This window comes from Niastella vici (genome assembly GCF_002077945.1).
GTDB classification, from domain to species: Bacteria; Bacteroidota; Bacteroidia; order Chitinophagales; family Chitinophagaceae; genus Niastella; species Niastella vici.
The window spans coordinates 1-57190 of sequence record NZ_LVYD01000079.1 but is presented as its reverse complement, the minus strand read 5'-3'; the positions used below and the strand labels follow the sequence as shown (position 1 = coordinate 57190).

At 45.7% G+C, this 57190-nt stretch carries 43 protein-coding genes and 1 tRNA gene; 17 read left to right on the top strand and 27 right to left on the bottom strand.

Features of this window, described 5'->3' with window-relative positions; genetic code table 11:
* Nucleotides 1-26: 26 nt before the first annotated feature.
* From A3860_RS32805 to A3860_RS40785, 4 genes are all read right to left on the bottom strand, one after another.
* Nucleotides 27-113: transfer RNA gene (locus A3860_RS32805), tRNA-Ser, on the bottom strand.
* A gap of 361 nt (nt 114-474) precedes the next feature.
* A complete protein-coding gene (locus A3860_RS32795) occupies nt 475-891 on the bottom strand; it encodes a hypothetical protein (RefSeq protein ID WP_081154752.1) in 417 nt (138 codons plus the stop codon).
* 34 nt (nt 892-925) lie between these two features.
* Nucleotides 926-1309 carry a hypothetical protein gene (locus A3860_RS32790; RefSeq protein ID WP_081154751.1) on the bottom strand — a complete coding sequence of 128 codons (384 nt, stop codon included), beginning with the start codon at nt 1307-1309 and terminating at the stop codon, nt 926-928.
* 56 nt (nt 1310-1365) lie between these two features.
* Nucleotides 1366-1554, bottom strand: a complete 189-nt coding sequence (locus A3860_RS40785; protein WP_143774385.1) for a hypothetical protein — start codon at nt 1552-1554, stop codon at nt 1366-1368.
* Between the two features lie 754 nt (nt 1555-2308).
* Here A3860_RS40785 and A3860_RS32780 point away from each other — a divergent pair.
* Nucleotides 2309-2746 (top strand): CBS domain-containing protein, encoded by a 438-nt coding sequence (locus tag A3860_RS32780; RefSeq protein WP_081154749.1) that lies wholly within the window; start codon nt 2309-2311, stop codon nt 2744-2746.
* A gap of 83 nt (nt 2747-2829) precedes the next feature.
* Here A3860_RS32780 and A3860_RS32775 read toward each other — a convergent pair whose 3' ends face one another.
* Nucleotides 2830-4944, bottom strand: a complete 2115-nt coding sequence (locus tag A3860_RS32775; protein WP_081154756.1) for an endonuclease MutS2 — start codon at nt 4942-4944, stop codon at nt 2830-2832.
* A gap of 75 nt (nt 4945-5019) precedes the next feature.
* Entirely contained in the window at nt 5020-5502 is a 483-nt protein-coding gene (locus A3860_RS32770) for a hypothetical protein (protein WP_081154748.1), read from the bottom strand.
* A 133-nt stretch (nt 5503-5635) separates the two neighbouring features.
* Between A3860_RS32770 and A3860_RS32765 the strand changes: the two genes are divergently transcribed.
* The gene (locus A3860_RS32765; protein WP_081154747.1) at nt 5636-6499 is read left to right on the top strand and encodes a hypothetical protein; all 864 of its coding nucleotides are present in this window, start codon (nt 5636-5638) and stop codon (nt 6497-6499) included.
* 248 nt (nt 6500-6747) lie between these two features.
* Nucleotides 6748-7410, top strand: coding sequence for a peptide-methionine (S)-S-oxide reductase MsrA (gene msrA / locus A3860_RS32760; RefSeq protein ID WP_081154746.1), 663 nt, complete (start codon nt 6748-6750; stop codon nt 7408-7410).
* A 37-nt stretch (nt 7411-7447) separates the two neighbouring features.
* Here the strand turns inward: msrA and A3860_RS32755 are convergent, their stop codons facing one another.
* Nucleotides 7448-9076, bottom strand: a complete 1629-nt coding sequence (locus A3860_RS32755; RefSeq protein ID WP_081154745.1) for an ABC transporter substrate-binding protein — start codon at nt 9074-9076, stop codon at nt 7448-7450.
* Between the two features lie 71 nt (nt 9077-9147).
* Between A3860_RS32755 and A3860_RS32750 the strand changes: the two genes are divergently transcribed.
* The 3 genes from A3860_RS32750 (at nt 9148) to A3860_RS32740 (ending at nt 13430) form a co-directional block, all read left to right on the top strand.
* Nucleotides 9148-10842, top strand: coding sequence for a M1 family metallopeptidase (locus A3860_RS32750; RefSeq protein ID WP_245843682.1), 1695 nt, complete (start codon nt 9148-9150; stop codon nt 10840-10842).
* On the top strand, nt 10842-12347 hold the full coding sequence (locus A3860_RS32745; protein ID WP_081154743.1) for a lipopolysaccharide biosynthesis protein: 1506 nt from the start codon (nt 10842-10844) through the stop codon (nt 12345-12347). The genes A3860_RS32750 and A3860_RS32745 overlap by 1 nt, the downstream gene beginning before the upstream one ends.
* A gap of 642 nt (nt 12348-12989) precedes the next feature.
* Nucleotides 12990-13430, top strand: coding sequence for a sensor histidine kinase (locus A3860_RS32740; RefSeq protein ID WP_081154742.1), 441 nt, complete (start codon nt 12990-12992; stop codon nt 13428-13430).
* 166 nt (nt 13431-13596) lie between these two features.
* Here the strand turns inward: A3860_RS32740 and A3860_RS32735 are convergent, their stop codons facing one another.
* A complete protein-coding gene (locus tag A3860_RS32735) occupies nt 13597-14388 on the bottom strand; it encodes a C40 family peptidase (protein WP_081154741.1) in 792 nt (263 codons plus the stop codon).
* A 386-nt stretch (nt 14389-14774) separates the two neighbouring features.
* On the opposite strand from A3860_RS32735, the gene dnaE reads away from it, so the two are divergent.
* The 5 genes from dnaE to A3860_RS32710 all read left to right on the top strand — a co-directional run bounded on the left by dnaE (nt 14775) and on the right by A3860_RS32710 (nt 22009).
* Nucleotides 14775-18416: a DNA polymerase III subunit alpha gene (gene dnaE / locus A3860_RS32730; protein WP_081154740.1), complete on the top strand. Its 3642-nt coding sequence runs from the start codon at nt 14775-14777 to the stop codon at nt 18414-18416.
* 192 nt (nt 18417-18608) lie between these two features.
* Nucleotides 18609-18926, top strand: coding sequence for a thioredoxin (gene trxA, locus A3860_RS32725; RefSeq protein ID WP_081154739.1), 318 nt, complete (start codon nt 18609-18611; stop codon nt 18924-18926).
* 146 nt (nt 18927-19072) lie between these two features.
* On the top strand, nt 19073-19390 hold the full coding sequence (gene trxA, locus A3860_RS32720) for a thioredoxin (RefSeq protein WP_081154738.1): 318 nt from the start codon (nt 19073-19075) through the stop codon (nt 19388-19390).
* A 286-nt stretch (nt 19391-19676) separates the two neighbouring features.
* Complete coding sequence (trxA, locus tag A3860_RS32715) at nt 19677-20114, top strand: thioredoxin (protein WP_081154737.1); 438 nt, start codon at nt 19677-19679, stop codon at nt 20112-20114.
* A 131-nt stretch (nt 20115-20245) separates the two neighbouring features.
* On the top strand, nt 20246-22009 hold the full coding sequence (locus A3860_RS32710; protein WP_081154736.1) for a carboxypeptidase-like regulatory domain-containing protein: 1764 nt from the start codon (nt 20246-20248) through the stop codon (nt 22007-22009).
* 68 nt (nt 22010-22077) lie between these two features.
* Here the strand turns inward: A3860_RS32710 and A3860_RS32705 are convergent, their stop codons facing one another.
* Nucleotides 22078-23325 (bottom strand): nucleoside permease, encoded by a 1248-nt coding sequence (locus A3860_RS32705; protein ID WP_081154735.1) that lies wholly within the window; start codon nt 23323-23325, stop codon nt 22078-22080.
* A 215-nt stretch (nt 23326-23540) separates the two neighbouring features.
* On the opposite strand from A3860_RS32705, the gene mqnE reads away from it, so the two are divergent.
* Nucleotides 23541-24710 carry an aminofutalosine synthase MqnE gene (gene mqnE / locus A3860_RS32700; RefSeq protein WP_081154734.1) on the top strand — a complete coding sequence of 390 codons (1170 nt, stop codon included), beginning with the start codon at nt 23541-23543 and terminating at the stop codon, nt 24708-24710.
* Between the two features lie 117 nt (nt 24711-24827).
* On the opposite strand, the gene A3860_RS32695 is transcribed toward mqnE, so the two are convergent.
* The 3 genes from A3860_RS32695 to A3860_RS32685 form a co-directional block, all read right to left on the bottom strand.
* On the bottom strand, nt 24828-26255 hold the full coding sequence (locus A3860_RS32695) for an L-serine ammonia-lyase (RefSeq protein WP_081154733.1): 1428 nt from the start codon (nt 26253-26255) through the stop codon (nt 24828-24830).
* A 209-nt stretch (nt 26256-26464) separates the two neighbouring features.
* Nucleotides 26465-26950: an FKBP-type peptidyl-prolyl cis-trans isomerase gene (locus tag A3860_RS32690; protein WP_081154732.1), complete on the bottom strand. Its 486-nt coding sequence runs from the start codon at nt 26948-26950 to the stop codon at nt 26465-26467.
* An 86-nt stretch (nt 26951-27036) separates the two neighbouring features.
* Nucleotides 27037-27384 carry a hypothetical protein gene (locus A3860_RS32685; RefSeq protein ID WP_245843681.1) on the bottom strand — a complete coding sequence of 116 codons (348 nt, stop codon included), beginning with the start codon at nt 27382-27384 and terminating at the stop codon, nt 27037-27039.
* Between the two features lie 96 nt (nt 27385-27480).
* On the opposite strand from A3860_RS32685, the gene A3860_RS32680 reads away from it, so the two are divergent.
* A complete protein-coding gene (locus A3860_RS32680; protein ID WP_081154730.1) occupies nt 27481-28497 on the top strand; it encodes a hypothetical protein in 1017 nt (338 codons plus the stop codon).
* A gap of 201 nt (nt 28498-28698) precedes the next feature.
* Nucleotides 28699-29226: a cupin domain-containing protein gene (locus tag A3860_RS32675; RefSeq protein WP_081154729.1), complete on the top strand. Its 528-nt coding sequence runs from the start codon at nt 28699-28701 to the stop codon at nt 29224-29226.
* A 127-nt stretch (nt 29227-29353) separates the two neighbouring features.
* Here the strand turns inward: A3860_RS32675 and A3860_RS32670 are convergent, their stop codons facing one another.
* From A3860_RS32670 to A3860_RS32655, 4 genes are all read right to left on the bottom strand, one after another.
* Nucleotides 29354-29803, bottom strand: a complete 450-nt coding sequence (locus A3860_RS32670) for an SRPBCC family protein (RefSeq protein WP_081154728.1) — start codon at nt 29801-29803, stop codon at nt 29354-29356.
* A 61-nt stretch (nt 29804-29864) separates the two neighbouring features.
* Nucleotides 29865-30695 (bottom strand): helix-turn-helix domain-containing protein, encoded by an 831-nt coding sequence (locus tag A3860_RS32665; RefSeq protein ID WP_081154727.1) that lies wholly within the window; start codon nt 30693-30695, stop codon nt 29865-29867.
* A gap of 74 nt (nt 30696-30769) precedes the next feature.
* The gene (locus A3860_RS32660; protein ID WP_081154726.1) at nt 30770-32194 is read right to left on the bottom strand and encodes an APC family permease; all 1425 of its coding nucleotides are present in this window, start codon (nt 32192-32194) and stop codon (nt 30770-30772) included.
* Between the two features lie 149 nt (nt 32195-32343).
* Nucleotides 32344-33429 carry an aromatic ring-hydroxylating oxygenase subunit alpha gene (locus A3860_RS32655; protein ID WP_081154725.1) on the bottom strand — a complete coding sequence of 362 codons (1086 nt, stop codon included), beginning with the start codon at nt 33427-33429 and terminating at the stop codon, nt 32344-32346.
* Nucleotides 33430-33537: 108 nt separating this feature from the next.
* Between A3860_RS32655 and A3860_RS32650 the strand changes: the two genes are divergently transcribed.
* Nucleotides 33538-34137, top strand: a complete 600-nt coding sequence (locus tag A3860_RS32650; protein ID WP_081154724.1) for a 3-keto-disaccharide hydrolase — start codon at nt 33538-33540, stop codon at nt 34135-34137.
* 310 nt (nt 34138-34447) lie between these two features.
* Here A3860_RS32650 and A3860_RS32645 read toward each other — a convergent pair whose 3' ends face one another.
* From A3860_RS32645 to A3860_RS32610, 8 genes are all read right to left on the bottom strand, one after another.
* Nucleotides 34448-35920: a glycoside hydrolase family 30 protein gene (locus tag A3860_RS32645; protein ID WP_081154755.1), complete on the bottom strand. Its 1473-nt coding sequence runs from the start codon at nt 35918-35920 to the stop codon at nt 34448-34450.
* 16 nt (nt 35921-35936) lie between these two features.
* A complete protein-coding gene (locus tag A3860_RS32640) occupies nt 35937-37424 on the bottom strand; it encodes a hypothetical protein (RefSeq protein ID WP_081154723.1) in 1488 nt (495 codons plus the stop codon).
* A gap of 163 nt (nt 37425-37587) precedes the next feature.
* Nucleotides 37588-39282: a RagB/SusD family nutrient uptake outer membrane protein gene (locus A3860_RS32635; protein WP_081154722.1), complete on the bottom strand. Its 1695-nt coding sequence runs from the start codon at nt 39280-39282 to the stop codon at nt 37588-37590.
* Nucleotides 39283-39308: 26 nt separating this feature from the next.
* Complete coding sequence (locus tag A3860_RS32630; RefSeq protein ID WP_081154721.1) at nt 39309-42167, bottom strand: SusC/RagA family TonB-linked outer membrane protein; 2859 nt, start codon at nt 42165-42167, stop codon at nt 39309-39311.
* A 31-nt stretch (nt 42168-42198) separates the two neighbouring features.
* Nucleotides 42199-44031: a RagB/SusD family nutrient uptake outer membrane protein gene (locus A3860_RS32625; protein ID WP_081154720.1), complete on the bottom strand. Its 1833-nt coding sequence runs from the start codon at nt 44029-44031 to the stop codon at nt 42199-42201.
* 3 nt (nt 44032-44034) lie between these two features.
* Entirely contained in the window at nt 44035-47370 is a 3336-nt protein-coding gene (locus tag A3860_RS32620; RefSeq protein ID WP_158085438.1) for a SusC/RagA family TonB-linked outer membrane protein, read from the bottom strand.
* A gap of 143 nt (nt 47371-47513) precedes the next feature.
* Nucleotides 47514-49031 carry a glycoside hydrolase family 32 protein gene (locus A3860_RS32615; protein WP_081154718.1) on the bottom strand — a complete coding sequence of 506 codons (1518 nt, stop codon included), beginning with the start codon at nt 49029-49031 and terminating at the stop codon, nt 47514-47516.
* Nucleotides 49032-49041: 10 nt separating this feature from the next.
* Nucleotides 49042-50373, bottom strand: a complete 1332-nt coding sequence (locus A3860_RS32610) for a sugar porter family MFS transporter (RefSeq protein WP_081154717.1) — start codon at nt 50371-50373, stop codon at nt 49042-49044.
* Between the two features lie 229 nt (nt 50374-50602).
* Between A3860_RS32610 and A3860_RS32605 the strand changes: the two genes are divergently transcribed.
* Nucleotides 50603-53353, top strand: a complete 2751-nt coding sequence (locus tag A3860_RS32605) for a hybrid sensor histidine kinase/response regulator transcription factor (RefSeq protein ID WP_245843680.1) — start codon at nt 50603-50605, stop codon at nt 53351-53353.
* Here the strand turns inward: A3860_RS32605 and A3860_RS32600 are convergent.
* The gene (locus tag A3860_RS32600) at nt 53346-54626 is read right to left on the bottom strand and encodes an outer membrane protein assembly factor BamB family protein (protein ID WP_081154716.1); all 1281 of its coding nucleotides are present in this window, start codon (nt 54624-54626) and stop codon (nt 53346-53348) included. The two genes, A3860_RS32605 and A3860_RS32600, sit on opposite strands and share 8 nt — an antisense overlap.
* A gap of 103 nt (nt 54627-54729) precedes the next feature.
* Entirely contained in the window at nt 54730-55062 is a 333-nt protein-coding gene (locus tag A3860_RS32595) for a DUF2185 domain-containing protein (protein ID WP_081154715.1), read from the bottom strand.
* 293 nt (nt 55063-55355) lie between these two features.
* Here A3860_RS32595 and A3860_RS32590 point away from each other — a divergent pair, with 293 nt between their 5' ends.
* The gene (locus tag A3860_RS32590; protein ID WP_081154714.1) at nt 55356-56069 is read left to right on the top strand and encodes a hypothetical protein; all 714 of its coding nucleotides are present in this window, start codon (nt 55356-55358) and stop codon (nt 56067-56069) included.
* A gap of 63 nt (nt 56070-56132) precedes the next feature.
* On the opposite strand, the gene A3860_RS40780 is transcribed toward A3860_RS32590, so the two are convergent.
* Nucleotides 56133-56483: a hypothetical protein gene (locus tag A3860_RS40780; RefSeq protein WP_143774384.1), complete on the bottom strand. Its 351-nt coding sequence runs from the start codon at nt 56481-56483 to the stop codon at nt 56133-56135.
* Nucleotides 56484-57190: the final 707 nt, after the last annotated feature.

Below are 57190 nucleotides of genomic sequence, written 5' to 3'. Positions count from 1 at the left end.
CTACCGGGAGCACTTGTTTTGTTTTGCGGAGAGGGAGGGATTCGAACCCTCGATACAGTTGCCCGTATAACGGTTTTCGAGACCGTCCCATTCGACCTCTCTGGCACCTCTCCTGAAAGGGGATGTAAATTAACTGATTCCCGCTTACCGGCAAAGTTTTGGTAACCCCGGAATACTTACCCCCTATTTTTACCGTTAATGCAACAATGACAAATTAACAGCAAAAACAGGTAACCCAATCGGCCATTATAGTGGCTTCTATCATTCTTTCCTGCTGCCTCCTGCCCCGGTTGTTGGGCGGCATCGGCTTCCCCCAATCCCGTGCAATAAACATAACGGGCTTCCCATTCTGGTACTCTATATGGGCTGGGCGGTATGGGTACTGAACCGGCTGTATGCAGCTAAATATAAATAAACAGTCACGTGTGAACCTCCATTCTTTACGGCCGGCGCTTTCTGGCAATCGGTGTATATTTAAGGCAATTGAACAATCGCATCCTTTATAGTTGCCTTATATTTTCCAAGATGCCCATGCGATGAAGTGTCGAGTATACCGCGAACCGTTATTGTACGCCTGAACATACTATCACAGGGCATCATGGTTTTGGAATATTGTCTATCAACCCAAATTTCCCGCGCCCAGTCATAAATCTTTTTATCCGGGGCTAACTCATGATGAATTACCAGCATAATAGATGAGTGTTCAAAACCACAAACATAATAGCCCATTGTTTCTATTGGTTTGTTATGGTAGGCTCCCATAGAATCTAATAAATGCTCCAATGAAACTTTTGCGTACACAATTACCTGACCGGGTGCCTGGCCAGCGCTTTTGCGTAACTGAATAAATAGTAAGCTGGGAACTAATAATGCGGTAATCAAAGATTTCATCTGCTTAAGGCTTCAGTTAAATGTGTTGTGCAACTTATTTCAATTTGAAAATATCCCCATAATTCAAATATCCATTCCTGCTGATCGTATAGATCGGCATGCCGTTTCCATCCTTGATCAGACCCACAGTTTCATCGCTTGAATTGGGGAAATTAATTTGATAGCTGCGCCCGTCTGCCAATTCTATCCCATACGTTTCAACAGAATTTTCTATTGAAATAGAATTTTGCGTGTAGTCATATTGTTTTTTGCCGCCGGCAGTGTCTTTAATTGAAAAACTTTTTGCGTCAAAAAACAATTCAAATCTTTGTCCATTTGCGTCTGCGGCTTTCCAGGAACCCCGATAGGTTTTAGAACCACTGCATGCGGCTAACATTATCACAATAAGGCTGGCGAATAAAAATAGAATCCGGTTCATGTTATTTATAAATTTTAGGGATTTATTCCGGCATCATTTTGCGAATGGGGGCCAGGTTATTCTTTTGCACTTTCGTAATGTTTGTAAACTGCTGCTAATTCCTCCCATCTGCCATTTTCCTGTTTATAAAAACCAAACTCCAACTGGGTATAATTACCTCTATAGCGTTTCTGATCGAGGTACAGCGCAACAGTCCCATTCCGGATAAAAACCGGTTTTGAAAAGGTATATACAATGGAACACATATTTTTTTCTTTTCTGTTGGCAGCTTCTCTGTAAGAGGGTCGGCAAATTGTTTCAATAGCCTGAAAGATTTTTCATACTCTTTATTATCAAAGGCCTTCAATCCTTTTTCATAGTCTTTGTTTTGTGCAACAGCAAAAAAGGAAACCAGAAAGAAAAAAAATAATAGCGAATAACGTATCATTGATTGGTCTTTTAATTATGGATAACGGTGCAGGGACAATTTTCAGGCATTTCCTACCCGTTTTGCCTGGCAACTGGCCGCACCGGAGTTGTTTACAATTTTATTATTTGAAATAACATGTTGTTGGCAGAACCAAATTTGCCAGAGCTCCCAAATGTTGTGGTGTGTGATTTACTTTTTTCCCGGTTCCGAGATTACAAAAATTTGGTGAGAAGGACGAATGTGTTTGTTACCAGTTTTAATTAAAAGCTGCTTTACCATTTCATGCCCCCCTGGTAAAAGACGGGAAACGGTTAAAAAGGAATAATTAAACCTATGATAACCAATTTTTTGCAATACGCTATAGGTGCCCATATGCCCGGGATCACCCTATTCAGGTATCCGTGCTCCGGGCATCGCCCCTTCACCAGCCCCCTGTTCAATAAACAAATGGGTGACATCCATCATGTATTGCCGGCAAAATAAAGGGATAAAACACCTCTTTTTCCCATAAAAAGCCCGCCTGGCCTTGGTTTTCCATTCCAATTTTTGTAATTTCCCTTAAATGATTGTTCACCAAAACACATTGCTGTATGAATAAAAAAGTGGCCGATGTGCTGCTTCGTAAAGGAAGCCATATTACTACCGTTACACCGGATACAACCGTATTGGAAGCACTCCATATCATGGCCGATCAAAATATCGGTTCCGTGATGGTTTTGCAAGATGGCCACTACCTGGGCATTGTTACAGAACGTGATTACTCGCGCAAGGTGGTTTTGAATGGAAAATCCTCCACCGACACCAGGGTTTCGGAGATCATGAGCAACAATCTGCCGCGCGTAACCGCCAACGACACTGTTGACTATTGCATGCAGTTAATGTCCGAAAAAAACATTCGTTACCTGCCGGTGTTCGACGAAAACCAGGTAACCGGTATCATTTCCATTAATGATGTGGTAAAAGAAACGATCCTGTCGCAACAGGAAACAATCACTCAGCTTAAAGACTACCTGCACTCCAGCTTATAAAGCCCGCAGGCCATACTATCCTGAGAAGACACTGCACCAAAAAAAGTCCCGACATGTCGGGACCTTTTTTTATTGAAAGTATATTATTCTTCAGCCGGTTTCTCCGTTACCACTACCAGATCATCGACCGACACAGTGATGGGCATCAGTCCCAGCTGCACTACCGCTTTCTTACCGCGCAATTCCTTCACCTCCCCTACCTGGTGGTTCTTTTTCATCAGCACCTTATCACCCACCTGCACTTCACCGCCCACTTCATCATATTTTGAATTGAGCTTTTTCTTCACCTTCTCGGTTGCCTGTTTCTGGTGTTGTTTGAACAACAGGATCTGCATCTGTTTTATGAGCTCTTTCTTATCTTCCTGCGATTCGGCCTTCCGCCAGTCGAAGGTCAGCTGCTTCAGCTTGCGTTCCATATCCTTCAGGTAAGCGATGCGGTCTTCGGTGATCCGGTTCTGGTGTTTCAACAACTCCACCTGCTGGTTGTGCCGTTCCTGGTTAATGGTTTGCTGCATTTCCTTATGCAGCTTTTCATTTTCCTTGATCAGCTTTGACAGTTCCTTTTCTTTCTTCTCAATTTCGCGCAGGTCCTGCTCGGTGCGGTTCAATAATTTATCGAGCTTGAAATGATCTTCATCAACCAGGGCGCGGGCGCGGTTTATTAACCTGGCATCGAGCCCAATGCGTTCGGCAATGGAAAACGTATACGAACTACCGGGTTTTCCAATGGTGAGCTTATACAACGGCAACAAATTTCCTTCATCAAATTGCATGGCGCCATTGATGATACCGGGTGTTTTATTGGCCATCACTTTCAGGTTCAGGTAGTGCGTGGTAACAATACCCATGGCATGTTTATGACCCAGTTCTTCCATAATAACCTCTGCAAAGGCGCCACCGAGGTGCGGGTCGCTACCACTACCCAGCTCATCAATAAAGAACATGGTTTTGCCATTCGCATTTTCAATAAAATGCTTCATGTGCAATAAGTGCGAGCTGTAAGTACTGAGGTCAAACTCGATACTTTGCGTATCGCCAATATGTATCATGAGCTGTTTAAAGATGCCGAACATGGAAGTGGGGTGCACCGGTACCAGCAAACCGCTCTGGATCATTAATTGTAACAACCCAACCGTTTTCATGGTAACGGTTTTACCGCCTGCGTTAGGGCCTGAGATAACCAGGATGCGGCTTTTTTCATCCAACGTAAGATCGGTGGGGATGGTAGGCTTTTTCGCTTTCTGGTGATACAGGTACAACAACGGGTGATAGGCCTGTACCAGATGCACATGCGCTTTATCGTTCAGCAGCGGATAATTCGCGTTCATATCAAGCGCCAGTTTGGCCTTGGCCTGAATAAAATCGAATTCACCCAGTACCTGGTGCCAGGTTTTCAGCAAGGGGGCGTACATGGCCAGGCGGGCGGTGAGCTGTTGCAGGATGCGGTATACCTCGCGCCGTTCCTCATTCTCCAGGGAAAAGATCTCATTGTTCAGTTCAATGGTCTCTTCCGGTTCAATGTACGAAGTGCGGCGGGTATCGCTTTCGCCGTGTAAAATTCCTTTTACCTGTCGTTTTTGTTCGGCCACAATGGCCACTACGCGGCGGCCGTTCAGGAATGCTTCGTCAATATCGGCGGTATACCCTGCCTTGCTGAGCTTCTGCACGATCTTGTCGAACAGGCGGCGCAGCTCGGTGCGGCGCCGGTACAGGCTGGTGCGAATGCGGGCAAGGTCTTCCGATGCATTGTCTTTTACATCCCCGTTCTCATGAAGTACATCATCGATGAGTTCCATGATCACATTTTCGTAATAGGTTTCGCCGATCACTTTTACCAGGGCAGGATAGGCCAGCCGCCGGTCATTATCGAACCAGCGGAAAATATTCTGCATGCTTTCGGCCAGCTTACGTACCTGCATAAACTGTTCGCCGGTAAGCATGGCGCCGGGTATGCCGAGCAACCGCAATTCTTTTGCTAAATTCAGCACGTAATCGTTGGGGAAATACATGCTGTGCTCAATCAATAATTTGTATTCGTGGCTTTGCTGTAACTCCAGTTCAATAAACTCCCTGCGGGTATGAATGCGCAGTTCCTGCGATTTACCTTTCGCATACTCCGTTTTACAATGCTCTTCAAGCAGTGCTTTTATTTTATCAAACTCCAGCTGTGATAACGCCGATTCAGGAAAAATCTTCATATAAAATACCTCTTCTCGAACCGGCAAAGGTAATATAGTTTTTTGGTTGTGGGTAATTGCGCGGGCAGAACCTGGTCACACATTGCCCTGCGATTTGGCAGGAACCGGTTTTTTGGCAAACTGTATAAAGAAATATATCAGAAAAATAACCTGCACAACAAGAAAGCACCAGACGGCCACCAGGCGCAATTTATTTTTGAAGATCAATGCATCCAGTTCCGTATTGGAGTAGCCCGCACCGTTTGCTGGACTGGTATGCCACACGCCCAACATAAACACGCCAAAAAACAACAGCGTTAGTGTATTATAGGTAAATACAAATTTTCGATGTACCAACCCCTGCCGCCGCCTGATCAACTTAAGAAGAAGAATTACAACAAACAGCCAACACGCAAACAAGCCGGTAACAATACCGCTTTGTATTACATAAAAAGTATCAAACACATTCAGGTCAATCGATGTTTCATTATACTTCGATATACTGTAAAACACCAGCACTATAATTGGCAGAAACAGGAAATTCTCAATTTTCTTCATACTTATCAATAAAGCGGCCATAATAATACTGCACCTGTTTTAATTATGCAATTTGTTTTTATATATTTATGAATAATAATATATCAAATATACCCGTTCGCCCTGTTTAAACCTTTCTTTTCATAACCCGTCTGAAGAAAAACTCTATTGCAACATGAAGCATCTTTTACCCGGAGTGCTTATCGTATTAGCTGCAAGCACTTATCAAGTACAGGCCCAGGATCAGCAACCCGATTCAACCGGTTTACCCGGCGATAATTTCAGCCTGCAGGGCGCCCTCGACCTGTTTAAAAAGGCCGGTTCACCCGAAGAATTCGAAAAACTCCTTAATTCTGAAAATAGCCAGGTCAATAACCTCGACCTCAACGAAGACGGCAAAACCGATTATATTAAAGTAGTGAGCAAACGCGAGAACGACGTACATGTATTTGTGCTGCAGGCCCTGGTGAGCGAAAAGGAAAGCCAGGATATTGCGGTAATAGAACTGGAAAAAACCGGAAAAGACAATGCGGTGATCGAGATCGTTGGCGATGAAGATATTTTTGGCGAAGAAACCATTGTTGAACCCGACGACAGCCAGGAGAATACTTTTATTGCACCCAATTCATCACTGGCCGGTGGTCCCAATACTGAATTTGCAGAGAATGGCATTATTGTGAATGTATGGGGTTGGCCCTGTGTACGGTATGTATACGCCCCTGCTTACGTGGTATGGGTATCGCCCTTTACCTGGCGCGCACACCCCGTTTGGTGGCGTCCCTGGCGGCCCATGGCCTTCGCGGTTTACCGGCCCATTCGCTACCATTACCACCCGCATTATGCCGTGGTTACCACCCGCCGCGTAGTAGTGGCGCCCCGTATTTACCGGCCCATGCGCGTTACCTCGGTTACGGTAAGGACCCGCCATACCGTGGCAGTCAATAATTACCGCGTTACCCGCAGAACCACTACGGTGCAGGGCCCCCGGGGCAGAAAATATTCCCGTACCACTACAACGGTAAGAAGGAGAAGAAGATAGAATTTTGAATATCCAAGTATAGTTACGCAGACCCTTCCGATGTACCGGGAGGGTTTTTTATTTTTCCAACCTTTACTTTTGTAAATTGTTAACATCTGCAACAGCACACCCCGCGTATATGATGTGTTCCTGTTAAGCAATTGATAAATGGAAAGGAATGTCGGCCAGCTTGCAAAACCCGCTCGTTCGCCGTCTTAACTTACACCAATTATAACAATACAATGATACATCTGTTAAAACACCATGGTATGAAGCTTTTATTTACCGGTGTGCTGGTAACACTGGCAACTTTGTTTTCCTGCGCACAAAAACAAAACGCAAAAAAGAATATAAGTAAGGATATGACAACAACTACAAATGGTTCTGTAAACACAACCACCGATACCGCCACCTTTGGTACCGGTTGCTTCTGGTGTACAGAAGCTATCTTTCAGGAATTGGAAGGCGTTATTAAATCAACTTCGGGGTACAGCGGCGGGCACGTGGCCAACCCCAGCTATAAAGAAGTATGCACCGGCACTACAGGGCATGCCGAAGTAATACAGGTGGTGTACGATCCTAAAAAGATCACCTATGATGAGCTGCTCGAAGTGTTCTGGAAAACGCATGACCCCACCACGCTCAACCGCCAGGGTAATGATGTGGGCCCGCAATACCGCAGCGTAATTTTCTACCACAATAACGAACAAAAGGAAAAAGCAGAGAAGTATAAGGCGGAACTCGACAAAAGCGGCGCGTTTATTAATCCAATTGTTACGGAGATCTCTCCCTACACCAAATTCTACGCAGCCGAAAATTATCACCAGGATTACTTCAACCAGAACGGATCACAACCCTATTGTAATTTTGTGATAAGGCCGAAGGTGGAGAAGTTCCAAAAGGTGTTCAAGAGTAAGCTGAAGCACGAATAACTAAATGAAAGACCTGTAAGCAACCCTTACAGGTTTTTTATTTCTGTAAATAGGTTCTTCTCAACTCAAGCAGGTTTAATCCATTAGTGTTGAATTGTTTTACGTTCGGATGTACCAATCGAATTACCTCATCATACCAAAGCGGCACCACCGGCGCATCGTCTATCACCAATTGATCCATTTGCTGGTATAACTTATACCGCAGGCTGTCGTTCTCCGTTACCATGGCCTGCTCATACAACGCATCGAAACGGGGATTGTGATAACGGGTATAATTAGGCGGCGCGGGGTTATTGCTATAAAATACGCTTAAATAATTTTCTGCTTCAGGAAAATCGGCGATCCAGCTGCCGCGGAAGAACAGGGCCTCCGATTTGGCCGTTTGCTCCAGCAACAAACTTTTTGGTTCTACCTCTACCTGTATTTTAATGCCCGATTCTTCCAGTTGCCGGGCAATAAAACTGGCAATATCGCTGTAGGTGGCAATGGTGAGCAGTTTTATTTCGGGCAGGCCTTCGCCATCGGGAAAACCGGCCGTCTTTAACAATGCCCGCGTTTTGGCCGGGTTATAGGTATAGCCTTTTACAACAGCTGAATCAAAAGAAGGCAGGCCGGCAGGAATAAATCCGCTCTCGGCAGGCATCCCTTTCGAATTGTACAGGTACATGATCATCTTGCGGCGGTCGAACCCGTAATTGATCGCCTGCCGCACTTCTTTCAACCGCAGGGGCGAATTGTTCACCTGGGGATTGTCCTTGTCAACCAGAATGCCGAGGTATTCGGTATTGAGGTAAGAATGTTTCGACAGAATGATCCTGCCCTGCCAGTCTTTGCGCAATTGTCCTTTTTTGGTAAGGATCTCATCCTTGAAAGAAGGGTCGATATCATTGATAAAATCGAGCTTGCCCTGCTGAAATAACAGGAATTCGGTGGCCTTGCTGTCGAAGAACGTGATCTTGATGCCATCGAGGTAAGGCAGGGACCTGCCCGTGCTGTCGCGTTCAAAATAGTGTTCATTCTTCTGCAATATCATGGCCTGCCCTTCTTCCCAGGCCGTGAATTTGAACGGACCGGTACCGCAGGGATGATTGCGGAAATCGGGTCCATATTTTGTCACCACTTCTTTGGGCACCACCGAACAATATTGCATGCTGAGGAGGCCGAGGATGGGCGCAAAAGGCGTTTTCAGCGTTAAGCGAAAGGTGGAATCGTTCAGCGCTTTAAACCCCAGCCTGTCATCGACCCGGTCATTGAAGATCCAGGCGCCGCTGCTGGCGGTGGCGGGGTCAATAATGCGGTTAAAGCTGTACTCTACATCATAAGCGGTGAGGGCACGGCCCTTCCCTTTCGGGAAAGCCTCGTTATCGTGAAAGAAGACGCCGGGGCGCAGGTGAAACGTATATACCTTGCGGTCAGCCGATACCTCCCAGCGATAAGCCAGGGAAGGAACGATGGCCAGGGCATCATTGGTTTCAACCAGCGTATTGTATAACTGATGAACCGCCCAAATGATCGATTGGTTCTTTGCAAAGGCGGGGTCAAGGGTGGCGATGCCGGTAGCTTCATTGTAATGAAATACCTGTTTATCGCCGTTTGTACGGTTGCCGCATGAATTAACCAAAATCAAACCGAAAAAGACCGCAAAATATGTTACTTTACCACGCATATTGAACAAGTTAGCTGATGGATCGCCCTTCGTTTCGCTTTCTTCAATTCGCTAATTTAAATTATATCAGAGTGATTAAAATAAAACAAAGGAACATTACCCAACCTTTTTCATTTCGCATTCTTCATTTCTCATTTTTCATTTTCATGGCTGCTTCCTGCGCCGCACAACCGCTGAGCAGTAAAAAACAGTTCACCCACCAGGATACGCTGCGGGGCACTATTACCCCTGAAAGAGCGTGGTGGGACGTATTACGCTACGATATAGCCGTTACGCCTGACTACGCCACCAAAGCCATTCAGGCAACAAACAGGCTTACCATAAAGGTTTTACGGCCTTACAACAAACTGCAGATCGATCTGCAGCAACCCCTTATTATCGACAGCATTTTATTGATCGCAAAAACCGGCAACACCCCGCTGCTTTTTCAACGGGAAGGCAATGCCTGGTTTGTGACCATGCCGGCACTTACCGCCAATACAATACATTCCCTTGAAGTGAAATACCATGGCCAGCCCCGCGAGGCGGTGCATGCGCCCTGGGATGGCGGCTGGATTTGGAATAAGGACAAACAGGGCCGCCCCTGGATGACTGTGGCCTGCCAGGGACTGGGCGCCAGCGTTTGGTATCCCTGTAAAGACCACCAGAGCGACGAACCTGATAACGGCGCCAGCCTCGCCATAACCGTTCCCGACACGCTGGTAGCGGTGGGCAATGGCCGGCTCAACGCCAAAACGCCCAATAACAACGGTACCACCACCTATACCTGGGAAGTAAAAAACCCCATCAATAATTATAACATCGTTCCCTACATTGGTAAATACGTAACCTGGCACGAGGATTTTGCGGGCGAGAAAGGCAAGCTGGATTGCGATTACTGGGTACTTGATTATGACCAGGAGAAAGCCCAAAAGCAATTTACCCAGGCAGCCAAAATGCTGAAATGTTTTGAGTACTGGTTTGGCCCCTACCCTTTTTATGAAGATGGGTACAAGCTGGTTGAAACGCCGCACCTGGGTATGGAACACCAAAGCGCCGTAGCCTATGGCAACGGTTTTCAGAACGGCTACCTGGGCCGCGACCTTTCAGGCACCGGCTGGGGCAACAAGTGGGATTTTATTATTGTGCATGAAAGCGGCCACGAATGGTTTGCCAACAACATTACCACCAACGATATTGCCGATATGTGGGTGCATGAAGGCTTTACCAATTATTCAGAAACCCTGTTCACCACCTGTGAATATGGGGTAGAAGCTGGCAACGCCTATTGCGTGGGCACCCGCGAGCTTATCCATAACGATATTCCCATTATTGGGCCATATGGGGTGAACAGGGAAGGCAGCGACGATATGTACTATAAAGGCGGCAACCTGCTGCACACGATACGGCAGATCATCAACAACGACAGCAGCTTTAGGACTATCCTGCGCGGACTGAACAAGACCTTTTACCACAAAATGGTTACCAGCAAAGAAGTGGAGGACTATATAAGCCGCCGCAGCGGTATTGATCTTTCAAAGATATTTGATCAATATCTTCGCACCACGCAGATACCGGTGCTTGAATATTCCATCAAGGGAAAGGACCTGAAATTCAGGTTCACGAATTGCATCAAAGGATTTGGCATGCCATTGAAAGTGAAATGGAGCAATCAGGAAAAATGGATCCACGCCAATGAAGAATGGACCATTATTTCGGGCAATGCCAATGACACGGGTTTCAGCGTTGACAGGAATTTTTATATCATTGTGAAAAAGGCAGGTTAATGAGCATACGGCGGCAAAGTATTATTTCTTCTATTCTGGTGTATATAGGATTTGCGTTGGGGCTGTTGAATACTTTCCTGTATGCAAAAGGGTTTGCCGAAGCGCAATATGGGCTGGTAAACACCTTTCAGGCCTTTGCCACCATTATGTTCTCTTTCTCGAATATTGGCATTACCTATTATGTGACCAAATTCTTTCCCTATTATAACGACAACCTTCCGCCGCAAAAAAATGATATGATCGCCCTGGCCCTGGTGACCAGTATTACGGCCTTTGTGTTTGTAATGATCAGCGGAATTGTTTTCAAGAAATATGTGGTAAGCCTGTATGCAGATAACTCCCCGGCAGTCGTTTATTATTATTACTGGCTTTTTCCTTTTGGTTTCGGCCTGTCGATCTATTCCATTCTGGAAGCCTTTGCCTGGCAGCTGCGCAAATCGGTTGTTACCAATTTTCTGAAAGAAATATTGTTCCGCCTGTTTGCCACCCTCCTCATTGTGCTCACCCTCATGCGGGTCATTAAAAGTTTCGACGTTTTTATAAAAGTGTATGCATTTACCTATATAGGCATTGCCCTGGCGCTGCTGTTTTATCTCATTGTAACGCGTCAGCTGCATCTTACATTTAAGATCAGCCGGGTAACCCAAAAATTCTATAAAAAGATCATCAGGGTGGGCATCTTCGTCTGGAGCGGCAACCTGGTATTCAATATTGCACAGGTATTCGATACCCTGGTAATAGGCTCTGCAGTAGCAAATGGATTGGCCTTTGTGGGCATTTATTCTTTGGCGCAAAATATGAGTAGCCTCATAGCGGCGCCACAACGGGCCATTAGTTCAGCTGCAATGGGTCCATTGGCGCAAGCCTGGAAAGACAAGAATATGGGCTTTATCGACCGCGTATACCATCGCAGCAGCATTAACCAGTTGTTATTTGCTATTGGCATGTTCTCCCTGGTATGGCTCAATTTTACCGATGGCGTACTCTCCTTTCACTTAAAACCAGGCTACCTCGATGCGCGCATCATTTTCCTGTACATCGGGTTTACCAAATTAATTGATATGGGTACGGGCGTGAATTCGCAGATCATTAGCACAAGCATTTTCTGGAAAGTGGAATTTGTAAGCGGAATTATCTTATTGCTACTTACGCTGCCATTAAATTATATACTTACCGTAGAACTGAAAGCGGTGGGCCCGGCCATTGCCAATTTGTTTGCCATTACCGTTTACAATGCTATCCGCTATTCATTCTTATGGAAGAAATTCAAACTGCAGCCCTTTACCGGCAAATCGGTTTACTCACTTATATTGGGAGCAGTTTGTTATGTTAGCTGCTATTTTCTGTTTGACCGCTTTCAGGGAATTGGCTGGATCTTCCTGCGCAGCATTACCTTCATTGCATTATTCGCAGCCGGTGTATTGTATTTTGATCTTTCGCCCGATGTATTACCCGTGTGGCAAACGATACAAAAACGTTTAAGATCTTTTGGCGGTAAGAAGTAAGAAATACTTCCTGACCCTTATTACCTGAATAATTACTTACGAAAACGATTGCGTATGAAATAAGTATTTAAAAAACACAGGTAAACGTTTAAGATGATTGTTCAAAGTAAGAAGAACCCTGTTTTCCGTTTTTCCTGCTTCTGGCTTAAGGCCGCGACTTCATATTTTATATTCCCCACATCCTGCTTCCCCCCCATAATTACCTGATTAAATACTTACGAAAACGATTGCGTAAGTAAAAATGCACGCGCTTTCATTAGCATTTCCTTAACATTAATTGTCATAATAACGCCATTAAGTGTCGAAAAGCCATTTAATGCAATCGATTGTGTAATCGTTTTTCTTTTCAAACACGTCGATTTTACATGAAAACATGTAGTGCGCATTTATGCTTTGCTATATTTTTAGCATGAATAGCAGGTAAGTTGATGCGATCGCCCTTTTTCTGGCGTTACTTTGATAAAGAATTACAAGAAGTAATGGAGTTCTTGGAAAAAGTCCCTGATGAAATGTAGATCGGTCTCTGACGAAAACAACAATACCTTTTCAAAACCAGCTCGTTTTTAGTTCGTATCCCTTTGAATTCCGTTTCTGATTTTTTTGATTGCTGATTATTGTTCATCATTTATTAAAGGTCCTTTTATGAAAAGCTTGTCAATTACACTCCCCGCAACACCAACAATTGCCCCAACAGGCACAACCAACAACGTATCCCTTTATCAACTGGTAGACCAGCTCATGAACAGTTTTATTCCGCTGGCCGTAAACCAACACAGTTTTATTATTAACGACGTAAAAGAAACATTTCAATTGCATGCCGATGAGCAGGTACTGGCCTTTGTGATCGGCAATCTCCTGAACAATGCGATCAACTGTTCGCATAATGCCTGCATCCGTATTGAAGCAGAATCGAAACCCGAAGGCGTGCAGATACGGGTGCGCAACAACGCCTCCAATTACTACAGCACTATAGCCCATGGATTTTCAGAAGTGGTAGCCGCTGCCCGCAGTCTGGGTGGACATATCAATATCTATAACCAGCGTCACGAAGGCACGGTGATCACGTTCTCGATGGCAGCGTAAGAAGTAATTGTAATTAATTAAGAGATTATGCCGTAAACCGGCAACGCGCCCTGGCAAGGGCTTAGGCGCACCGATCCAATAACTTTTTGGGAAACCTGTAAAAGAGAAATGAGAAAGTAAACTCAGCTATCGCCTTACTTTCTCATTTCTTTTTTATTTCTACTCTTTAATTTTCTCCGGGAATCCTTCCTCCCCCTGCATACCTGGCCTTGTAGTAATCTTCATCCAGGTCGCTGATCATTACCCCGGTGCTGGTAGCAGCATGAAGGAATTTATTATTACACAGGTAAATGCCCACGTGCGAAATGCCGCCTTTGGCGCCGCGGGTTTTAAAAAATACCAGGTCGCCCTGTCTTAATTTTTTCTTTTTCACCTTTTTACACTGAAGGTATTGGTCCTCACTGCGGCGGGAAAGCGTTACCTCATAATAGGCGTTCATAAATGCCCGGGTAAAACCGCTGCAATCGACCCCTTCCCGGTCATCGCCCCCATATTTGTATTTGGTGCCGTACCAGCTTTCGATCAGTTCGAGCAATTTATTGTCATTGATCATTTCAACCGGCACATCGAGTAAAATGGCATATTTGAACTGCAGCGGGGCACTGAGCTCAATACCAATGGCTTTTACATTCTTTTTATTATGCAGATCGCTGATCAGGTTCTCTTCATCGGGCGTAAGTGCGGCCAGCTTCTGGGTGGGACTGGTAACCCGTTTCGATTTGGTGGTGGAAGTGGTAGAGCTGCTATTGCCTGTTTTGGCGCTTTTTTTCTTTTTACCGTCCTGGCTTATTTCATCGTCATTTTCATCCCCGGTAACGATCCCGTCAATGAATTGAGGCTCGTTGCCCGGCATAACAGCCGTGTCGGCCGACACCGGTTGGGGGTAGAACGGATGATGGGCTGCTGCCGGAACAGCATGCACCAACAGGGCGGATATAATGATAATCAGATACTTCACAGGCTGGACATTTTATTTTAAGGCAAGGCATGCCCCCGTAGGCAGGCCGTAAAAATAGCAAATACATTGCCAGTAATGAAATTCGGCTTAAGGCACAGGACTTAACACGGCTCCCCCGCATTCGGGCCGGCGCCCAGCCGGCAAAGGACGCTTACTTTCGGCGTTTTGCTTTCAGCCGAACCCTGAACTGTTATCTTTGAACTTTCTTCACAATTATTTTTATTCCCATTCTGTTCATAAAATTTTATCGGGTTCACTATTGATTAAAGAACTTTATACCACAATTTCGTGTTTATATTCTGATGGGTTTCCTATTGGAAATGAGGCATTTAAGTAAGATACAGGAAAGAATCAACTAATCAAAACCTATTTATTAGAACAAACACATGTGTAAATTCTCACACTTACACGTTCATACACAGTTTTCATTACTCGATGGAGCGGCATCGATCCAGGCTTTGTATAAAAAAGCCGTCAAGGACGGCATGCCCGCCATCGCCATCACCGACCATGGTAACATGTTCGGCGCCTTTGAATTCGTAGCAGAAGCCTATAAACATAAGAACGAGGACGGCAGCCTGAAGGTAAAACCCATCGTGGGCTGCGAATTTTATGTGGTGGAAGACCGGCACCGGAAAGTATTTTCAAAAGAAGTAAAAGACGAACGCTACCACCAGGTGCTGCTGGCCAAAAACAAGACCGGTTACCAGAACCTGGTGAAATTAACCAGCCTGGGGTACATAGAGGGTATGTACAGCAAGTACCCCCGTATTGATAAAGGCCTCATCGAAAAATACAAGGAAGGGCTTATTGCCACTACCTGCTGTATAGGCGCCTACGTGCCCCAAACCATTTTGCACGATGGGGAAGAAAAAGCCGAGCAGGAATTCAAATGGTGGCTCGATATGTTTGGCGAAGATTATTTCATAGAAATACAACGGCATAACCTCAAGGAACAGGAGATCATTAACCAGGTACTGTTGAAATTCGCCAAAAAATTCAATGTACCCGTTATTGCCACCAACGACAGCCACTATACCGACCAGGACGATTACAACGCCCACGACATTCTGTTGTGTATAAATACCGGTGAAAAGAAAAGCACGCCGGGCTTTGATGATTTCGTGAACGACGATACCAACATCAAGGACCGCCGCTTTAAATTCCCCAACGACCAGTTCTACTTCAAGAGCCAGGAGGAAATGAAGAAACTGTTCAGCGACATTCCCGAATCGATCGATAATACCAATATGATCGTTGACCGGGTTGAGCTGCTGAACCTGAAAAAGGACATCTTACTGCCGGCCTTCCCGTTGCCAAAAGAGTTTCAGATTACAGAAGACAGTAACCTGAACCAGTGGGAATACCTCAAACACCTCACCTACGAAGGCGCTAAACAACGCTATGGAGATATTACGCCCGATATTCAGGAGCGGCTCGATTTTGAGCTGTTCACCGTAAAGACCATGGGGTTTGCGGGTTACTTCCTCATCGTGAGCGACTTTATTAAAGCCGGCCGCGAACGGGGCGTATTCATTGGCCCGGGCCGTGGATCGGCGGCGGGCAGCGCGGTGGCCTACTGTATAGGCATCACCAATATTGACCCCATTAAATACAACCTGCTGTTCGAGCGCTTTTTGAACCCCGACCGTAAGTCGATGCCGGATATTGATACGGACTTCGACGATGAAGGCCGTCAGAAAGTGATCGACTATGTAGTGGAAAAATATGGTACTAACCAGGTGGCCCAGATCATTACCTACGGTACCATGGCCGCCAAAAGTAGTATCAAGGACGTGGCCCGGGTGCTTGACCTGCCCCTGGTTGAATCGAACGCCCTGGCCAAAATGGTGCCTGAAAAACCGGGTATTGAATTAGGTCGCGTACTGCACGCGCCCCTGAACCCGAAGGAAGGTGAAAAATCGCTGGAAGAAAAAGAAGGCATTGGCCCCGATGAAATAGAGGTCATTAAAAAGCTGCGTGAAATATACAACGGGCAGGGCCTCACCGCCACCGTGCTGCACGAAGCAGAAAGGCTGGAAGGCTCTGTGCGCAACACCGGTATACACGCGGCCGGTATCATCATTGCCCCCCGCGACCTTACCGATCTTATTCCGGTTAGTACCGCCAAGGACTCAAGCCTGTGGGTTACCCAGTTTGAGGGTAGCATCATTGAAGACGCCGGCGTAATCAAGATGGACTTCCTGGGTTTGAAGACCCTTACCATCATCAAGAACGCCCTGCGGATGATCAAAGAGAACCATGGGGTAGAACTGGATATTGAGACCATACCACTCGACGATCCCAAAACATTCGAACTGTACCAGAAGGCCGAAACCGTTGGTACGTTCCAGTTCGAAAGTCCCGGGATGCAAAAATACCTGCGCGACCTCAAGGCTGACCAGTTCGCCGATCTTATTGCGATGAACGCATTGTACCGGCCCGGTCCGCTCGCTTATATCCCCAACTTTATTGATCGTAAACACGGCCGCGAGCCCATTACGTATGACCTGCCTGAAATGGAGGAATACCTGAAGGAGTCGTACGGGATCACCGTATACCAGGAGCAGGTGATGTTGCTGGCGCAAAAGCTGGCCGGTTTCAGTAAAGGCGATGCCGACGTACTGCGTAAGGCCATGGGTAAAAAGCAAAAAGCGGTGCTTGATAAAATGAAGGCCCAGTTCGTAAAAGGCGCTTCAGAAAAAGGCCATCCGGCCGAAAAGCTCGAAAAGATCTGGACCGACTGGGAAGCGTTTGCCCAGTACGCCTTCAACAAATCGCACTCTACCTGTTACGCCTATGTGGCGTACCAGACTGCTTATTTAAAAGCCCACTACCCCAGTGAGTACATGGCGGCGGTGTTGAACAACGCCGGCAACATAGAAAAGATCACCTTCTTTATGGAAGAGTGTAAACGTATGGGTATAAAGTGTTTGGGCCCTGATGTAAATGAATCGAAAAAAGGTTTCTCGGTTAATAAGAACGGCGATATACGGTTTGGCATGGCAGGCATGAAAGGTGTGGGTGAAGCAGCCGTGGAAAGCCTGATAGAAGAACGCGAAAAGAACGGTCCGTTCGTGTCGATCTTCGACATGATCAAACGCGTTAACCAACGCACTGTCAATAAGAAAACGCTTGAAAGTTTGGCATATGCCGGCGGATTCGATTGTTTTCCCGACCTGCACCGCGCACAATATTTCTTTACGCCACCAAACGATACCAGCACCGGCCTCGAAAAGATCGTGCGCTTTGGCAACGTTTACCAGGCGCAGAACGTAAATACCAGTAATACGCTCTTTGGTGGACTTACAGAAGTAATGGAGATAGCGCCCCCAAAAATTCCACCCTGCGAGGTGTGGTCGCTGACCGAATTACTGAATTATGAAAAAGAGGTTACCGGCATGTTCATGAGCGGTCACCCGCTCGATCACTTCCGGTTCGAGATAAAACATTACGGCATCACCACCTTAGCCGAGTTCAATGAAATAAAAGATACGCTGGCCCTGCAGCCCAATCCCGGCAGAAGCTTTCGCCTGGCGGGGCTGGTAACCGATGCCCAGCACCGGGTTACCCGTACCGGCCGTCAGTTCGGTTCTTTCTGGATCGAAGACTATTCGGGCAAAAGCGAGTTTATGCTGTGGAGCGATGATTATATGCGCTTTACCAATTACCTCGAAAAAGGGAAGAACCTGTTTATCACCGGCGCGTTCAAACCCCGGTTCAACAAGACCGAGTTTGAGTTCAAGATCGAAAAGATCAGTTTGCTGGAGAGCATTAAACAAAATCTAACAAAACAGGTTATTATTGATATTGAAGCCAGGTTCGTGAATGAAGAACTGATCCGTTTCTTTGAAAAGAACCTGAAAAGCTATCCCGGTGGTTCGCGCCTGAAATTCAATGTTAAAGACATCAAAAATATGTGCCGGGTGAGTTTGTCGACAGTGGAGGCCGGGATTGAAATGAATGACGAATTGGCTGCCTTTTTACAAAGCCGCCCCGAGCTGGATGTACAGGTTGTCACGGCGTAAAACCCCGTGAATGCTGCAGAAAGCTTTAGTGATCAATGCATTCAGCAGAAGGGAATGGATAATGGGCTGACAGGAATGGTAAACAACCGGTGTGGCATAGATTTCGACAAACAGATAATACTTTTTGAAAAGTAAAACTTTGGAAAACGTTTAAGAATTTATTTATAAACTTTACACACTAAAATTAAGTATATGGCTTTAGAATTCACAGACACAAACTTCCAGGACAAGGTCCTCGATTCTGATAAATTAACAGTAGTAGATTTTTGGGCTGAGTGGTGTGGTCCCTGCCGTGCTATTGGACCGGTAATTGAAGAATTATCAAAAGAATACGATGGCAAAATAAACGTAGGGAAAGTGAACGTTGACCATAATCCGCAGTTATCTATAAATTACGGTGTTACTTCTATCCCCGCTATCCTTTTCATTAAAGGTGGTAAAGTGGTAGACAAGCTGGTTGGTGCACAACCGAAAAGCAACTTTGTAAAGAAGATAGAACAACATATATAAGCACTTCCAAATAATAAAAAGCCATCCCCGGTTCAGCCAGGGATGGCTTTCTTTTTTACAAGGTGCATAACCCGGTTGAAAACTCAATTTGTTGATAACATCATTTTAAGAAACGAAGGTTCAACTTTACAGTAAAATTTATACATATGGCATTAGAATTTACCGATGCGAACTTCAAGGATAAAGTCCTTTCCTCAGATAAATTAACTGTAGTTGATTTTTGGGCCGAATGGTGCCCACCCTGCATTGCTATTAAGCCGATCATTGAACAATTATCAAAAGAATATGAGGGTAAAATAAATGTAGGGAAGATAAACGTTGATTATAATGCTGAAACAGCTGTTAAATATGGTATTACTAATATTCCTGTTATTCTTTTCATTAAAGACGGGAAGGTGGTAGATAAACTGGTTGGTGCACAACCGAAAAGCAACTTTGTAAAGAAGATAGAACAACATATATAAGCGCGTTTGGTTACAGTTTCAGGTACGGCCATAAACTGCAATGGCAATGCGGTCACCAATGGCTTTGTTGATATTTTCATTGACAGCATTCACAACCGGGCCACGGTTACAAATGGCAGCTTCAGCATGACCATAACTCGTTGTTATAGATAACTGAAATTATAATATACAGATAAGCGGCCTCCCGGTTGAAGCGGGAGGCCGCCTTTTTTGGGCATTCTATACCCTTTACATGTGCGCCAATTTATATATCTTACGGTGTCTTATACAACAAATAACAACTCACATGAAATACCCGCTTTTCTTTTCGTTCTTATTTCCGGTAATTACCCTGTTCAATACAACTGATCACCAACCCGCAAAACAGGAATTGACCGAAAAAACCATTGTCCTTACTACTGATGGCGACACGCAGGAATTCACCGATGCCAATTTTCAGAAAAAAGTGCTTTCAGCCGATAAATTAACCCTGGTCGATTTTTGGGCTACCTGGTGTGGTCCCTGCCGCGCAATGGGCCCGGTGGTGGAAGAGCTGGCAAAAGATTACAGTGGCAAAGTGAATGTCGGTAAACTGAATGTTGACCAAAACCCGAACATCTGTGGAAAGTATAACGTTACTTCCATCCCTACCATTTTGTTCATAAAGAACGGGAAAGTGGTTGACCGGGTTGTAGGGGTTTATCCCAAAAGCAGGCTCGAAAAAAAGATCAAAGCGCATCTGTAACATATAAGCAATAAGAGCAGTCCCGCCCCGGCTAAGCCGGGGCGGGACTTTTTTTTAATGGCTGCCCCAACGCTTTCATATATAAACCCGTTCATATACATACAGCACCTCAATAATCAAAACTCACAGCCATGAAAAAAATTCTACAACTGGGGTTCACAGCCGTTACGGCAGCAGGGCTCATCATCATCAGTTGCCAAAAAACGAATAACGATAATCCCACAAATCCCAATATCCCGGTCGAATATGTAACCGCCTCTATTACCGGGCGGGTTGTAGACAATAGCAACCAGCCGGTGAATGGCGCGTTGGTAAATGCCGGAACCGCTTCAACCACTACCGACCTCAATGGTAATTTCAGTTTCAGCAATGTAAGCCTTGCTAAAAATGCCGGTTTTGTTAAAGTAATAAAAGATGGTTTCTTCGAAGGCAGCCGTACCATTTTGGTAAATGCCGGTGTGGTGAACTACGTGTCGATGCAATTGATCAAGAAAACCGTGTCGGGAACCGTTAGTGGCAGCAGCGGCGGAAATGTTACCGTAACCGGCGGCGGCAGCGTGGTATTTACCGGCAACAGTTTTGTAAATACAGGCGGCAACAATGCTTATACCGGAACCGTTTCGGTTAGCACCTGGTTCTTAAACCCCACGGCTTCCAACTTTTCCGAGATCATGCCCGGTACGTTACGTGGCATTAATGCCGGCAATGAAGAAACCGGTTTACAATCGTTTGGGATGATGGCGGTTGAGCTCACCGGCGCCGGTGGCGAAAAGCTGCAACTGGCAGCCGGCAAAACAGCCACCCTCACCTTCCCTATTCCCGCAGCGTTACAGGGCCAGGCGCCTGCCACCATTCCTTTATGGACATTTAATGATACAACAGGTTTATGGAAAGAAGAAGGCATTGCCACCAAACAGGGCGCCAATTATGTGGGTACGGTAAGCCATTTTTCTTTCTGGAATTGCGATTACCCTTACTCCCTGTGCGATTTCAAAATAATATGCAAAGACCAGAACGGAAAACCATTTTATCCCTGCCGGGTTGAATTGAAAACCACCGGCGACAGCATTTCCAGATATGGTTATGGTTATACCGATGCCACCGGATATGCAGGTGGTAAAATACCAAAAGGTAAAACCCTGCAGTTAAAACTATACTCCCAATGTAACACGGTTATTTATACCCAGGATATTGGTCCGTTCACCGCTACGGCCGACCTGGGCACTATTACGGTGAATTTTACCGGCACATCGCCCGTTATGGTTTCGGGTTCCGCTGTAAACTGTTCTGGTGGCCCTGTTACCAATGGTTTTGTAGACATTTCCATTGACGAAGCGCACAACCGGGTGGCTATTACCAATGGCAGCTTCAGCATGGCAGTAAACCGTTGTTCGGATGCACCAACAACCGCGGCTATTACCGCATATGACCTCGGCACTAACCAGGGGGGCAATGCCACCACTGTAGCGGTTAATTCGGCCACGGTAAATGCAGGTCAGTTAAGCGCCTGTGGCAATTCGCTGGTGCAGTTCCTGAACTATACATTGAAGGATACGAATGTCAGTTATATTCCACCGGCAGATTCTTTGCAACTGTTAAGTAATATCAACAATAATTTTGCCCTGTATGCATACCGCAAAGCGACCAATGATTACGAAAAAGTTTACTTATCATTCAATGCAACCGGCACCGGCACCGTGCCCATTAATTATGTATACATTTTGAAAAACAACCGGCAATATGTTCAGGCGTCAACACTCAATATGAACATAACTGAATTTGGTGTGGCAGGTACCGGGTACATCAGCGGTAATTTTTCAGGCAACCTGAAAGACAGTTCCAGCAATGTAATACTACCGGCAAGCATGTCGTTCAGGGTAAAGCGAAAACAATAATAAATTGCTATAAAAAGAAGCGGCCGTCCTGGTTGAACCAGGACGGCCGCCTCCTTAAATACTTCTCATCAATGCTGTACCGCCACCGGGCCCATTTGCTGCGGCTCATGTTTATATTTAAATACAAGCGGGAAAATAATACCTAATAGCAATGCATAGCCGGCGAAACTGAACCAGATAGAAGACCAGTCTTTCACATTATTGACCGTGAAGTGATCAACCACCCGGCCGCTGATATAATTACCGAGGAAAGCGCCGATGCCATTCGTCATCAACATAAACAAACCCTGTGCGCTTGCCCTGATCCTGATATCGGCTTCCCTTTCTACAAACAGGGAACCGGAAATATTGAAGAAATCGAAAGCCATTCCGTACACGATCATCGAGAGCACCAGCAACCACAACCCACTGCCGGGATCGCCGATGGCAAACAAACCAAACCGGAAAACCCAGGCAAAGATGCTCATCAACATTACCTGCTTAATACCAAACCGCCTTAAGAAGAAAGGAATGGTAAGAATGAACAGCGTTTCAGAGATCTGCGAAATGGAAATTAACAGGTTCGAATGCTTTACGCCAAAAGCGCCGGGATAGCTGCTTTTAAAATCGTCGAGGAAAGTAGAACCGAAGGTATTGGTGATCTGCAACGCAGCGCCCAGTAACATGGCAAAAAGAAAAAAGATGATCATCTTCTTTCTTTTAAACAACACAAATGCATCGAGGCCCAGGGAGCTGGCCAGGTTTTTCTTTACGGTTGATTTAACCGGCGGGCAACCGGGCATGGTAAACGCATACACCCCCAGCAGCAGTCCGGAACCGGCGCTGATGTACAACTGCAGCGGGCTTAAATTAAACCCTGCCAGGTCAACCATCCACATGGCGGCAATAAAACCAACAGTGCCCCATACGCGAATAGGTGGGAAATCTTTTACAATGTTAAGCCCTCTTTTTTCCAGCACAATATAAGATACTGTATTATTTAACCCGATGGTGGGCATGAACACGCATGAATTCAGCAACATGATCATATACAAAGTGGGGTAATCGGTAACTTTTGACGCCCACAGCAACAACAGGGCACCTATGATATGCGCGAGGCCAAATACCCGTTCTGCATTCAGCCAGCGGTCGGCCACAATGCCAAACAGGGCAGGTGTGAACATGGAGGCAATGCCCATGGTGCCGTAAATGCTGCCTACCTGAACACCGGTAAAATGCAGCACATTGAACATATACGCTCCCAATGAAATAAGCCATGATCCCCAAACAAAGAACTCCAGGAAATTCATTACAATGAGCCGAATTCTGATATTCACTATAATTGTAGTTTTTGGTTGTAAATGTGGGTTTAATACGCCAAACTGGCGCCGGGTTGTTATTTAAATTCCCAAAGCTCAAGATAAAGAATTTGGATGAGGTTTTTACTGTACGCGTAGCCGCTAGTGTTTGCCACCCCGAATAACCGGCTTTTCCTGTAACTTTGTGCCCGTTTATTTGTTACACACTTACGGAAGCGAAAATCCAGATCATAATGAGTACTAACATTCAGCAGGTTATAGCAGCAGAACAAAACGAGGCCCTCCGCACCATTGGCGAAAAGATCGTGAACAAACAACGCCTTACCCCCGAAGACGGCTTGTTACTATTTGAGCAGGGCGGTTTGCCTTTTGTAGGCGCCCTGGCCAATTTTGTGCGGGAACGGCTGCATGGCGATACCACTTATTTCAATCGAAATTTCCATATTGAACCCACCAACGTGTGCGTGTTTGCCTGTTCCTTTTGCTCCTATTCGCGCCTGTACGCCCATCGCGAAGAAGGCTGGGAACTCACCACCGACCAAATGCTTGACATTGTAAAAGGCTATGATGGCAAACCGGTGACCGAAGTGCATATTGTAGGGGGCGTTCATCCCAAACTGAACCTCGAATTCTTTGCCGATCTCTTACGTAAAATAAAAGCGCACCGGCCCGAACTGCATATCAAAGGCTTTACCCCGGTTGAGCTGGATTATATGTTCCGCAAGGCTAAAAAGACTGCTGCGGAAGGCATGAAATACCTGCACGAAGCGGGTCTCGATTCCTTACCCGGCGGCGGCGCTGAGATCTTTCATCCCGAAGTAAGGGAAAAGATCTGTGCCGATAAAGTAGATGCCAATGGCTGGCTCGAAATTCATGAGGCCGCGCATAACCTCGGCATGCACAGCAATGCCACTATGCTGTATGGTCATATTGAAGAGTTCCGCCACCGCATCGATCATATGGAACGTTTACGCCAGCTGCAGGATAAAACAGGCGGGTTCAACACGTTCATTCCGCTTAAATTCCGCAACAAACAGAACGACATGAGCAATGTGCCCGAATCGGGTGTGATAGAGGATATGCGCATGTATGCCATTGCCCGTTTGTATATGGATAATTTCCCGCACCTGAAAGCTTACTGGCCCATGTTAGGCCGGCATAATGCGCAGCTTACGTTATCGTTCGGGGTGAATGATATCGACGGCACCATCGACGATAGTACCAAAATATATTCCATGGCCGGTTCTGAAGAACAAAACCCGGCAATGAGTACCGCCCAGTTGGTGACGCTCATTAAGCAGGCAAAAAGAAAACCGGTGGAGCGGGATACGTTGTATAAGGTAATTCACGACTATAGCAACGTCGACATAGAACAGATCGATGTGAATCCGCAAATGAATTAATAGCGTGAATGGTGAATGGTCAATGGTGAATAGCTTGCGATTCTGGAGATTTCCAATTAAATAGAAAGTTCAAGATTGGGGAACTCTATTGACCATTCATCATTGACCATTGACCAACTAACACTCCGGCAGGCTCAACGGTATATGAACAGCTAAACCACCTTCAGCTGTTTCCTTGTATTTATGGCTCATATCGATGGCCGTATCCCACATGGTCCTGATAACGGCATCGAGCGATACCTTGGCAAAATCGGGCGTGCTTTGCAGCGCCAGTTGTGAGGCCGTAATGGCTTTTATAGCCCCCATGGTATTGCGTTCAATACAGGGTATCTGTACCAGTCCGCCAATAGGATCACAGGTGAGCCCGAGGTGATGTTCCATGGCAATTTCAGCCGCCATCATGGTTTGGCGCTGGCTTCCGCCCAGCACTTCGGTGAGGCCGGCCGCGGCCATGGCCGATGACACGCCTATTTCAGCCTGGCAGCCACCCATGGCGGCAGAAATGGTGGCGCCTTTTTTAAAGATGCTGCCGATCTCTGAAGCGGTGAGCATGAACTGCATAATGCGATCGTCTTTATAGCCATCGCAGAACACCACAAAATAATGCAGCACGGCGGGTATTACGCCGGCTGCGCCATTGGTAGGCGCGGTGACCACCCGGCCAAAGGAAGCGTTCTCCTCATTAATGGCCAGGGCAAAGCAGCTTACCCAGTCCAGAATGTATTTAAAATCGTTACCACCGGCCCTGATGGCTACTATCCATGAATCGTAGTCGTTATAGGATCTGCCCTGCAACAGCTTTTTATTGAGCTCAGCAGCCCGCCTTTTTACCTGCAGTCCGCCCGGCAACATGCCCACACTATGGCAGCCGCGGTACATGCATTCTTTCATCACCTGCCATATTTGTAATATGCCTTTACGGGTGGCTTCCTCGTTGCGCCAGCTGTTCTCATTTTCCATCACCACTTCACTGATGCTTAAACCGGTTTTGCGGCACCAGTGCAGCAGGTCATCTGCCGTATTGATGGGAAATGGCAATTGCACCGCAGCCGCAGCAGTTGCCTGTTCATTTTCCTGCTTAACGAATCCGCCCCCTACCGAGTAATAAGTGGCAGCCAGCTGCTCGCCGTTGTGGAGGGTGATCGTAAACGTTAAGGCATTGGGATGGTATGGCAACGATTCGGTGAAGAGGAATTCAATGTCAGTGGCGGGATCAAAATGGATCTCATACTGCCCATGCAACAACAGTTTTTTGGTGTCGCGAATGTGCTGCACCTTTTCATCGAGGAGTTCTACCTCGCAGGTGACCGGATCTTCGCCACTGAGGCCCATGAGTACGGCTACATCGGTACCATGCCCCCGGCCGGTTTTTGCAAGCGACCCATATAAAAGTACCTGTAATGATTGTACCTGATGAAGCTGGTGCTTTTGTTCAAGCGATTGAAGGAATAACTGCGCGGCACGCCAGGGTCCTAAAGTATGGGAACTGGATGGACCTACACCTATTTTAAAAATATCAAAAACCGAAATGGATTCGTGTGGCACGGGCTATACATTTTGACGCAAGTTAGTTGAAAAGTCAATAAGTTAACAGTTGTTAGCCTGTTTATGTTGTGGGGGCAGGTACCGGCTGCCAGTTACCGGTTGCCGGGAATATAAAACCCAGTAGGCAATCTGCAATAATGACCCGGTTACCGGAAACCGGTAACTGGTAACTGGTAACTGGTAACTGGTAACAGTTCTTTGTTTATTGTCTAATAGAAAGTAGTCAGTGAAATATCAAATATCAGGATCGAATTCGCCGGAATGATCACCTTCCCATAATCATCTTTAATTTCTTTGGAACCGTACGCGAGGGTGGGCGGAATATACAATTTCATATGCCCGCCTTTTTTGATGAGGGGAATGCCCTTTCGTAAACCCTCAATGGAAGAGCCGAGGGTAAAGGCCGTACTCTTTTGTTCAAAAACAGTACCACTGATGAGCTTGCCTGTATAGGTGACTTCTATTTGTGAGCAAAGGGTTGGACTGCTGCCATTGCCACCATCCAATACTTCATAATAAAAACCGGTGGGATCTTTAACAGCCGTAGTAATACCAATGGAATCGAGATAACTTTTAACAGCCTGTTGTTCGCCTGATGGTGCCACAATATTTTGATCGCTGTATCCGCAACCTGATTCTTTTTTACAACCGTAAATAAGAACAAAGCACAGAAAACCCCATACAAGATTTCTCATCAGAAATTGATTTGATTAATTTAACCCTGCCTAATGACAATGATATAAAGATGATAGCTGCTTTTTTGGGGTTGCAGCCCCCACGCCTATTCCTGGTCTTCTTTTTTCTCTTTTTCTTTCAATTCAAGATAATGCTGCTCCCGCTGGTCCCACTGATGTCGTTTGTAAAACACCGCCACAAAAACAGCAATACATATTATAGCAATAATTAGTATGATCGGGCTGGTTTGGCTATTTGCTTCCATACTGGCACGCTGGTACCAGAATTTACCGGAAAATAATAAAATTAGCACGGGAATTGCAAATAACAAGCCGATCGGCAGACCCAGCAGCAGTTGCTTGTTTATCTTTTTTTCACGTAAACGGTTCGCCTCCCAGTATTCTAAAAAACGCTTTTCTGATTCCGTAAGCATGCGTAATAAATTAATCCACAAACGAATAAAAACTTCAGCAAAAATAATAACTTCATCACCACCTGTATTGAAGTACAGATAAATAATACTTAACTTACGCCAAAAATCCTTAATCTCTTGAAAATTTCTGTATTAGTAGCACAGTATTTTTACCAGCACAGGGTACTAAACTTACCTGGCATAGGCAGTTTTTACCTTGATGATGTAGTAGATGTACAGAGTATTGGGGATAAAAGCTCCCGTGACCTTATTGAACACATCCATTTTGCCCAGAAGACCATTACCCGCCCCGACGAAGAGCTGATCGATTTTATTCGCAAACATACCGGTAAAATAAGGCCACTGGCAGAATCGGACCTCGAAACATTTGTTGCAGATGGCAAGCTGATGCTCAATATTGGCAAGCCTTTTTTCATTGAAGGCATTGGCACTCTGCAAAAAAATAAGGATGGCATTTATGATTTTGTGCCCGGTCACCCGGTTGTACAACGCCTTGAATCGCCGCAACCGCTTACCCTCATTGAACATGAAGCGCCGCCGGTGAAAAGAAGATCAGTTTTTGATGATGACCCTAATGAAGCGCGCAATGCCTCCTTACGCAAAATGGCCATTGGCATTGGAGCGGTCATCGGTATCGGCATCATTATCTGGGGCGGTTACAGCCTGTTCTCCTCAAAAGTAAAAACAGCTACCAATACCGTAACGGCTACCTCCAATACAGAAGCCGATTCACAACGTACTTCGCAATACGTACATAATCTCAACGATCCGCAAAAAGCGCTGGCCGATGTCATCAGCAAGGACAGCACGCACTTAAATAAAGCGGCCGGCACAGATACAGGCAAAGCCACCACCATTTCCCCGGCACCAGCCACTACTACAGCCTCGCCTGTAATAACCGGACCATCGAAGACATATAAATTCATTCTGCAAAGAACGAAGCTCAGGAGTACGGCGCTTGACATGTATAACAAGTTAAAGCCCCGGGTGAATATGGAAGAAGTTGACAGCACCCATTTCAAAATTGTAATTTTGGTACCCGGCACACCGGCCGATACTACCCGCCTCAAAGACTCGTTGCGTTTCTGGTACTGGGGCCCGCGGTTAGACAGGCAGGTTACCATAGAACAATAATGGGGAATGGTGATCGGTTGCCGGTTTCCAGTCCCCTGTTGCCAGGACCTTAACACCGGAATGCCCGCCAATGATCAGACTCTCATTGATTTTTGCCCTGGTAACTGGTTACCGGAACCTGGTATCCTGTAACTTGAAACCTGTAACAGATCATAAACTACAAATCGCCTTGCCAAAGCAAAAACAGCAAATGAAAACAATATGAGTAAGCGAACTGCAGCATATTGGATCAATCAATTACAACTGGCTACCCATATAGAAGGCGGCGCCTTCCGCGAAATATACCGCTCGCCGGTTCTGGCGCCTTTGACGGCATTGCCTGCCGGTTTTACCGGAAACAGGAACTTTTGCACCAGCATTTATTTTTTACTGCAGCATAACCAGTTTTCTGCTTTTCACCGCATCAAAAGCGATGAGGTTTGGCATTTCTATTATGGCGATGCATTGATCGTATATGAAATAGACCAACAGGGCCGGCTGATCGAACACCGCCTGGGCAGCGATCCTGATAATGGCGAAAGCTTTCAATGTGTAATAGTTGCCGGCAACTGGTTTGCCGCCCGCCTGGCGCCCGGTGGCGACTATTCTCTCGTAGGCTGCACCGTTTCGCCGGGTTTTGATTTTACCGATTTTGAGCTGGCCGGGCGTGATGAGTTGGCACGTTTGTATCCTGAACATGCCGGGGTGATAAAAGACCTAACAATTAGTGAAGTAGAAAACTCGAAGTAAGATGTAGGAAGTTGCCGATTTTCGAGCTTTCTATATTTTTTCGAACTTCTAACCTCATACTTCTTACTTCAGCTTATAACCAGTAACTGGCAATTGGCATCCATCATCTTACTTTTTACTTGCTAACTCATTTAGTTGGCTTTCTAAACACCCCTTTTCCTGTAGTAAAATAAGATTCCAGGCTTGTTTTTATCCAGTGCGTCCAGCCCGGTTCACAATCCTTGTAACATTCAACGTCTGGCGTAAGCCCTTTATGGGTGAAGTGGAGTTCTGTTACCCCGTTATTTTCATTGACATCAAAGATCAGTTTGGTATTGGCCCATTCCTTTTTATCGGTATACCAGGGCATGTAGCAATCGGTAATTAACCAAACCACTTTTTTATTGGGCACCAATTCTGTTACGGTACAATTGAAGAAAGCCTCCTCGCCCATCTTTATTACAAACTGATCATCCTGTTTTTCAGCGTTTCCGGTAAAGGTTACGCCCCACCATTCCGGTACTTTATTGATCTTGCTGATTGCTTCACCGGCGGTGATTGTTGCAGAAAAGCTGCAGTTAAAATCGTTGTTTGCCATGTTGTTTTGCTTTTCAACAAAGGTAGCGCGGCGGTTGAGGCGAGTATAGTACGAATCGGAACTAGCTCGTATAGTGTTTGGTGGCCAACTCATTGAGGCTGTTTTGCAGGTCGGTTGGGTTACTACCGGTAAACCGTTTAAACGCCCTGAGGAAATGGGATTGATCGTAGTAAAAATCGTAGAGTTGTTCTTTCAACACCTGCAGATCGCCACTGGCTGAATACGCCTGATACAATTGTTTGAACCGTACTATTTCGCACAGGTTCTTGGCCCCGGTACCCAAATGTTCAGAAAACTTTTTATGCAGCCATCGTGCACTGTAGCCGGTTTCCTTTTCCAACTGCGCCACGGTGATGATGCCTTTGCATTCATTGATGCGATTGATGCAATAATCGTAGATGGGGTCTGCAGCGGTTCTTTCCAGTTGTTTGAGCAGAAAGTTTTGCAGGGTCTGCAATTTCAGCGCTACCGTACCTGCTTCGGCCAGCTGCGTTTGCAAGGTGGCTGCGGAGTGGCCGATAAGATCGGTCATTCCTATTATTTGATTTTTAACCTCCACATACGGTAAAGAGAATAAACGATAGGCGCCGTGCGGATTGAATTCTACAACGATCGTATTTGTTTGCGCGTCTTCTTTGGGGTCGAGCATAACAGCCGTATCGACAAGGCCGGTAAATGTTATTTCATTTTCCTGCTGGCTGAAGGTTTTGCCATCAACCTGGGCCACCAGCCCGTTGCGGCAGCTAAAGGCCAGTTTGAAATTGGCGTTGGGAACGATCAGCTTTCTATCCAACGCGGGCAGGCGGCCGCTGCTTTCGAACACCCACATTTTCGCTATATATGGTTGTAATAACGGATGTGGTGTAACCGGATTGAATGAGAACGCTGTCATTTGCTTTGCAATGTATTTATGCTCCTTTAAAGATACCAATTATCTCCTATCTCCTATTTCTTACTTCTTACCTCCTACTTCGGCCTCCTTCTATAATACAAATAAACAGGTATACCCAGTGCTGTTATTGATAACCCCAGCAATGAATTAATTACCGGCACCCGGCCATGGAGATAATTGTTCACATCGTTCCAGATGGTGCTCACCACATAAAAGGAGGCAAAGGCAATAAACAGGACCGGCACTAACGGATAGCCCCATACTTTATAGGGGCGCGGCTGAAGGGGCCTTCTTTTTCTCAACAGGATAATGCCAATGGCGCCCAGTAAATACACAGCCCAGGTAACAAAGGTGAACATATCGGCCAGCATATCGAATGAACCGCTTATTATAAATAAAAGGGCCATGCCGCCGTGCAGCCATAAGGCATTACCCGGCGTATGAAAACGCGGATGTTCCCTGGCGGTAAAGGGAATGAACAACCCATCTTTTCCCATGGCGTAGGTTACGCGGGAGCTGGCCATGGTATTACCATTCACGGCGCCAAAGGTGCAAATAACGATGAGGGCCGCCACAATGGCGCCGCTGGTTTTACCCAAAGCAATGGCTATGGCATCGGAAGCCACCAGGGGCGATGCCGCCATTTTATCAATAGGCAACACGTATAAATAGGCCTGGTTCACCAACAGGTAGATCACAATACAGACAGCTACGCCCGTGACCAGACTGCGAAAGATATTCTTTTGCGGATTGCGTATTTCGCCACCCAGAAAGGTGATATTGATCCAGCCATCGTACGACATAAAAGCACCGGTTAATGCAGCTACCAGTCCGCCCAGTAAATTGCCGCCCTGTGGCGGATGAGCTGAAGGTTGTACAAAATTGGCCGTTGTGCCGTTACCCGAATAAAAGATACCGGCCACCAGTAAGGTAACAACAACAATTTTTACCAGGGTAGAAACCAGTTGCAACGCGCTGCCGGCCCGTACGCTGAGATAATTGATGAAGGTAAGCCCCAGCACCAATGCAATGGCCAGCACTTTAACGCCCATATTATCTAACGGGTACAGGTTCCCCAGGAAAGGAAGATGCCACACCACAGATTGCTCCGCTGCATGTGCCAGCCGTGGCATATGCAGGAAGAAATCGGCGTATTGCGCACAAACAAATGCAATGGCGGCCACCGAAGCGGTATTGATGACGGTGAAGCCGGCCCAGCCATACAGGAAGGCAACAAAGTCACCGTACATGTGGCGTAGATAAACGTACAGTCCGCCCGTTTGTGGAAACATGCAGCCCAACTCGGCATAAATGAGGGCCCCGAATAAAGAAAAGATGCCGGCAACGATCCACACTACGGTAAGCCAGATGGGCGAGCCAGTTTGTGCCGCCATCACCGCCGGTTTCATAAAAATGCCGGAGCCAATGATGCTGCCGATCACGACGGATGTGGCCGCTTTGAAGCCGATTGTTTTTTTATCAGGGATTGTTGGGCGCATATGCTGAGTGGTCAAAGGTCAGATGAATGCTGCTGTTACCGGTTACCAGGTCCCAGTTACCAGGTAAAAAATTCGGAGAGCCTGAATACATTCAGCGTGCTCGATATTCAGGCCCCGGGAACCGGAAACAGGTAACTGGCAACTGTGAACTATAAACTAAAAGCTTCCGAAATTATCCTATGAAAATGATGCGTACCCTGTTCGCGCGTTACCGAATAGCGGCCATGCCGGTAGAACCGGGAGCGGATGCCCAATTGTACGGCTTCCACCACTTCTTCATCTTCCAGCTCTACCTGGTTCAGGTTAGAACCGGCGCCCACATTAAACAATGCTTCCTTCCACACATACGTCAAAAACGACACTTTACATTGCTGCAGTGAAACCGGTTGCACGATATTGATGCTTAACCCCCAGGGATAAAAATTGAACATCATATTGGGGAAAACGAAAAAATAATAGGCCGCCACCTGTTTACCATAGTCTGGTGAGCTAACCGGCAGTTGAAATACTTCTTCCCCTTCTTTGGCAATACCCAGTTGCAGATTGCTGTAGGGGAACAGTTCGGTAACATAGTTGCCAAAGTCGAGCACGGCATTCAGCCCCGCATGCACAAAGGGAATATGAAACCCTTCGAGGTAATTCTCACAATACAGGGCCCAATGGGCCTTCACCATATAATCTTTCGACAGTTCGGGTTTAAAAACAAATTCTTCCAATGGCAGCCAGTTTACCCGCGCCATCATGTGGTGCAGGTATTGCTGTGGCAGGGAGTTTTGCTGCAGGGATACAAATAACAGCGGGCCCCAGGTAAAAAGCGGCAATTGCGTGAGGTTATCGGCCGGGGAAGGAAAATCCTTTACTTCCTTAAATTCGGGCATCGACATAAAATGACCATCGAGCCTGAATTGCCGGCCATGGTAGCGGCATCGCAGATTAGTCGTTTTACAAGGCTCCTTTACAACGAGGTTACCTCTATGCGTACATACATTACTGATACAATGAAGGGAATTGGTTTGGTCGCGGGTGAGCAGCAGCGGCTCATGGAGGTAATTCTCCAGTAAAGTTAACGGGTAACAGTGGCCCGGGTCGGGCGCCAGGCCGGCATCACCTATAAACTGCCAGCTGCCGGCAAACAGTTTTTCCTTAGCCTGTTCAAATACCGAAGGATCGGTATAAAAATCAGTATGCAGTGTTTTGGCCCGGGAAATATCAGGATCTACATAAAAACGCGCCATGCAGCAAAGTTGATAAGGTGAAGAATGCCCGCCGTCGCTAAAGCTATGGCGGGTAAACTGACAATAAGTTAGTAATTTAATTGCGCATAACCGCCAACCAATCAAATTATGAAACAACTAATGCTTCTCCCCGCCTTGCTGTTGCTGGTGGCCGGCCTGATGGCCCAAAAGAACCAATCGCTTTTCAATGGCAAAGACCTTACCGGCTGGACGATCCACGGCACCGAAAAATGGTATGCCGACAAGGGCGAACTGGTTTGTGAAAGCGGTCCCGATAAGCAATACGGCTACCTGAGCACGAATGAAAAATATAAGAACTTCGAGCTCACGCTGCAGTTCAAACAGGAAGCGAATGGGAACAGCGGGGTATTTTTCCGTTCCGGTATTGAAGGGGTAAAGATCAGCGGCTGGCAGGTAGAAGTGGCCCCATTGAATAAGCATACGGCCGGTATTTATGAGTCGTATGGCCGCGGCTGGCTCATTCAACCAAAGCCCGAAGATGAGCAATTGCTGAAAGAGGGCCAGTGGAACACGTTAAAAATAAAGGTTATCAATGATGAGGTAACTACCTGGCTGAATGGGCACCAGATGGTTTACCTGAAAGATGAAAAAATTGGCCAGGGCGAAGGGTTTATAGCGCTGCAGATCCATGAAGGCGGGGGTATTAAAGTAAGATGGAAGAAGATCAGGATTAAAGTATTGGGGTGATATTAAACTTTCGGGTTATTTTACCGTCTACCAAGTTATCAACATTCATACAACGCTCCCGGGCAAATGCCCGTCATAATATAACTACCCGCTCCCTTTTTAACCCGTTTTTATGCAGGGTAATTCTTTGGGCTTAATTTTCAAGGAGTTACTTTTCCTTTTTAACCCGTTTTGTATCCGTAATGGGTAATCTTTGAGACCCACAGGCTCAAGGCATTACTACACATAAGGATGGGTCTTTACGGCCCAGCCTTTTTTTATTATTGGGGGAACCGGAAGCCGGTTGCCCGGCTTTTCCTTTCCCCCTGGATTACTTCACCACCAACGTTTGGATCGAATGCGGTTCACTGGTTACCTTAACAGCCTTATCTTTTATCCAAAGTAAATAACCGGCTTTGTTGTCTGTTTTGTTCATTACAACCACGGCGATCGTTCCGTCGGAATTTTGGAAAGCCGTAGTAAGCAATTTATCGTTGCTGACCGAACAGGCAATGCGTTTGGCGCCCGGGCGAATGAATTTGGAAAAATGACCGATGTAATAATAGATGTTGGTATAAGTTAAAGCGCCTGTAATGGTATTGCCATGTATGGGAGCGAAACACTGATTGCCCGCATGGTTGGGCCCGCCCTTTTCATCTAACAGTACATTCCAGTCGGTCCAGCCTGCGGTGCCGGCATTAAAATCATTGATCATCGCCTGGCCGTACCGCTCGCCCAACGCCCAGTCGTATACTTTACCGGTGTCATAATGTTCTATACAACCTTCTGTGAACAGCAGATTTTTACCGGGAAAGGCCTGGTATGCGAGGCGTACCTTGTCGTACCGCGGGCCGCCCGTGCTAAAGCTCTCATACCAGTGAAATCCCATTCCCCAAACATATTTTGCCGCTTCGGGGTCCTGTAAAATGGCACTGGCCCGCTGGTAAACGAAGTCGCGGTTAAAATCCCAGATGATCACCTTTTTATTACTCATTCCATTTTTTTGCAGGGTTGGGCCCAGGTAGTATTTTACAAAGTCCCTTTCCTCTTCGTCGGTGAACTGGCACGACTCCCAGGGTGAGGCGGCCGTTGCTTCATTTTGAACCGTTAATCCCCATACAGGCACGCCTTCCTTTTGGTAAGCGTTTATAAACCTTACAAAGAAGTTGGCCCAGCTTTGCCGGTACGCAGGCAACAATTTGCCGCCCTTTTGTACATCCCTGGTATCCTTCATAAAAGCCGGCGGGCTCCAGGGTGAAGCATACAACGTTAGTTTACCGCCTGTGGCCGCCATCGCTTCTTTTATAAAAGGAATGCGATACTTTTTATCGTGGCCAATTTCAAATGTTTTCAATTCCTTATCTCCTTCTTTCACATAACTGTAGCTCTCACTCGAAAAGTCGCAGCTCTGAATTGATGTGCGGGCAAGCGTATAACCAATTCCTTTGTCTTTATCGAAATAAGCAGTGAGGAATTCCTTTTGTTTGTCTTTCGGCAATTTGTAAAAGGTTTCAGCAGCCGCATCAGTTAAGGCGCCGCCAATGCCTAATAACGTCTGGTAAGTATAGCCGGGATCAACAAAAACCGACAGGTCTTCATCGGGTTGAGGTTTTACAGAAAGTGGCAATGTTCCTGTTTTTGCCAGGTGGTGTTCAGTATGCTGTGCAGTAGTATACACATCCACAACTTTTCCTTTACTGGCCAGGGTCGCTATTCCTGCCTTTTTGTTTTGTGCAGGCAACGGATTAATACCCGCAGTAGCTAAAGTCATCAATGCCAGATATAATTTAAAATGCTTGTTCATGATCATTCTTTAATTCTTATTCAAAATCAAATCCCGAAACTGTAATTCCCGTGGTCCCCAAATCATTACCTCCGCCTCTTACCGTGATGTAGTATGTACCGCCGGTTGGCAGGGTAATGGAGCCGCCATTGCCATTACAGCTTATGGCAGCAAGCTGCGCATTAAAAGGCGACACGCCACAACCATTCCACGTATTTAAACCAAGCAACATTACCGCGGCAGGGTCCCAGCCGGTTGTTACATCCTGGCCGTCCTGCGGTTTCTTTTGTGATAACCATACTTCAAACCACACGTTGCTGCAACCAGACCCCTGTACATGCATATCGATCTTATATTGCCGGTGGCCGTACAGGCGTACGGGTTGGTAAACTCCTGCCTGGTTCCAATTGCCGTTACCACCTTTGTAAAGAATAGTACCGGCCGTTGTATTCACAGTAGCAGTTACATCATTGCTCCATGAAAGATTTACGGGAACCCATTTGGTAATGTCGGAGATCAGGTTCACCCGGGGAGCAAACAATGCCAGTATATCATCAGCATTAAAATACACAACGAGTTTATTTCTACTGGCCTCAATTGGAAATTTGGAGCTGGTGATCGTTAATCCCACTGCCACTACTGAGCCTGCATACTGCGATAATTTGGCAATGCTTATTTTAGGCATTGCATTGCCCTGAAGCACGCCTTTATTATCGCTCATTGATATACTGTTATTAAAAGTGTAATCAGCTGAGCTCAATGCCACGGTATTGGAAGGTAATTTGCCGGCGCTTATAAGCGAAGGAATGGCACTGTTGTCAATTGTTATGGTAACGGCGGTTGTAGCCAGGTCGGCAATACCGTTCCGAAGCACGGGTATGGAATAATTGACCGTATTCGCAACGGTGTCGATCGTATAGCTATTGTCATCTAATAGCAATACGCTGTTGTTACCATTGGTAGCGCCCGGGAAATACACCTTACCTACGAGTGAATCAACAGGGAAATAAATTACCACTTTGTTCGCGGCGGTGTTCACTTCAAATTTACCGGCCTGTTTCACCACTAAACCCAGCGCTGCATATTTACCACTGTATTTGCTCATACTGGCCACCTTGATACTGGGCGTGACCGTCCCTTTCATTATGCCGTTCGTATAAGCAATGGTGTCTGTAGCTGCCAGTTCATAATCTGATGGATCAAGCGATACGGTGTTTGCAGGTAGCTTACCCGATTGTATAAAGGCCTGGATGCTGCTGGTATCTGCCGCCACATTCACGGCGAAAGCAGCCAGGTCGGAAAAGCCACCGCGGTACACCGTTACCGGGAAATTGATGGAATTTTTTACCGTATCGATGTTGTAATTACCCAATGCAGCAATAATTCCATCCTCATCGGGGAAGTATACCTTACCTGTTTCTTTTGTTCCGCTGCCACCAAAATCTTCGGGCCTGCAACCTGCAAGGCCACACACATATAAGGCAACCTGCATAACAAGTAAGGAACGCACTATTTTATTTTTCATATAGCATTTTTATTATTCAATAATGATTGTTTGAATACTATGCGCATTTGACATATGTCCCGCCCAAAAACCATTTGACCAGACATGATAATACAGGTTGTCATCGCTCCGGTTTAATACAACATGCACTTTTTTTCATAACAGCGTTTAGAACGTTATACATTTACCATCCTGAATTTTGCGTCCAGCCGGTTTTGGTAATTTCATCCTGTGGCACCGGATACCAATTCATTTTGTTGTCAAAAACCCTGTTCTCCAATTTTGTAACGGTATAGCTGTAAGCAGCGCCATTTTTACTGATCACTATCCGGTTTACGGGTTTATTAAAATAAGTGGTGCCCGCTTTCCACCTGCGCACATCCCATAAACGCTGGTCTTCAAAACCCAACTCCACATTGCGTTCATGTTCTATGCTTTGCTGGTTAAGCTGGACGGCAGTCAATGCAGGCATTTGTACCCGCTGTCTTACAAAATTGATCGCCTGCAATGCCGTAAGCCCATAGTTTTTCGGATCTGCCATTGCGCCGTACGCATTGTACATAGCTTCTGCATAATCCAGTAAAACTTCTGCATACCGGAAATAGATCCAGGTATGTGCGGTGCTTGTGCCGGCCACCAGGTCAACCGACTGGTTCACCCATTTTGAAAGATAATAACCGGTCTTTGTTGCGTTCTGTAATGGCAGGCCACTGTTACCACCGGTAAATGTTTCAATGGTTTTAGAAGAAAATACAGCCCCGTTATATACTACGGTTGCCGCCATACGCGGGTCCCGGTTGGCATAGGGGTTCGCCGCATCAGCGGCATTTGACCAGTCAAAAGACCTTGAACCGGTTATATTGCCGTTGTTATCTTTCTGAAGCACTTCAAACTGGTCTACAAAATTTTGCGTGGGTGTAATGCTGTTGCCATCGCTATTCTGAAACACGATGGGGAAATTGTCTTTTTCAACATTATTGGTATTGCCGTAGCGCCGGTAAAAGATCAGTTCATTGGAACCGGCATTATTAGCGCCAAACAGGTTGCTGTAATTTGCATCGAGTGAATACGCATTCGAGGCAATAACATCATGTAATGCGCTCGCAGCATCGGCCCAGGTAGCCGTAGTGCCGGCATTTTTAAACAACGGGCTTGCCCCATACAACAATGCCTTTGCTTTCAGGGTCCTGATGGCGCCATAGGTTACCCGCCCCTGGCTGTACCATGAATAGGATGCCAGGTTTGAAGGGATAATAGTAGCAGCTGAATCACATAAAGCAACTATGTATTTGATGCATTCGTCAACCGTATTGCGGGGAATGTTTTTCCAGGTAGCCGCATCATCATAGTTCAGGGGCTGGTACATAATTGGTACTCCCGCATAACGCTTTACCAGATCGAAATAAAAGAATGCTTTTAAGAACAGTGCTTCGCCCTGCATGAACTTTACATTGTTGCGTGCATTGTACCAGGCAGAGGAGTCGGAAGTGGTTACCTGGCCTTTAATGTATTCTATATTTACCCTGTCTTTATTGGCCAGATAAAGATTGGCCTGCCTGATGCCGTTAAAGTCGCGCGTCCATGAAGCATCCGGGTTATTGTATTGATTCCAGATCCCATTGTTAAACGTATGCGATGCCCAGGTAATATTCGTTGCAGATGCATTCTCTGTTACCGCTTCATAATCAAGGAGCGAAAAACCATCGGGCAAATAACTGTAAATATTCCATACTGCCTGCTGCACGTAGGTGTAATTGGTGTACAGATCTTCAGGGCTTACATATGTTTTCACGTCATTCACATTCAGATAATCCTTCCTGCACGACACATGTGTAATGAGGATACCGAATAATGAGATGATGACAGCAATTTTTTTCATAACACTATATGATTGTATGGTGTGTCTTAAAATTTTATATTGAACCCGAAATCCACCACTTTGGTCAGCGGATAGCCCATCGAAAGATTCTCCGGCTCCAGGCCATCGACTTTGTTAAAGACAAATAAATTTGTTCCGTTAACAAATACCCTTACCGAACCTATTTTCTGCAATACGCCTTTATTCGAAAACGTATATCCCAGTTGCAGGCTCCGGAGCTTGATAAAATCTCCTTTACGCAGCCAGAAGTTGGAAGCCTGGTCATTATTAGGATTGCTGAGGGTAGAAAGCCTTGGTGTAGTTGAGGTGGCGGAAGTAGCAGGCGTCCAGCTATTGCCGGAGAATGCGGTGATATTATTATTGTTTACAAACGGATGCGTATAGTTGTATGCCACGGAAAGCAGGTTCACCGTTCGGTGCAGCACCCCTTGTGCAAATGCGCTGCAATCAAATCCTTTCCAGGCAAACCCTATATTTAACCCAAGGGTGATCTCCGGCACGTTGCTGTACCCGAACGGCTGCATATCATATGCATTGATGATCCCATTGCCATCCAGGTCTTTATATTTCAGGTCACCGGGTTTTACATTGGTAAATGAGGAGGCGGCCACACCTGCTTTTAAATTGCCACTGGCATCAAAATCTGATTGCTGATAAAAGCCGTCAAAGGCGAGGCCTTTTTCCTGGTTAATGGCAAAACCTTTTTGATAAAGCCGGGCAAATGGTTGCGCCGTTTCTGACTTATCGATTATTTTATTTCTTGCGAATGCCGCAGAACCGGAAATATGATAAGTAAAGTCGCCTGCTTTGTTGTCATAATTAATGATTGCTTCGAAGCCCTTGTTGTGCACCACCCCACTGTTTACCCAGGGTAAATTAAATCCGGTAAAGGCAGGTACGCTGGCTGAAGGAATTTCATAAATGCCCGTACGCTTTTCGCTGAATACATCTACTGTCGCTGACAATGTTTTCAACAAACGGATATCAAAACCGGCATTGAAACTCGTTTTTAATTCCCAGGTGGCATTGGGGTTTGCCAGTTGTGCGATCGCCAGGCCACTTTGAGCCGTGTTACCGCTTCCGGTAATCCATCCGCTGGCGCTGCCTGCCTGCGCTTCATACAGGAAACGATAACTTTCATTGATATTTGCTGCAGCTCCATAAGATGCCCTGAATTTTAAATAGTCTACTACTTTGTTCCCTTTCAATATGCCTTCATTCGACGCTACCCAGCCTATACCTGCTGCAGGAAACAAACCATACCTTTTCCCCGGGGCAAAATCAGCCGATCCCATATAGGCCCCACTAACATCAACAATGTATTTTTGCGCATAATCATACGTTACACCGGCCGATAATCCCTGTACGCGTACGGCATAACTTTGCCCGTCGTGCAAATAGCTTTCTCTTCTTCCCAGCAAGGTCCCTGAAAACGTATGCTTTCCAAAGGAACGGTTATAATCAAACCCAAACTGCAGGGTGTTGCGGTTCCAGTGCGTTGTTCCGCCATCACCGGTTGAGCGTGGCACATCATTGCCAATGGTTTTGTAAACAATATTGCTGTCGGCATCCCTTACCGGCATATCCTGCGCATTTTTCACCATTTCATAGGTCCTTACTGCATAAGATGTTTGATAGTACCCGCCGTATTGATTATTGAACGACACCCCTGCGGTAAGCGCCAACCCGGGTGTTATCATCCCGAGTTTTTGTTTTGCCGTAACACCGGTTTGTATTGTTCTTGTGTGGGCCTTGTAAATACCACTTTGCTGCAGCAGCTCAACCGGGTTAAAATTATATACCGAGCTGTTGCCCCAGGTGCCATTGGGATTCTTTACCGCAAAAGTCGCAGCAGGAATGGTCATGAGGTTATTGAACAACTGGCTGGCTGAGAACCCGGAAGGGGTATTACGGTCTTCAATAATGCCTGATACGGCTGCCGACACTAAGAGGTTTTTAGATAAGTCGATATCGGCATTTGCCCGAAGGTTGATCTTATTGTAAGTAGCATTTGTGCCAAAGTCCTTACTGATTGTTTTGGCATTTTTATACAAACCATTGTTGTTCATATAATCAACCATTACAAAATAGCGCGCAGTTTCATTACCGCCCCTGAACAACAGATTATAGTCCTGAATATGCGATGTACTGTTCAATAGTTCATTGTACCAGTTCACATTCGGATGTATGGGATCGTTGGTTGCCCTGTACAGTTCAGGATTGGGATATTTGGGAGAAAACCCGTCATTGACCAGGGCCTGGTTATACAAAGTGGTATAATCATACCCATTCATTACCCGGGGCAATTGCACCACGCTCGAAATGCCATATCGTGCATTGAGCACCAATTCATTTTTAGCTGTTCGCCCTTTCCTTGTGCGGATACTCAAAACGCCTGCACCGCCCTGCAAGCCAAACATAGCCGTAGCAGCCGCATCTTTCAACAAAGTCACCGATTCTATTTCGTAAGGCGACAGGGCGCTCAGGGCGCTTATTTCAACATGAAAACCATCGAGTAAGATCACCAATTGGTTGCCACCGATATTCCAGCTCGTTTGCCCCCGTACATAGAGGGCAGGCAGGTCGTACCCCGGCTCTCCTGATCCCGTAACAACTGTAAGGCCGGGTATACGCCCCTGCAGCGTATTCAATAAGTTGCCGGTAAACATTTTGTTGAGCGCTTTACCGGACAGCGTATACACAGCTCCGGTGCTTCGCCATGGCAACTCCTTCTTAAAACCAAAATCGATCATCGTATCAACAGCTACCGCATCATTGGCCGATGAGCGTGGCGGATTTATGATAATTGTTGACTGCGCCATTGAAACGATGCAACAGCACAGCATGGCCCACAAAACCACTATTATCTTATAATGCTTTTTCATTTTATTTATTTTAATACTTCAATGGAAGATCTTACCAGCCCGGGTTCTGTCCGTTCCAGTCTTTTCCGTCACCTAAATAATTGTCACTGACCTGCGAGCTGGGGAAAGGCAGGTAATAGTATCGCTTTAAAAATGTTCGCCGCATAAAATCAACCACTTTCCAATTCCTTTTGAGAACGCCCGATGTGGCATTGGCTTTCGTTTGAATACCGTGTAATGTTCCATTCAGTACATCATAGGCTTTCAGCCAGCGTTGCAGATCATTCAGGCGAAAACCTTCATAGGCAAACTCTATTGTTCTTTCGTTTTGAACAGCATCCCTGAAATCGTCTTGAGAAGCAGGATTTTTGTCGGGCATACCCGCCCTTTTCCGGACCTTGTTAAGATAAGTGGTAGCTTCACCCTGCGGTCCCTGGAATTCGTTCAGCGCTTCTGCATAGCTGAGGTAAAATTCGGCCAGCCTGAAAACAGGCCATGCAAAATGCTTATCATTGAAGTTGTCTACGCGGGCCACGAACTTATATGTTTCAAGGGCATAGCCGTCGTCGCCCACATCACTGTGCCCAAAATCAGTGGTAGGATATTGTGCGCCATTGCCGAGGTAGTACGACAATACGCCCCGTTGGCTATTGTACCACATGCCATCGTAGGTGATTGTTTGGTAAAACCGGGGATCGAGGTTCTGCGCTTTGATCCATGTGGGAAAATCGTCGCCCGTGCTGGTTAATGGCAACGTCCATTTTGTGCCATCGCGTTTTTCATATTGTTGTAAAAATTCAACAGGTACATTATTCTTAAAAGCCCATCCACCTTCTCTTACTTTGGAAGTCATCCAGAGGCCCCAGTACCAGCCGCCATAACTCGATGCATCATTGCTTAAGGTATTGATCAATATCAACTCCGGATTGGCATACACGTTTGATACAGCCTCATAATCGCCCATACCGGCATAAGCGTCATCGTTTGGTGTGGTTTCGGCCTTACCGGTATAATACAATGAAATGCCTGCAGCGGGCGCTGCATCTATAACGTCTTTAGCGGCTTTGGCGGCTGCGAGCCAGCGTTGTTTATCGTAAGTGGCATAAGCGACCACCGTATCATGCATATTGCCAAAACGTGCCCCATCAACAGCGGTTTGCATGGAAGGAGGTGTATTATACAAAGGACTTGCTGCAAACAATAACACCCTTGCCTTTAAAGCCTTTGCTGCCAGGCTGGTTGCCCGGCCGTATTCTGTAGCGCCCCAGCTTGCCGGTAATAACGCCACCGCCTGATCGCACCAGCTCACCATGCTGTCGACCGTAGTGGCTACCGAACTTCTATGGATGTTCAGTTGCTTCGATCCGTCGAGGGGTTCCGTTATCAGCGGAATACCGCCATACTGGCGAAATAATTCAAAGTGCTGCAAAGCGCGGCAAAACAACGCCTGCCCTTTCACCTGCGTTTTCCAGCCTTCATCGGCATCTGTTACTGCATCGATATTTTTCAGCACGAGATTAGCCTGCCTGATGCCGAGATAATGGCTTCCAAACCCGCCCCTGTCAATAGTGCCATCTACTGTTGCAGTGCCGGTAACAAAGCTTCCAACATTCACCATCCAGTCATATTCAGGGTGTATCATATACAGCTCATCGGTGACCATATCGGGCCTCGTCATATCATAGTTGGTATTTTTGGGAAATCCCGACGGCACACACAGATTGTACATTTGTGCTACCGCGCCCGATGCATTCAGTTTTGTGTGAAATACCGTATCTACGGTAAAAGTGCCGCCCTGCGGCTTTTCCAGATAATCTTTATTGCAGCTTACGGCAAGCAATGCGGCAAACAGCAATCCTGCAAATAATATTGAAATAGGTTTCATTCTTTAAAAATTGAGATTTACGCCAGTGTTATACGTTTTGTAAAGCGGGTAACCAATATTTCCCAGATTTTCGGGGTCGCCCCATATTTTTGCCGGCGACCAGGTATACAGGTTATTACCGCCCACATAGATCCTTGCCGACCTGATGCCTATTCTTTTCATAAAGCCATTGCTAAGCGTATAACCCACCGCCAGGTTTTGCAACCTCACATAAGAAGTATTGATCAGGAAGAAAGTATTACCTGCATTACCAGGCCCGGTAGCGGCCGCGGTTTTATCATAATCTGCCATAGGGAAATAGATCTTATTGCCTGCATTATATCTATCCAGGCTAAACCGGGTAAGGTCAACCTGATAGATCGCCTGTTCCTTATCAATATGATATTGCGCCAAACCGCCCCTTGCCACACCGGCAACGCCGGCAAACAATGCCGATACATCGAATCCCTTGTAACTGCCGCCAACCGTAAGGCCAAAACTGTATTCAGGATTCACGGTATTGCCGGTTCTCGTTCTGTCTTTTTCATTGATGACCCCATCGCCGTTTATATCTTCGAGGCGAACGTCGCCAGGTTGCAGTGGTCTGCCCCCGTAACCCAGATCTTTTACATATACAGGATTACCACTTGCATTGGTGTATGATTTTCCGTTGCTCGACGCCAACACCGGCTGCGACAAAATTGGATTTCCATTGGCATCAATGGCGTATAACTGTGACCAGGAGGTGTACAGGCCATTGGCCTGCAACAATAGCTGCTGCCCAACCGGATGCCCGGTGGCTGCCTGGTATTCAAGCCCGGGAACAATGGCTTCGTCCTGAAACACTATTTTATTTCGCTGAATGGCGGCGTTGCCATGCAGGTAATAATTAAAATCGCCTGTTTTGTCGTTATAGCTGAACTCGAGATTATGCCCCCAGCTTATTACTTTTCCCAGGTTGTAGGGTGGCAGGTTGGCCTGTACGAATGCCGGCACGGTTCCTTTGTAAGAAAGGATGTTGGAACGGTTGTTCCTGTAATATTCATAGGTAAGCGACAGCTTGCTTTTAAAGAGATGAAACTCTGCCGCCAGGTTCAGATCCTTTGAAACTTCCCAGGTTACATTTGGGTTGCCCAGTACAGATTCGTCGTAACCACTAATATATTGTTGGTTATTCAGGGTGCCGAATGTATAACCGCCATCACTTCTCCAGGTATTGGGCAAATACAGGTACCGTGCGCCGCCAATATTATCGTTACCCACTTCTCCATAAGAGGCGCGTAGTTTTACAAAGCTTACGGTGTAGTTTGCAGGGAAAAAAGATTCGTTGCTTAACACCCAGGCCGCGGAATAAGATGGGAAGAAACCGAAGCGCTTCCCTTCCGGAAAATTCTCTGAACCATTGTACCCCATATCATATTCCACAATGTATTTGCCTTCATAATTATAATTGGCCCTTGCCGTAAGCCCTTCATAGGCATGTGGCAGATCGTACTGCAGCGTGGGATCGTATCTCTTTTCCCTGCTGCCCAGCACCATGGCCGATACGGTATGTTTACCGCCGCCGCCGAAGGATCGATTGTAATTGATAGAGGCTTCTGTATACAGTTTACGCCATTTGCCCAGGTTGAAGTCGGCGAATATCGTTGGCGGTGTGGCTGCTGTAAGTTGCGTGAATACCGGGTTCAGCGGGTCGCCGTTTGGATTTGGTCTTATTGCATATAACACCGGCGCATAATGCCCATAGCTTCTGCTGGCAAAATAACTGTCGTAAGAGCCCAACGCTTTTATGGACAGGCCCGGTGTAATTTTGTCAAGTTTATACTCCGCATTCACAGAGGAGTTTAAGATACTGTTGTTGGTAACATTCCAGTAATCACCATTTTCTACGGCATACATGGGATTGTATTGATCATAGCCGCCGGCTGAGTAGGGCAGCACGTATTTACCGTTGATCATACCAGGAGAACTCATAGGGAACGCCCACAATATGCGCGTGTTCCACATGGATGCATCATTGTCCATACCGTTAATGGTCACAAATTGCGTCCCGAGGTTCACCGACATTTTGAAGTCTTTTGTAACATCAAAATCGAAGTTCCCGCGCAGGTTATAGCGGTTCTTGCTGAATTGCATCTTGTCGGGGAAGGCCATATAACCGGTCTTGAAAAGCCCGCCCTGGTTGAGGTAACCAAGCGATACAAAATATTTCATGAACCGGGTGCCACCGCTTACATTGGCATTCACCTGCGATGTAGGGGTATATTTCTTAAATAATTTATCGACCCAGTTGGTATTAGGATGAAAATAAGGATCGTACCAGGGATTGGTTTGGCCATTTGCCAATGTGGGTGTATTGGCATTCTGAAAATATTTAAGATCATTGACGGAAAAAGTAAGCGACCCGTCGTTTCTCCAGTTAATATCACGTTTGGCAATAAACTCATCCCAGGTAGTTATATCCGGATCTTTCGCGTGTTTGACCCAGTATTCTTCCATGGCGCGTTCGTTAATAACGGTTGCATAATCATACGAATTGGCGAATGCCGGGAAATTGGTGAAAGAGGAAACAGCGGTTTGCGAGGTAACACTGATAGCAGGAGCGCCCTCCTTTCCGCGTTTGGTGGTGATCAAAATAACGCCGTTTGCGCCGCGTACGCCATAAACGGCCGTAGCGGAGGCATCTTTCAATATACTTATGGAACCAACTTCATTGGGGTCTATGTCATCGTATGTGTCCCGGGCAACCCCGTCAACCATAACCAGCGGTGCGGTTTGACCGGTATACGTACCAACACCCCTGATCGTTAGTACAGACCCATCGGAACCGGGCTTTCCTGTGCTCTGTGTTGCCACCAGGCCCGGAAGCTGCCCTTTCAATGCCGTGCTTATATTGGATACAGGCGCTTTTATCAGTTCGGCGCCGGAAACAGAGCTAACAGATGCAGTGAGGAATTCTTTCTTTTGTTTTCCATAACCAACAATCACTATTACCGCATTCAGGCTGTCGGCCTTCATGTCGAGTTTTACTGAAAGATCCGTTCTTCCATGCACGGCAACTTCCTGGCTATAATAACCAATGAATGAAATAAGGAGGGTGCCATCATCGGGTACAGCCTTCAGCGAAAACTCCCCGGTTGCCCCGGTTGTAGTGCCTCTTTTTGACTCTTTCAACATAACCGCAGCCCCCTTGATGGGGGCGCCCGACGTGTCGGTTACCCGGCCATGTACATCCCTCAGCTGTGCATAAATGGCTGTTGTGGAGCTTAACAACAGCGTTGTAATTAATAGTAATAACGGTAGTTGTAATTTTTTTAAACAAAAACCAGCCGTTAACACATAATGTGTCTTATAATTCATAATGGCAAGTTGGGGTGAATCAGTATTGTTTTGGTTCATCAATCACTCAAACGCCGGCCGGAAGATGTCGCGCGCATTCCCGTTTTGTTTGAGCAAAGAATTTTATCCCGGTATATTCAGGAAACAGCGTACTTACTGTTTTTTTAGTTTTGAGACGAAACCGTCAGGCTCTCCATGTTGAGTGCTGATTTTGACTGAATGCTGATATCAGAATAATCTTCATCAGGGAAAAAGATAGCAGTCATTACCGTAAGTCCATCTCCTTCGAACAATTCAACAGAAGCCTTATCAATAATAAGCGTGCAATTAAAATTGGGTGTTTGAAGAAGCCGCGGCGCTGTATGCCTTTTTCCAAAATCTTTTTCAAACCCAACGTTTCCCGATTGGGTCCTATCAATAAAAAATTCATTTTTGCTTTCATCAAAACCAACGATCAGCTTTTGATGTAATGAATTGGAAAGGGTGATCGAAAGATCTTTCAGTTGAGCGCCAGTCATTTTTATCAGGGCAGGCCCCGTCAATTTTCCTGTTTTTGCAGTGAGCTCAAAGTTGGTCGCCGGTATGTTTTTAAATTTGAATGAACGGTTGAATAATTTGTTCACTTCGGGTACCGGTGTTGATGCCAGTAAATATTTACCATTTACCTTTTTGATTGATAATTCACGGGGTACAGTCATTGCGCCTCTCCATTTTTGAGTAGGAACTACCTGCGCATATTGCCAGTTACTCATCCAGCCTAAAAAAAGTCTTCTATTGCCGGTGTTTGAAAAAGTAACGCCTGCATATTCATCGGGGCCATAATCGAGCCACCTGGTTTCCTTATCAAATGGCGTGAATTGATGACCATCAAAATCGCCCACAAAATATTGTGTTCCGGAACCGCCATTGGGACCGCCGGGATTTATATTTACAATCAACACCCAGATCTTTTTTCCCTGATAATTCAGGGAGAACAGATCGGGGCATTCCCATACGCCTCCATGTGCGCCCGTTCCTTTTCCGAATTCTGATTCTTTTGTCCAGTCTTTTAAATTACGGGAAGAATAAAACGTAATGTGGTCCAGGGTTGCCAATGTCATGATCCACTTATGGGCCACTTCATTCCAGCTCACTTTGGGATCACGAAAATCTTTGATGCCGGGATTTTTTAACACCGGATTGCATTTATACTTTGTCCATGTTCGTCCTTCATCGAGGCTGTACGCAAGGCTTTCATTTTGAAAATCGTTTCTTCCTTCCTGCTCCCCTTTCACACTGTGATGGGTGAAAATAGCTACCAGGGGAACCTTCCCGTTTTTACCAAAGCGGGATGTGTTCTTATGATCAACCACTGCACTTCCTGAAAAAATATAGCCCGCACTATCGGGATATAAAGCAATGGGCTGGTGTTGCCAGTGAATAAGGTCCCTGCTTGTGGCATGCCCCCAGTGAATGGGCCCAAAAACAGTGCTGCCGGGGTGGTGCTGGTAAAACAAATGATATACGCCGTTGTAATACACCATCCCATTGGGGTCATTCATCCAATGTTCTTTTGGCGTGAAGTGGATCTGCAGACGATGCGGCTCATTGTAATATTGTTTAGTAAGCGCCTGTCCCTGTGCCCGGCATAAAAAGCAACAGGACACAACTGTTACAGTAAACAAATATTTGAATAATGACATTGAATATTTATTAATGAAGTATCAATGAATGTTCGATTTGCTCAAGTGATTTGCCTTTTGTTTCAGGCATCAGCTTCCATACAAAAAGTAATTGCAATACCATCATAATGGCGAAAAACAAAAACGTATTACCGCCACCCGCCTTTTCGGCCAGGTAAGGAAAAGTAAAGGCAATAACTGCAGCCATTACCCAATGCGTGGTGCTGCCAAGCGTTTGACCTTTTGCCCTTACGGGTGTTGGAAATATTTCGGAAATAAATACCCAGATAACAGCGCCCTGTGAAAAAGCAAAAAATGCGATGTATACAAAAAGAAAAATGGGTACGGACCAAACACTAAAACTTTGCTGATAAAAAGAATAAGATACCAGGCCAAGTGAAATGATCAACCCGGCCGAACCAATCATCATCAGGCTTCGCCGCCCTACCCTGTCAATAAAGCCCATAGCCAACAGGGTAAACATAAAATTCATCAATCCCAGTCCGGCTGTCGATAACAGGGAAGAACTTTTGCCCAAACCCGTCATTTCAAAAATGCGCGGTGCATAATAGATGATGGCATTGATGCCCGATACCTGGTTAAATATGGCGAACAGGATGGCCAGCAGTACAGGCGTTTTGTATTTTGCCGTAAACAGTACCGGGCGTTCCTCAGGGATATTGCCGGTAGTTCCCGTTTGTACAATGCTGTGAACGAGTTCTTCGGCGCTATCGGGTTCAACAATTTTGAATATAGCGCGCGCTTCTGCAATTTTTCCTTTTTTCAAAATGAGCCAGCGCGGGCTTTCAGGTACCAATTGCAGCAAAAGCAGGAATACTACAGAAGGAACAGCCTGCACCCCCAGCATCAGCCGCCAGGAGCTGTCGCCATTTAAACCAATCAAATAATTAGAAAGATAGGAGATCACTATGCCGAATACCACGTTGAACTGGAATAAGCCTACCAGCATACCGCGTTTGGAAGGTGGAGAGATCTCTGAGATATAAATGGGGGCAGTAACAGAGGAGGCGCCCACACCTAAACCGCCCAGCAAACGAAACACAAGGAACAGGTACCAGTTGGTGGCGAGTGCAGTACCCAAAGAAGAAATCAGGTATAAAACAGCGATAATATATAATGTCTTTTTGCGGCCCCACAGGTCGCACGGATACCCGCCAACCAGGGAACCGATCACTGTACCAATTAATGCGATGGAAACGGTAAGACCATGCTCGATGGTATTCAGGTTCCAGTATTGCTGTATGGTTTGCTCGGCGCCGGAAATAACAGCCGTGTCAAAACCAAATAAAAAACCACCAAGCGCTATTACGATAGACCAGGTTAATACAATCCTTTTATTCATATAACAAGCCTTAACCCGTCAAAAATAGTTGCGGGTGCGGCCTGTGGCCTTTCAAAATTCAATCAATCACTTTAACTTTTTCGTCATTTATATTTTTGTTATTAATGAGCTGAATGCTAAGTATTTAATAATACAAAGGATCAATTTTTAAAGGTCAGATCTACGATTTTCAACATTGGTATTAAAAAAAATATCATTTTTATAAGACCAAAACGATTGCCAGTACAACATGAGGTTATTTGTAGTTCTCCTGCTGGCAGCCATGCTGCCTGTATCGTGTGCCCGCCATGCAAAGGGCAGGCAATATGTTGTCGCCTTTTCGCAGTGTATGGACTATGATCAATGGCGGCAAACCATGCTGGCCGAAATGAACCGGGAGCTTTCTTTCCATAATGATATCCAATTCATTTATAAAAATGCCAACAGCAACAGTGCAACCCAGGTTGGGCAGATCAATGAATTGCTTAAACAGGGCATCGACCTGTTGATTGTGTCGCCCAACGAAGTAGCCCCCCTTACACCTGTCATTGAAAAGGTATATGATGCAGGCATACCTGTTCTATTAATTGACCGCAAAACAAACTCGGGTAAATACACGGCTTTTATAGGGGCCGAAAATGTGGAGGTGGGCCAGAATGCAGGCCAGTTTGCCGTATCCCTGCTGAAAGGAAAAGGAAAAGTAATGGAAATAACGGCGCCGGAAGAGGCGTCTCCATTCATTGGCCGGCATAATGGATTTATGCAGGTTATTTCGCGGTACCCCGGTATACAATTCCTGAAAAAAGCAAAGGCAGGAAATGCACAACACTTTGACAGTACCATCAAAGAGGCCGGCAATTTCGACCTCATCTTTGCACATAACGATGCCATGGCTAATGATGCCTATCAAAGCTGTGTGCGTTTGGGAATTGATAAAAAGATAAAGATCATTGGGGTCGACGGGCTGCCGGTAAATGGAATGGGGCTTGATATGGTGACCGACAAAAGAATTGTAGCTACTGTACTGTATCCCACCGGCGGCAAGGAAGCGATACTCACGGCCCTGAACATTTTAGGCAACAAGCCTTTTAAAAAAGAAAACCAGCTTTTTACTACGGTAATAGATTCGGGCAACGTAAGGCTGATGAAAATGCAGGCCGAAAAGCTCCTCAGTCAGCAGCATGACATTGAAGAAAGGCAAAAAATACTCGACCGGCAGATCATTATTTCACATAACCAGGAAACGGTAATATTTATTATTGCCATTACCCTTAGCCTCACCCTGATATTAGGCGGCCTTTCCTATTATTTTCTAAAAGAGAACAAGAAAATAACCCACCGGCTCGAATTACAAAACAGGGAAATCTCTTTGCAAAAAAATCAACTCGAAGAACAAAAGAACCAGTTGATCGAGATGGGGGCCAAAGCTGAGGAGGCGCACCAGGCCAAACTGAACTTCTTTACCAATATCTCGCACGAATTCAGAACACCGCTGACACTTATTTTATCACCGCTCGAAGAGGTGGCTGATAATCCCAGGCTGCCTGTGGGTGTGCGGCAAACAGTTAAACTGGCCGAAAAGAACGTTTTGAGGTTATACAAGCTGGTTAACCAGCTTATGGACTTCAGGAAAATAGAGTTTAAAAAAATGCCGGTCAATGCCGCTCAACATGATCTTGTCGATTTTATAAATGAGATTGTAGAGTCGTATAACAATCTGGCGAAAAGTAAGCAGATCAGTCTTCGTTTTATAACAACCGAAAGAAAATTACCGGCCTGGTTCGATGCCGGCATGCTGGATAAGGTAATATTTAATATGCTCTCCAATGCATTTAAGTTCACCAAAGAAAATGGATTTATACAGGTGAGCCTTATGCAGGAGAATAGTAACGCAGTTATCAGGATCGAGGATAGTGGGGTTGGTATGTCGGCAGAAGTGATACAGCATGCTTTTGATCCTTTTTTTCAGGGGGAATATGAAAATTATAAAGGAACCGGGCTTGGACTTGCTTTATCAAAAGAACTGATAGAATTGCATAAAGGCACGGTGACGGTTAAAAGCGAGAAGGGTAAGGGCACCACGTTTGAAGTATGTTTTCCGCTCATGGCCATGCAGGTTGATGCACAAATAGCAGCCCCCCCTGCTCCCAATAATATCATTAGTGAAGACGCTAAAATATATACCACCGAATTGTACCCCGGTCTTCCTGTAACCACAGAGGCACCTGTATACACCAGAAAAGAAAACAGCATACTGATCATAGAAGATAATGACGACCTGCGGCAATTTATAGCGAACCGGCTTTCTGCCCGGTACGATGTTATTGAAGCAGCCAATGGCAGCAAGGCGCTGCAGGCAGCCTTCGACAATACGCCCGACATTATCATTTGCGATATAGTGATACCCGGTAAAAACGGGCTTGAACTAACCAGCATTTTGAAATCGGATGTGCGTACTGCGCATATACCGATAATTCTTTTGACTGCACGCAGTACCGACGATCAAAAAATAGAAGGCTTTAAAACAGGGGCCGATGCTTATATTACCAAGCCCTTCAATTTTCAATTACTGGAGCAACATCTTATTGCCTTATTGAATAACAGGAACAAATCCAAAGCGCATTATTCCAGCGACACATTACCCGGTATAAATAACATCACGAAGAAAAAAACAGACCGTAAATTCATTAGCGAATTTGCGGCGATCGTTGAAAATAATATCAGCAATGATGCCTTCAGTATCGATGACATTTGCCGCGAACTGAACATTTCACCCGCACAGCTTTCAAGAAAAATAAAAGCGTTGATGGAATGCAATGTGAACGAATATATTGTTAATACCCGGCTGAAAAAAGCAAAGTATTACCTGCAGCATGAAGATCTTTCCATTGCCGAAATTGCTTTCAAAACGGGCTTTTCATCAGCTACCTATTTTTCAACTGTATTCAGGTCAAAGCTGGGTGTAACGCCCAAAGAATTTAAGGAAGGAAAGTTTAAATAAGCCGCACCGCGTAAAGAGATCCGTCGGCCGAGCCAAAATAAATAACGCCATTACCTATCGCAGGTTTAGAAAGAATGGGTCCCAGTGTATATAGCCGGTTCATGCCGGCTACTGTAGTAGCGTAATTGGCCAGGTCCATTCCCTGTGTCATATAGGCGAAATCGAGTTTACCGTTATTCAGGATCGAAGCAGCATTCTTTTGCCGGCCCGGCGTTTGGAACCTGTCGGTAATTGTTCCCGACGCGATATCCAACGCCAGCAATTGACCGGTGAAATCACCGAAATAGATCGTATTGCCAGCTACAACAGGTGATGAATATACATACCCATTGGCAGCGGTACGGAACTTTTCTTTGCCCGTTGCGGCATCCAGGGCAAGCAGCAGGTAGGTGTCGGAGGTGCCGGTGTAAATGACGTTGTCAGCAACGGTTGCAGTGGTGAGTATCCAGGAGTTATTAGCTGAATATTTCCAGGTTAACTGTCCCGTTACTGCATCCAATGCATAGAAATAACCGTCTCTTGCCCCAAAGAAGATATGGTTATCGAAGACCAGCGGCGAAGCCTGAATGCCTTCCAGCAAATGGTGGTAGGCAGAATCGGCCCGGGTCTGGAATTTCCATTTTTCCTTTCCGGTACGGCTGTCAACAGCATACAAATACCTGTCCCAACTGCCGAAATAAAGGGTGTTTTGAAAAAGGATGGGGTTGGTATGAATAATGCCGCCTGTAGGAAATTGCCATTGTTGCCTGCCATCTGTTAGGTGAAGTGCATACAGGTTACCATCGCCGCTTCCGAAATATACCAGCTCGTTTATTGAGTCAACCGCCGGTGATGAAAGAAAGAAATCGAATGGGTCGTTCATATACTCAGTAATGGGCTTCATGCCCCAGAGCCCTTTTGCACCTACCTTTTTTTCACCCCGGGTTTGAAATTTCCATTGCAACCTGCCCGATCGCACATCAACTGCATAGAGATTACCGTCGTAACTGGCAAAAAAGACTTTGCCGCCGTATACCGCCGGAGATCCATGCACTGGTGCGTGGGTGTTAAATTTCCAGGCTGGTTTTCCCGTGCCTGTATCCAATGCGTAGAATGTATTGTCTTCACTGCCGAAAAGGATGAGATTACGGTATAGCAGTGGAGATGAAAATATTTTTCCTCCGGTCTGAAACTTCCATAGGGTATTACCAAACCGGCCCGAACCGGATGTATGCTGACAGATACAAAGAGAATGGATGCCAATGAACAGGAAAGCGATCAGGAGTTTTTTCATATGTTACAAGCTATACCTTAATTTTTTATCTGCCTATTTATACAATACGTTTTTTTAAACGCCTGGCATAGGGACCGGCATTGATCAGTGAGTTATAGCAAGTTTAATCTACAATATATCTAAACGTATTATCTTCATTTCTTTCCAACTGGGTTCCTGTTTCTAAATGCAAATAGGGTATTATAGCCGGATCATAATTAGCAATTGTGTTCAAATCATAATACATCAAATTGTCAGGATTATCGACATATTCCTGATCTTCAGTACCTGAATAAAAACGCCATCCACTATCTGCTTCAAAATGAAGTTCTTCACGGTACATAAAGCCTACTAAAAGTCCATCAACTGTGATTTTATCCGAGGCTAAACAGGCACCCATACCTTTAATTAGTTGCTTAAATTGCTCTTTAGGGAGTTTAAATTTTTTGTCTTTCATAAATCAAATTTTATTACGGGGTTTTATTCACCTCGTGCTGCTGACTTTGATCACCAGTCCAGGCTTCCCAAAGATATAAACCCGGATCATTTTCTTCTTCAATCGCCATACCGCCAGGAAATATTCCTTTTTAATATTAAATAATTTTGTATTTTACAGTTACCCGTTCGGGTTATCATTTTCCTGCGCTTTTTTTACCGGAAGACTTCGGAATGTTTCAACTGCCAGTAAGCTGGCGGCCTGGTTGGTTAGCACTATATCAAATCTCTTTTAACCTTTAAACGAGCATAACCATGTTAGGCCGCAAAAAACACTTTCCGCGTGATAACCCGGTTACCAGGTATTATGAAATGATGGAACAATTTAATACGGTCACAGAACTGTACCCTGGCCAGCTCCTTACCATCAGTGTCAGGGCGGATGATGTTATGAACATTATGAACATTGACTTTACGGATGCCCGTAATTTACTGAATGAAATAGAGCAGGCAATGGGCATCATGTACTGTAATATACGTGTAAGAATGGAGCAGTTTTGTGAATACATGGATATTGATGAAATGCTGATCCAGGTGTTTCTCGCTTCCCTTAAAGATTATGAACCCTTACCGCCCCTAACGATACTACCTGCAAAAACCAGGGAAGAATTAGCAGCCGAACCACTCAGAAGTTTCAGGGATTTTGCAGTTGACCTTCGGAAGGGAATTGTAGAAAGCATTGAAACGCGGGAAATGCGCGCAAAGCTTTGGGATGAGGCGAATCAAAGCGGTGAAGCCATGGCTTCAAGGCCTGGCCCTTACCGGGTGATCATCAGACCATTTGAGGTTGCCCAAATCCTGGGCATACATCTAAAAACAGCCCAGGAAATGCTAAAGGAAACCCGGAAAGAAGCTGGATTACCGCCCCGAGCGCATGTCTCTATCAAAAGGTTTTGCATTATCAACCACCTGGAGGAAGAGGAAGAAGATATAAGGAAAGCGCTGGCAAGATTGCATGCGAGTGAGTAGGAGTATCAGCGTATCTCTTCGTTTAATAAAAAGCCCCACCGAAGCGGGGCAAAAGGCCTTTTCCTATTTAAGAGGGATCACCAGGTCAAAAGTACAGTCAAATTTAGATGGGAACAGTCGCATTCCCACATTTGACCGATAGATAGTTCCTTTGATAGTTCCCTTCACGCGGTAATTATCACGTTGTGTTATTGTGAGGGTAAGATCACCAGGAGTATTGCCAAGTGTATCGGGCGGTATGCTCTTGCTATATGTGTAAGTAACAGCGTCCCAGGGTTTGTTATATACAATTACGGACACTAAAAAATAATTGGTTGTGTAAGGAAGAGTGGAGGTCATAAAATTACAATCTTTGGTAGCATAGATACCGATCAATGCATCTTCACCTGTCCCGAAATTTCCCATTCTAGCCACACTAAAATCGCAATTTGAACCTCCTATAAAGTCATAATTGGGCCTTTGTTGCATTTTACAGATAGCAGGCAAACTATCGTTAAACGAAAAGTGAACACTATCATCAGAAGATGTCTCCTTTTTACAACCGGCAGTTAAGTAAAAAAATATAATACCTGAAAGTAAATAAGAGAAAAGTTGTTTGTAAGATAGATTCATAAGTTATAAGGGTTCTGCAAAATAATATATTTCTCAAATTAAACAGCTGCAATTTGAAATGGATACTTTGAGTATTTTAAGGGCGCAAATATTTAAGCTGCATGCTTTTTCTTCCATTCGGCATATTTCAATTTTTCGATCTTCTTTAATACCAGGTGATTGAGTAAATGCGTTCCGGTTGAACGTAAACAGCATTGTTCAAATTATTCATGTTATTCTTGTTTCCAATTGGCAAAAAAATTCCCCCTACACCCCCACTCCCATCAGGTTGTGGTTTGGTTGTGGTCGTATTGTGGCAATATTAGGTTAACCTTTTCTTTACCCTTTAGGTTAAAAAAAGGTAATAAAAAGGTGAAGGCAATATTACCCAAACCAAAAGGCAACCAAAAGAAAAGGTAAAGACATGGTAGCCAGCAGTAATAAAAAAGAGAAGCGGAGGTAAAGAATACCTAACCAGTGGGGTAAGAAATAATATTTCGTTTATTGCCTATCAGCAGATTATAACACAT

Excerpts from the sequence above, each read along its gene's own strand:
- A3860_RS32595 (WP_081154715.1), bottom strand. The coding sequence starts at position 55,062 with ATGAAAGACAAAAAATTTAAACTCCCTAAAGAGCAATTTAAGCAACTA.
- trxA (WP_081154739.1), top strand. The coding sequence starts at position 18,609 with ATGGCTTTAGAATTCACAGACACAAACTTCCAGGACAAGGTCCTCGAT.
- A3860_RS32610 (WP_081154717.1), bottom strand. The coding sequence starts at position 50,373 with ATGAATAAAAGGATTGTATTAACCTGGTCTATCGTAATAGCGCTTGGT.
- A3860_RS32670 (WP_081154728.1), bottom strand. The coding sequence starts at position 29,803 with ATGGCAAACAACGATTTTAACTGCAGCTTTTCTGCAACAATCACCGCC.
- A3860_RS32675 (WP_081154729.1), top strand. The coding sequence starts at position 28,699 with ATGAGTAAGCGAACTGCAGCATATTGGATCAATCAATTACAACTGGCT.
- A3860_RS32745 (WP_081154743.1), top strand. The coding sequence starts at position 10,842 with ATGAGCATACGGCGGCAAAGTATTATTTCTTCTATTCTGGTGTATATA.
- A3860_RS32710 (WP_081154736.1), top strand. The coding sequence starts at position 20,246 with ATGAAAAAAATTCTACAACTGGGGTTCACAGCCGTTACGGCAGCAGGG.
- A3860_RS32795 (WP_081154752.1), bottom strand. The coding sequence starts at position 891 with ATGAAATCTTTGATTACCGCATTATTAGTTCCCAGCTTACTATTTATT.
- trxA (WP_081154737.1), top strand. The coding sequence starts at position 19,677 with ATGAAATACCCGCTTTTCTTTTCGTTCTTATTTCCGGTAATTACCCTG.
- A3860_RS32655 (WP_081154725.1), bottom strand. The coding sequence starts at position 33,429 with ATGGCGCGTTTTTATGTAGATCCTGATATTTCCCGGGCCAAAACACTG.
- A3860_RS32780 (WP_081154749.1), top strand. The coding sequence starts at position 2,309 with ATGAATAAAAAAGTGGCCGATGTGCTGCTTCGTAAAGGAAGCCATATT.
- A3860_RS32615 (WP_081154718.1), bottom strand. The coding sequence starts at position 49,031 with ATGTCATTATTCAAATATTTGTTTACTGTAACAGTTGTGTCCTGTTGC.
- A3860_RS32620 (WP_158085438.1), bottom strand. The coding sequence starts at position 47,370 with ATGAATTATAAGACACATTATGTGTTAACGGCTGGTTTTTGTTTAAAA.
- msrA (WP_081154746.1), top strand. The coding sequence starts at position 6,748 with ATGAAGCTTTTATTTACCGGTGTGCTGGTAACACTGGCAACTTTGTTT.
- A3860_RS32755 (WP_081154745.1), bottom strand. The coding sequence starts at position 9,076 with ATGCGTGGTAAAGTAACATATTTTGCGGTCTTTTTCGGTTTGATTTTG.
- dnaE (WP_081154740.1), top strand. The coding sequence starts at position 14,775 with ATGTGTAAATTCTCACACTTACACGTTCATACACAGTTTTCATTACTC.
- trxA (WP_081154738.1), top strand. The coding sequence starts at position 19,073 with ATGGCATTAGAATTTACCGATGCGAACTTCAAGGATAAAGTCCTTTCC.
- A3860_RS32635 (WP_081154722.1), bottom strand. The coding sequence starts at position 39,282 with ATGAAAAAAATTGCTGTCATCATCTCATTATTCGGTATCCTCATTACA.
- A3860_RS32605 (WP_245843680.1), top strand. The coding sequence starts at position 50,603 with ATGAGGTTATTTGTAGTTCTCCTGCTGGCAGCCATGCTGCCTGTATCG.
- A3860_RS32625 (WP_081154720.1), bottom strand. The coding sequence starts at position 44,031 with ATGAAACCTATTTCAATATTATTTGCAGGATTGCTGTTTGCCGCATTG.
- A3860_RS32660 (WP_081154726.1), bottom strand. The coding sequence starts at position 32,194 with ATGCGCCCAACAATCCCTGATAAAAAAACAATCGGCTTCAAAGCGGCC.
- A3860_RS32690 (WP_081154732.1), bottom strand. The coding sequence starts at position 26,950 with ATGAGAAATCTTGTATGGGGTTTTCTGTGCTTTGTTCTTATTTACGGT.
- A3860_RS32650 (WP_081154724.1), top strand. The coding sequence starts at position 33,538 with ATGAAACAACTAATGCTTCTCCCCGCCTTGCTGTTGCTGGTGGCCGGC.
- A3860_RS32740 (WP_081154742.1), top strand. The coding sequence starts at position 12,990 with ATGAAAAGCTTGTCAATTACACTCCCCGCAACACCAACAATTGCCCCA.
- A3860_RS32590 (WP_081154714.1), top strand. The coding sequence starts at position 55,356 with ATGTTAGGCCGCAAAAAACACTTTCCGCGTGATAACCCGGTTACCAGG.
- A3860_RS32630 (WP_081154721.1), bottom strand. The coding sequence starts at position 42,167 with ATGAAAAAGCATTATAAGATAATAGTGGTTTTGTGGGCCATGCTGTGC.
- A3860_RS32770 (WP_081154748.1), bottom strand. The coding sequence starts at position 5,502 with ATGGCCGCTTTATTGATAAGTATGAAGAAAATTGAGAATTTCCTGTTT.
- A3860_RS32665 (WP_081154727.1), bottom strand. The coding sequence starts at position 30,695 with ATGACAGCGTTCTCATTCAATCCGGTTACACCACATCCGTTATTACAA.
- A3860_RS32775 (WP_081154756.1), bottom strand. The coding sequence starts at position 4,944 with ATGAAGATTTTTCCTGAATCGGCGTTATCACAGCTGGAGTTTGATAAA.
- A3860_RS40785 (WP_143774385.1), bottom strand. The coding sequence starts at position 1,554 with ATGTGTTCCATTGTATATACCTTTTCAAAACCGGTTTTTATCCGGAAT.
- A3860_RS32790 (WP_081154751.1), bottom strand. The coding sequence starts at position 1,309 with ATGAACCGGATTCTATTTTTATTCGCCAGCCTTATTGTGATAATGTTA.
- A3860_RS32640 (WP_081154723.1), bottom strand. The coding sequence starts at position 37,424 with ATGAAAAATAAAATAGTGCGTTCCTTACTTGTTATGCAGGTTGCCTTA.
- A3860_RS32765 (WP_081154747.1), top strand. The coding sequence starts at position 5,636 with ATGAAGCATCTTTTACCCGGAGTGCTTATCGTATTAGCTGCAAGCACT.
- A3860_RS32645 (WP_081154755.1), bottom strand. The coding sequence starts at position 35,920 with ATGAACAAGCATTTTAAATTATATCTGGCATTGATGACTTTAGCTACT.
- mqnE (WP_081154734.1), top strand. The coding sequence starts at position 23,541 with ATGAGTACTAACATTCAGCAGGTTATAGCAGCAGAACAAAACGAGGCC.
- A3860_RS32600 (WP_081154716.1), bottom strand. The coding sequence starts at position 54,626 with ATGAAAAAACTCCTGATCGCTTTCCTGTTCATTGGCATCCATTCTCTT.